Source organism: Ruoffia sp. FAM 26254, from assembly GCF_045528545.1.
GTDB lineage: Bacteria > Bacillota > Bacilli > Lactobacillales > Aerococcaceae > Ruoffia > Ruoffia halotolerans.
On the sequence record NZ_JBGQQY010000012.1, the window covers coordinates 1 to 56,662 of the forward strand.

Here is a 56,662-nt window from a genome sequence, read left to right on the forward strand (position 1 = left end):
AGAAGGTTCATTTAGTTAAAATCTACTTCGAGAACGCACTATTTTGTAGAAAAATTCCCAATTTTTCCAAGAACGATTAATTTATTCAAGAAACCAGCTTAAATTATAGAGGTATGAATTATTCAGGATTTATTATATATATAAAAATACTAAAGATTATATACAATATTTGTGATGTAATCCATTTACTCGTAGAAGTTCTGTGAATCAGATAGGACTGCATCTCATTATTCATAGGAATATTCGATAGTATAAGCAAAAAAGATAGTGTTATGACAATTATAAAAATTGGATCTGTGTGTAAAAAAGGATAAAGAGATATGTGTAAATCTAAATTAAATTCATCAGCAAAAGCAAGAATTGGATTTAAAATTGAATACATATATAACCATTGCAGTATTAAAGCAAATAGAACTCTTTTTTGAGTATAATTTGTAACGAGATGAATCCAGATCATTTGAAAGATTTGCCTCATCGATATCCTCCTTCAAACTTCTTTTTATATAAAAAGATAATGAGTAGAAAAATAATAACTACTACTGTTATTAGATATAAAATAGGATAGATTGTTGATATCCCAATATTATTTTCAATATCCCCTTCTCCAAAGTACAAACCTAGAGAATTATACATTGAAAAAACTTTGCGAGGATCTAATAGAAATGGCAATATTTTTACTTTATCTAAAAAGATAATCACAACATTTGATGTTAAGGGGACAGTAAATAGAACAAGTTTGTTCTGGCTAAAAAAACTAACAACTAAACTGATTAAAGACATGCAGGTCATCTCAGCTGATTGTTTAAATATTAACCATCCATAAAACCATATAGCCGAGTGTTCTCTTATTAAGAAACCATTGGATAGTCCATATAGAATGTTAGAATTACTTTCAATAGGATTTGTAATCAAAGGAAAGTTCAAAGATAAAAGATATATTACTATCGCATTGCTTAGTCCAACAATTAAGAATGAACAAGAAATACATATAAATATTTTACTCAAAAAGTACTTACTTTTCCCCATCCTGGGTAAGGTATATTGTAAAACGCCTTGTCTTATGTCTCGTGCAATAAAGTCAGCGACAAATAGATTTACAATCGTCGATAATGCCAATGATATCGACGTATGATTAGTACTAACGGTCCATATATAGGCTATATTTACTTCATGTGTACGCTCAAAAAGTAACTCTTGATAGAACGGTATAATCAAAAATAAAATATAACCTAATATTATCAACAAAAAATATGAAGTTAGAATATTGTTCCTTAGTTCAGAAGTAATATACTTAATCAATGTAATGTTAACTCCTTTTTAGTTTCAGCATCAATAAATATATATGTAGGATAAGTCACTCCATCTACTTCCTGTTCAATAACTCCTAACCACACAGGGATATATATGTCTGATTCTTCACTCGTTTTAGAGCCTAACAAATGCAGATACACTAGTTCCAAGGATGATAATTTAGTATCGTTAAGAATAATTATATTCTCATATTTATTTTCAATTAATGAAATTATTTCTTCAGCATTCAAATTAATTTGATTTAATCTTTCACCAACTTTGTTATAACCCCTAAGATCTGAATTTTCTAGACCATTTTCAGAAAAAGTTAATTGAAACACAGTATCTTCAGCAACAATACCTGCTTCATAATCCCCCATTGTAAAATCATTAATAGGGACGTCATCTATAAAAAATTTAACGGAAGCCATGTATAAATCAGTCGCAATCTGACTAATCTCCTCATCGCCACCTTCAAAATTAAAGTATTCTTTTAATAATGTACTCATATCATTCGCTGTGATACTTTGTAACTCAATTGAATAATCTAATTCAATACCTAAACTATGTATTAAAGTGTCAATTTCTTGCGTAATTTCCTCTCTAGTCGCAAAAGATAAATCATCCTCCGTCGACACTTCAAGTCCATTCTCTTTAACTACATTTTGAACGTCATAATACACAAAACCTTCACTTCTGGTATATCCATAAGCAATGCTGTTCTCTACTTGAGCAACACTCAATATATAAGACTCATTCTCGAATGAATATCGTTCCATTGTTAGTTCTGGTATCGAACTATTTTCAAAATCTGTCACTTCCAGATTATGATATGCTGCTACTCCTTCTAAAAAGTCATTCACATCTTGCTGTATTATTTCATATTTAAAGCTTTCTTCAGGATATTCATCATGTATAAGTTCATCACTAACTGAATACTCACCTTGTGCAGTGACAGTACTTAAGTTAATATTCACCATAATAATCAATCCTAACAGACCAGTAAATAACTTCATTAATTTATTCATAAATCTTCTCCCTGTCCTATGATATGAAAAAAACTACATAGCAGTCTAATCTCGTTTAAGACAGTACTATATAGTTGTATAATTTAATCAATATACTGTTTATCTTCTATGTTGAAGTACGAAATCCTACCGGTTTCTTTATTGATATAGATTGTCACCTCTAAATTCCACGTTTGTTCTTTGTCCTTTTCAAATAGCTGCTCTTTTAAGGTGAATTTCAGTTTTTTCTTAGTAAGATTTTTTTCATTTACTTCGCTAAGCACTGTGATATCTTCTACTGAATAATCAGCTGTATTCTCCATAGCTAGATAATAAATCTCGGTCAAATCACCATTGATTAATAACTTTTCCAAGTACTCATCTTCTATGATATTTTCGAATTTTTCTTCCATTATATTAACTAGTTGTTCACTTTCGTATGAAAATGACATTGAGTTGCCGTCTTTATGTTGGCTTTGCTCTTCCTTATCTAGTTCCTCGAAAAAATTGCTAGCAGTTTCATATGAGACAGTATAATTTAAGTTAATAAACTGATTTTCTATTGGTTCAGTCTTGACTGGATTTATATTTAAAAATAGAGTTGTTATCATTAAATACAAGTAAATTTTAAACGTGATCATTAATTCTACCCCATTTTATTGATAGCCTATTCTCAGACTAATTAATTATTCTCCATCTATAAATTCGATTGTCAGTGCAAATACATCCTTAATACCTTCCACTTCAAATCCTGGTTTTTCATAATCAGACGAGATTTCTTCAATGTTCAAAGAATAGCTATGGTCAGAATCTCTTAGAATAAAGAATGCCAAAGGCTCCCTTTTATTAGCTGTTATCTCGATATCGTCTTCCCAATTTCCTAATAGAGCTTCCATTCTATTGTCTCTTTCAATACGATTAGGTAAACTTGATGAAAGGAATTCATAGGTATTCAACTCGCCATCTTCTGTTAGAATACCTACACGAATAAAATCTTCTAGATTGGCTGATAATAGGAGCTTACCACCGTCGTATACTTCATTGACTAATTCCATGGCTTGCCAACTTCCGTCTTCTTGTAATTTTTCCCAGCGAATAATGTAAGATGAATTTTCGTTTTCATAATCGATTGAATAGAAGTTAGTTTGTCTCAAATGAAGCAATGACAATATCTCTTGTTGATCATCTGTTAACTCAACAAGTTGACCTACTCCATCCGCTGAAACTTGAATAGAACTTATAAAGAACAAATATAAGGTAATAAGACATGATAATAATAATTTATTTTTCATTCTGTTTTTCCCCCTTGAATATCTAAAATAGTAACTATTGTTAAAATTTAGTAATTATTTGGTAGGTATAAAGTCCAAGTTGTGCCGCCTCTTACTAATGTTAAATTGAGATTAGCTCCGATTTCACCGTAAGAGGTAGGAAGTATATACGTTGCAAAGTTTGGATAGTATGTAAAACTACTTCCAGGATAATATACTCTAGACTGGTCAATATGCCCGCCAGCACTAGTGACTCCGGATGACCCAACTACTAAGTATGAATTAGACACTTGAACTGTACTATTATAAGATGACCAGCCTCCACTTACACTATTCACCTTAACATGTGTTAGACCATTATAATACGTATACCCAAAATTCACAGTTAACTCTGCTCTAACACTTCCAGATGAGTCCCAACTATATCGATAGTTACTATTCAAAGGAACCAGATTTTCCGAACTTATATCTATAATTGTCTTTTGACTAATTTCATCTCCACTGGGACTTGAAAACGTCCCTATTTCATTTGTCAAGACTCCATAACTCTCGCCATGTTCATTTACCAAATATGCAGAATAATCATTTTCTGCACTTGCTAAAATTGGCGAAGCAACTGACAACAATATAGCTATAATTAATAATATTTTTTTCACTAGAATTCCTCCTCGTTTTAATTATCAGTTTCTCCAACTACTTTTTCATTCTTATTCTTTTTGCGTGATATCAGTCAATATCAAAATAGTTTTCGCTTAAAAAACTTAGGAAAATGTATTGCATAAGACTTTCATAATTCATCAAAAAAGAAAGTATATAAGCCATCAGCATTGCGATTAAAATATTTTTGACATATTTAGATTGAGTAGTAAATTTTAAATTTTAAAAACGATTTCTCACTGAATTAGGCACTTTTATCAAAACATCGATAATATACAGTAAAATAAAAACTAATTGTATAAGCAGAGTACTATCCCACACCATATGTTTTAAACATAATGAGATTAGTACAAACATAATTTCCGAAAACAATAAACTTTGTTCAAGGGTACTAGCATGATAGTCTCCACCACAAACTCTCAATGGAATATAAAGAAAAATTACTATAACCAACTCGCTTACCGTACCGAATAACACCCCAACAAAAACTGCAATAATAAAACCTAATAATTGGTGAACAATAATTGAGAGACCAAAGTTAATACATTCTTCTATCTCAGTACGTGATATAGATTTACTTATTACTCGTGAAATCCTGTTAATCATCTTGACTTGAAAAATATTCTTTTACATTTTTTACTTTTTATCGGTTGAAAAATGAAATACATACTTAAATTTCCTATTATATTTAATTTTGCAATAAACATAATCACAAGAAACATAACTTAATACAATGATTCAAGACAAGTTCTTTCATAGTAAGATTCATGTAAGTCATTTGTGGTTACTCCTCTAATTTTCGTGGTTGAAAATTTGATTTGAGTGTACCATGAATGGTTTATTTAATCTTTCTAGCTTAATTTTACAATCGACGACCTTAAAAAGTTAGAATAAAAACTCTAACTTTTTAAGGTTACGACAATTTAATTATCCCTCTAACACAAAGTCATAAGAATTATATTCAATGGTGTTATCATCTGAACGTGTAAATTCGATTAGGTCATTACTAAACAACTTAATGCGAATACTCTCATCCGACTCCACTATCTCAGGGTTAGTAATGGTGAAAACAACATTGCTCATCGGATCAATGGACGAGTAAATTCCAGATGATGCATCTTGAATTTGTTGAATCACATTGAAGACAGTCGGATTATTTTCTAAATCCAGTTGATTTTCAATGGCATTGAAACTAATTCCTAACTCCTCTTGCAGAGCTTGGATATCATCGGCTTCTGAGTTGGGATCAAGTTGATTCAAGGCGGAATTGTCTGTGTGATTTGCTAATAGGAGCATGACTTCTCTTGCTTCAGGTGCCTCATTATTGATAGTTAGTCGAACGCTATTCGAGTTAAATACGATATGGCTAATAGGACTCTCTTCATTCTCGCTTACATAACTTTGATTATCGTTGGCAGAAACAGAAATTGAACTAATAGATACTAGTGATACTAATAAGATTATATACTTTAATATTTTTTTCATTTTAATTATCCTTTCTATTTTGCCTCAACGGGAGCTTTAGACGGAATAGGTATTGCTGAATCTACAGGATATACATAGCCACTATAATACGACATTGAGTTTGGTCGAGGAGTAAAACCAACTTTTTGCAAGTAACCATGCCAATATCCATTATGATAATAAAAAGTTGCTGGACCATTTCCAGAAACAGGATGCATTTCAATCCACATCCTTCTTACATCGAGTGGTTCAATTATATTACTAGAAATATTAATTTCATTATTATTTTCAAATGCTTTAGCAACAGAAGTTGGTAATACAAAAGTAGCAATTAATAATCCTGTTAATAAAATTTTATATTTTTTCATACATCATACTTTCCTTAATAAATAATCTGTCTAAATTAACCAACTATAAAATTCTTTCGTACCAGTTCAATAAAGATCAAACTTCCATTTGTTAGCAACCCAATAAATATATACTTCATCAAGTTATAGTACCCTAAAGCAAATGTTAGCCCATAAGCTATACACATTAAGTTTAGTACACTTATAGCATATTTAGTTTGTGCTACAAATACTAATTTCACCCAACGGTAAATAATTGACTTAGAATCGACTACTAGGCGTATAATTAAAACTAGCGAAAAAAATATTAAATGCCTCACAAATTCATTATCCCAGGATACATATTTTATTCCGATAGCTTGCAAACAAAACATAATACCCGAATACAACATACAATATTCTGGTTTACTTGCATGAAAACCACCCACACACATTCTTAAAGGGATATACATAAAAATAACAATAAACAATTCTTCAATTACGTTAAAAAATAGCCCGATTATCGCAGCAAGAATGAATCCTAGCAATTGAAAAATAATTATTGAAATACCAAGGGAAACACATTCAACCTCTACATCAGATAATGACATTGAACGACCTAATTGTTGTGATAATTTAGTAACCATCTTTATTTGAAAAATACTCCTCAATGTTTTTGCTTCGTTTTGGCTCATAAATAATTATAGAGCTCAAATTCTCAGTGACATTGAACTTCACAATAAACATTATTCCGATGTAACAAAACCTTAAGCAATATTTTAAGTATTTTTTCAATTACTCCCTCCTTTTTCATTTACTATAACCATCATATAACACTTATTTGTATAATTTCCCAGAATGTAACGAAACTCCCTTAATATGTAACGAGAATAAATTAATCTAATATATTCAAAAAAACATGTATAAATGTTAGTATAATATTATAGAATCATTAGGACATTTCATTCGGGAGGCTCAATTTGACTACATTTGATATTTTTTATTTATTGATTACTCCGATTTATGTTTATAATCTTTGGTCCTATTTCCAAGTGAGATTTGGGTCTAACTCTGAGTCTTTAGGGAAAAATTTATTTGTTTGTTTTATTAGTTATTTATTAATTAGTAGTGTCTATCTTTTTTTTGAAACTCCTCTATTAACCGTCTCAATCAATATTATGTGCATAATATTAATTTCAAGACTCTATATTAGTGAGATTTTTAAACAGATTAGCGAGAGTATCATCTTGTTAGCTCTTTTTATTATCATTGAACTTATTGTTGTTACCTTATTAAATATATATACAATAGATTTTCAAGATACATCGAGTTACCAATCAATCATGTCAGTCGTCTTTACCTACTTAGTTGAGTTTCTATTTATCAAATATTTACACCGCCGTAAATATCGCGCGCTACATAAGAATAAAAATATTTTTTTATACACCATCCAATTTATTATTCCATTGATTACTATTATCATTTTTTTACTTTTCTTATGGATTAATTTGTCTGGAACTATTTTGATGTCGCTAGCTCTATTCTTCCTCCTTATTAACATCATCTTATTCGAGCTTTATGATGCTTTGGCTAAGAGTTTTGACTTATTATCAGAACAACAAAACTTCAAGCAAGAACAGCTTGAATACGCCAGTCACTTAAGATTATTAGAATCTCATAACGAGGAATGGAGACAATTTCGTCATGATATTAAGAATCGTTTGACACCACTGTATGGCTTCATTCGTCAATATCCAAACTCGGAGCTTGAGAGTATCTTAATTGATATTGTTCCTGATAATTTACAGAAACCAGTTATCGAAACAGGTCATATTGCTATCGATGGTATAATCAATTCGAAGTTACATTCTGTTTCAGATAATGAGATTGAAGTAATAACGGATATCGTCGTTCCTAAGGATATTTATATTGATTCTATTGATCTCGCTGTATTATTAGGGAATTTGTTAGATAATGCGATTGAAGGGTGTTTGACAGTGGAAGCTAATCGGATAATTAAACTAAAAATATTGTTTGAAGGGAATCGACTCAAAGTAAGAATTGCTAACACCTTTGATGGTATCGTCAACAAGCAAGGCCAACAGATTCTGTCACGTAAAGATGACACGTCCATTCACGGCTTTGGTTTGAAGAGTGTGCAACGAATTGTTGAAAAATACCAAGGGTTACTAAAAATTGACCATACCCAAGAAACCTTTACCGTCTCAATCATATTGAATGAAACGCCCAGTGAAAACGTTGATAAGGAGGTAAAAGATGATTGAAATTCTGATATGTGATGATCAAGAAATCATTACTAAACAATTGAGTCAGCTCATTCAGGAATATACTCTACAGCACAAAACTTCTTTTTGGGTTAAAAGTTACCAGTCAGGTGAACAGTTAATCACATACCTTCAAAAAGAAGAGCCTATGAAGCGAATTATCTTATTAGATATTGAGATGCCTATAATGAATGGACTTGAAGTAGCTAAGTATATCCGTCATGATTTAAAAGATTATGCCAGTGAGATTATCTTTGTAACAGGAACGAATGGTTATGAGCGCAACTTATTTCAAGTTAAGCCTTCTGGCTTTATTCCTAAGCCCATCAAACGCACTCAATTATTCGAAACATTGGGTAGAAGTTACCAATTACTCGAAACACAATCTCCTTTCTTCAACTACAGCCAAAATGGAATAGATAAGTCGATTCTCTTAGATAATATTCTATATTTTGAAAGTCATGGTAGAAAGAAAGTCATCGTTTCCCAGCATCATAATGATTGGTTCTATGAAAATATGTCGCAACTTAATCAAAGATTGGAAGAATATCCACAATTCGTTCATTGCCATCGGTCATACATAGTGAATGTTAATCATGTTGTTCGAATAGATGGTTCAGATTTAGTTATGGAGAACAAACAATTAATCTCTGTGAAGCCTAAGGAGCGTGCAAGAGTTGAACACGTTCTGCTGGAATTGTTCTAGCTACAGATTAACTGAAGAAGTGGCTAGTTCTTTTTTGTGTTGTCGATAGCAAAAAGACCCCTCAAGCCTAATCTCTAGGGCTTAAGAATTCTCTCATCATCAACTAAAACAACTCATCCAATAAGATATAATAACGTAACTTATCCCAGTCAGGTTCTAATTCCAACTTCTCGAATAGTAAGTTGCCATAGTTTTCAATCTCTTGTTCAGTAAATTCGCGTAATACACCGAATTTTCCTTTTAGATTATTCAACAAACTGCGATAACAGATCGCAATATCCTGATAAATATCGGAGACGCCACTTCGCCCTAGATCAATGAACCCGGTCAGATATACCCCACTTGCGATGAGATTAGGTAGACTAAAATCACCGTGCGATAAAACGAGTTGATCTTCTTGGGGGCGATGGTCGTTCAACCATTGCCATAAGGCAGCTGGATCCTCAAACCCTTCACCACCAAAGGTCCCCTCCTCCGCATCGTCAACATCGACTAAGTTATTCTCCACCCGTTCTTTGGCTAGCTTTAACTTAACATCTAATGTTTGGACACTTGGACAGTCGGTTACATCCACTTTCCAAAGTTGCTTTAAGCTATTAGCCAATAATTCAATTAGATCTTCTGTCGTGCGTCTGACAATCACTTCATAGGAAGGATCTCCACGTAACTTCTCCATTAGTATATAGTGCGTACCGTTCAATTCCATATTTTCATAAATTTCAGGAACTGGTAGGAGTTTTTCATGCCACCAGCTAAGCATCAGCACTTCATTTTTAACTTCACCAGAAGATGATTCTATCTTAAGAACGCAATCATCTAAAATCATTTTCTTTGCCTTCGATTTACCTATCAAATCAATTTGAAAATTCTGGTTATCAATATATTTTCGGATTTCTTTGGGTATTACAAGATTCATCTCATCACTCCTCAATTCTATTCAATACTCTATTATATACATGTAATAGGAAAGCGATATCATTTTGTATTACTCTTGATTTTACACCATGAAAGTCATTTTGCAAATGGATTCGAATCTTTCATTACTCTTTTATAAAAAAATTGTTCATTATTCTTTCCTTCGCAAGTGTTTTTAATTGTATTTTTTGCACTATAAACGTAATCTTAAGGAACAATATGATAAAAGGAGACAATACTATGGCAAAGATACTCATAACTGGAGCAACAGGTACCATTGGTGTCGAATTAGCAAAGCATCTTATTACTAAACACGCGCTTACTTTAGTCGGACGTGATTTTTCTGACCTTCCTGACGATATTCAAGCTAAAGCAACCATTGTTAAACGCGATTTACTTGATCCTGACAATTGGAACGGCTTACTAGATGGCATCGAATATGTCATTCAATTAGCTGGAGAAGCTGACCAAGATGCTGATTTTTATGACAGTTTATTAGATTTAAACTACAAAATCCCACATAACTTATATAATGAAGCGACTAAAGCGAAAGACTTGAAGCGCATCATTGTCGCTAGTTCTATCCATATCGTTGATGGTTATCCAGACGGTGTTGAAGTCAAGACCACGGATCCAATCCATCCTGCTAACTTATACGGCGTATCTAAAGCATACTTAGAAGGTTTAGCTGCTTACCATGCTTATTCAAATGGCATTGAATCTATTGCGATTCGGATCGCAGATTATAAAGTGAGCGACGATGAATTAGACGAAGAAGTTGATGAGTACGGCATGGCGATGTACTTATCTAAAGAGGATATGAATCGTCTTATAGATGGCTGTATCGAAGCAGAATTAAAAGAACCCTTCTTAATTGTTAATGGTGTCTCTAATAATACGTTCACTCGTCTATCCAATGAAGAAGCAAGAGTCAATTTAGGTTACAACCCTCAAGATAATGCGTTCGAGAAGAAGAATATTTTTTAATCAACAAAAGACGTAGATGAAAATCTACGTCTTTTGTTGTCTACATATTTATATGTTTTGATGCTTCTCGAATTGATAAAGGAGCTAGTTCAGTCTGATACTGCCTAAGAAAATTCTTGACCCATTCTTCATTTATTCGCGCATAATCACGTAATGCCCAACCAATGGCTTTATTAATAAAGAATTCGTTGCTTCCTAAATTATTCATAATCGTTCGAGTCAGTAATTGAGTATCGGTTGCTTCCTTCATACTTAATTGATGAATAATCGCTACGCGTCGCAACCATAAATCATCTGATACACTCCATTCAATGATTGTTTCTTTTAACTCTGGATACTGTGTTTGAAGATAGCCCACTCTTTTCACTAAAGCATCCACAGAATCCCACCAGGACTTTGTTGTAATAAGTTTTTTCAAATGATTGATATCGTCTTTTTTCAAATACGTTTGCATATCATTTAAATAGTCAGTGGCAACATATTGGAATTCACGTTCCTCCTGTTGCCAACATTCTTGGACGAAGTTCCAATCGATAATAGGTGTATCTGGATTCACTTTAGACTGTGCTCGTGCTTCTTGTTTAGCTTCTTTAAAATACGGCTTTGTAATATTTCGACGTGCCACGCTTTTAAGACCTAAAAAAGGAAACTGATTTCTTAAGTACGCTGACATTGCTTGGGCATCGTCTGTTCGGTGGCCTTTCATCTCTGTGATTAATTGTTCAGTATCCATTGTGATTCCTACTCCTTTCAACAAATTTTTGATATATTCTCAATCTTGGAGGATGGATTTGAACTTTCTTTTAAATCCACATCTCATCACTTTCTTGCTCTTCCTCAAGTTAAATGATGTATCCTGATAGTAAGTATAATGCATTCATCAATAAGAGCCCCCCGGTTGCATAACAAGCTAGCCCAGCACTTTTAGCGGATATTATTAATTGATTGTCTTTACTTTTACCATAAATAACGCCCAATAATACTGATAGAACAATCGGCATAATAATATAAGCAACTTCTTGATACAGCCAAGCATACATTAGAAAATGAACCGCACCTACGATGCTAAATATAAAAGGAATGATAGTATAGTGCTCTCTTTGGAACATAGCAATCAACAATGGTATTGCTAACAATTGACTCATCGCAATGATAATACTTAATGAATTTAAAATGCCCGTATCCGGCCGTAAGGTAAACGCACCAACAATATATAAAATGAGTAAAGCGATTGGTAAAGCAACCATTCCCTGAAACAGAGTGGCAATGGCTGCATAGTTTAATTTGATTTTTTGCCATAATACTCCGCATATTAACCATGTTATACCGTAAGCAACCAGAAAAGGGGCACCTGAGTAATTTACTCTAGCAAGCTCTTCCAACAATTCAATCATAACTTTAGCTCCTTTTTAACTTTAAACAACGTCTCTATGACTTAATCCTACCTGATTGCGTTTAATTCACCTAATAAAAAACATCCCTACTTCATAAGTAAGGATGCCATATGTTAATAGTTAGCTACATAGTGTCCGGAAGTAACTTCTTTTAATGCTACAACTTCTTTATTTGGTTGCCACGCTTTTAGCGGATTAGAGTCTACCACCTTCGACTTCATCTGTGCATCTAACCTTGGAACAGCTTGAAGTAATTGTTGTGTATAGGGGTGTAGTGGATTCGCGTATAATTCGTTCGTTTCTGCTACTTCTACAATTTGTCCTTGTTGCATGACTGCTACTCGGTCACTAATTTGTTTCACGACTGCCAAATCATGAGCAATGAATAGATACGTTAATCCTAGTCTGTCTTGCAGTTTCTTTAAGAGTTCAATAATTTGCTTTTGAATCGAAACATCCAAGGCAGATAAAGGCTCATCCGCAACAATAAAGTCAGGTTCCACAGCTAACGCACGTGCAATTCCTATACGTTGACGTTGTCCCCCAGAGAACTCATGGGGGAAACGTGAAGCAAAACTTGGGTCTAATTCAACTAAACCTAGCAATTCTTCAACTCGCGCCCGACGTTCTTTCGCATTCTTCACTAATTGATGCGTGTCGAGTGCCTCTCCGATAATATCTTCAATTTTCATACGAGGATTTAATGAAGCATAAGGATCTTGGAAGATAATCTGCATATCTTTTCGGACTTTTAACATCTCTGATTTAGTCAGTTGATGCAAATCAAAGCCTTGGAATATAATACGTCCGCTCGTTGGTTTATACAATTGAAGGATAGCGCGACCTAAAGTAGATTTCCCCGAACCAGATTCACCTACAAGTCCTAAGGTTTCCCCTTTATAAATATCTATATTAACCTGATTAACTGCTTTAAGCTGCTTCCCTTTGCCAATATCGAAGACTTGCTCTAGTTGCTCTACTGAGATTAGCGGTTGAACTTGCGCTTTTTCTTGAGTGATTTTCTCTTCTTCAATTCTAGGTACAGCTTCAAGTAGTAATCTTGTATAAGGATGTTGAGGGTTAGCAAATATCTCATCAATCGGTCCTTGTTCAACAATTTTACCTTCTTGCATGACGATGACTCGTGTACAAATTTGAGCAACCACACCAAAGTCGTGAGTAATTAGTAAGACAGATAAGTTTAAATCTGTTTGTAATTGCTTTATAAGGGATAGAATTTGAGCTTGAATCGTAACATCTAATGCTGTCGTTGGCTCATCTGCAATAAGTAAACTTGGATTAGCAGCTAAGGCAATGGCAATCATAATTCTTTGACGCATTCCCCCAGAGAACTCATGCGGATAATGACTAAACCTCACATCAGCGTCTTTAATTCCAATTGACGTCATCAATTCAACTGTTCTTGCCTTAGCTTGTTTCTTACTCATACGTTGATGTAATCGAATCACTTCAACAACTTGATCACCAACAGTCATTGTTGGATTCAATGAACTTAATGGATCTTGGAAAATCATTCCAATATCTTCACCCAATATTTTACGTAAGGCTTTTGGTTTAGTATCAAGGAGGTTGTGCCCTTTGAATTCAATCTCACTATCAGAATGAATGATGGCATTATCAGGTAATAGTTGGGTAATTGAACGGGCCGTCATACTTTTCCCACTACCTGACTCGCCTATAATTCCAACAATTTCACCTTCTTCTACTGAAAAGGAGATATTATTTAATACTTCTTGCTGTTGGTCTTCGCTCTCAAAGCTTAAGCCTAATTGGTTGACCTTTAAAATATCAGACATTTACTCACTCCTATACTTCTTTATATACGTTGATATCTGTTAATACACAGCGATTATTATAACATAGCAACTATCTGAAAGAGGCGAGTAGATCAGACAACCGTCATTCAAAAATCCGAATGCTAGCCTTCGAAAATCCGCATGCCTCGTTTTGAGGTGGAAACGTTATAATAACTGAGTATGAATTCATGGGTAAAATTTATTCATGTATTCGATAAGTTAATTTTTACTTAGGAGGTGAGATTTTTGGAACACATTCAACAAAACAGTTCCTTAACTAAAGGATGGTCTTTAATCTATCAACAAATGCAACGTCAATGGACTTATAAAATAGCTCTTTGGGTACTTGGTTTACCCTTACATATTATATTCTTCGTGATTCAACTCATACACTTCACAAAATATAAATCTCAACCAGTTGCTGAACGAATCTCTGATGATGAAAAAACAGTGTTAAAACAAAAACTAATAAAAGAAGAACAGAATAAACAAGCCTACTTCAAGCAAAGTATTAGCGCTGAACAGACTGAAAAACGAGTTAATCAACGGTTAAATCATTATGTTCAATCATTAGTTATTGAAAACAATGATATGTCAGAGAGGATTCATCTTTCTGATATTTTCGCGGACTGGATTGTAACACCTATTGGGTTTATAACGAGTATTATTCTAGCTTGGCCCATGTATATTTTAATGATTGTCTATCGTATGCCAATCTTAAGGTACATTGTTGAAAGGTTATTCTTGATGGTCTTCGTTATCTTTGGTGTAACTTGGATTGTATTTACGTTATTGCATTTTTCACCATCGGACCCTGCTCAAAACATCTTAGGTGTACAAGCTACCCCTGAACAAATTCAGAACTTCAATGTGCTTCATGGTTTAGATGATTCCTATTGGGTACAGCTCTTTAGAACGCTAAAAGGTATAGTTACATTTGATCTTGGATATACTTATGTAGGGAATGAATTGGTTATAGACGCATTGCTACGCCGTTTCCCTATTACACTGCAAGTCACTTTCTTCTCTCTAGCTATTTCTTTAGTTATAGCAATCCCTGCAGGTATTTATTCGGCGGTGAAAGTGAATTCTTTATTTGACCAGTTCTTTATGTTCATTGCTTTAATTGGTCTATCGATTCCAACATTCTGGTTAGGTTTAATCTTTATCTTAAACTTTTCAATTCGTAACCGTTGGTTGCCTGCAACCTTTAATCCGGACAATCCGTGGTCACTGCTGATGCCTGCGATTGTCCTAGGAACTAGCTTAGCTGCTTCTGTTGCACGAATGACCCGGGCTTCGACTTTAGAAGTGATTCATGAAGATTACCTTCTAACAGCCAGATCAAAAGGAATGTCGAATTGGCGCATCATTTGGCGTCACATTATTCCTAATGCGCTGATTCCAGTTATTACAGTGATTGGTCTGCAATTTGGTGGGATGTTAGGTGGATCAGCAGTCACCGAACAAGTTTTTAATATTAATGGGGTTGGTAGTTATATTGTAGAGAAACAATTTGTGCCGGATATTCCAGCTGTTTTAGGCGGGGTTATCTATATCGCGATTATTGTCTCTTTAGTCAATTTAGTCGTTGACCTACTGTATGCACTTATTGATCCACGAATTCGAACAACGTTAAAAAATTAAACTTAGATAGAAAGGAGTTTGGCTTTGATTCAATCTTATTCATCGGTAGCAAAACGCTATTTACGTTTTGCTTCGACACTTTCGATTGTCTTCTCATTAGCGGTCATTTTATTTACATATTTAAGACAAGGAACAGATTGGAGTTTAGTGACTATCGGCTTTGCCCTTATTCACCTGATACTCAGCTTCATAAACTTCTTTATTGCCAGACACATTCAAAACAATGGAAAAGTTCACCCTGTGCACCGCGTATGGGGTTTTGTCCTTATGTTATCCGTCTTATTAGGGAATCCATTTAACTTTATAACGGGGATGTTCTTAATATTACGTAAACTCATGTCGTATCAAATTTATTTTATTTTTGCGGTCCTCGTTGACTTAACGATTATTGCGACAACGAGTTTAAACTTTTTCAAACCTACTATGAGCCCGACGTTTACTATCGGTTTATTCCTATTGGGCGTCAGTTTACTCTTTCATTGGGGACTTGCTCTATTTAGTGCTCATTTGAAAAATGTATCCAAAACTCAGTTATATATTGTTATCGGTTTACTTGTAGTCACTTCATTCAGTGGAAATTTATTAGGACTGATTGCTGCTTGGTTAATTTGGCGTGAACATCATAATCAAGCAAATGTGCGCCGACGTAGTGTCTTTTCAAACATTTCTCGTTATGAAGTTGCTATCTTTGGGCTTTATATTATTACCTTTATATTTGCGATGGCGATTACAAGTTACTTAACCTTTGAATATAGTTACGCCGTTGAAAATAATTATACGGCGATTTTACAAGCACCAAGTATGACGTACCCTTTAGGAACTGATAATTTCGGGCGCGATGTCTTTTCACGCATGGTCTTTGGCGGTCGGATTTCTTTATTAGTCGGGGTGTTGGCTACTTTAGCGCCTCTACTTATTGGTGGTTTCCTGGGTGCAGTCTCAGGTTATTACTCACACCGTGTTGACCAAACAATTATGCGTTCCTTGGATGTATTGTACGCGATTCCCGGTATTTTATTGGCAATTACGATTGTGACGGCTTTTGGGACCTCAACTCAAAACTTAATTCTCGCTTTGAGTATTGGTGGCATTCCTGGTTACGCCAGAACAATGCGGGCCAACGTACTTCAAGTGAAGCAATTAGAATACGTTGAAGCTGCCCACGCTGTTGGGGTTAGTGATGTAAAAATCATTTTAAAACATATTATTCCTAATGCGAGTGCCCCGATGATTATTCGATCATCGCTTACTGTCGCGACGGCAGTTATTTCAACAAGTAGTTTAAGTTATTTAGGTTTAGGGGTTGAAAGTCATATTCCTGAGTGGGGTAACATCTTACGTATCGGAAGTGATTATCTAGAAACACAACCTTACTTAGCTATCTATCCAGGTTTGGCTATTATTGCCTTAGTTTTATCATTTAACTTCTTAGGAGACGGCTTACGTGATGCTTTAGATCCTAAGATGACTCAATAACACGTAAGCATTTTACGAAGAAAGTTGGTGAGCTGTATCGATGAGCACAGATGAAGATTGTTGTAAGTGCCGTAAACATTCAAAGCAAAATAAAAGGAGATTTTTTATGAATAAAATTTTAAACAAATTATTTTTAACAGCCTTAGTATTAGTGGGAGTAGTCGCTCCCGTCGCAACTACTGTACAAACTGCCAATGCTCAAGAAGCTATTCCCATTACTATCTTAGCTCAATCAGCATCCGAACAAGATGTTAATATTGTCCGTGACCAATTAACTCGCGCTGGCTTCCAAGTTGAGACAAGTTTGCAGCCGGATTATGCAAGTTTTAATGCTCAAAAAGAAGCAGGAAATTATGACTTAGCTATCTCAAGCTGGACAACTGTAACAGGGAATCCTGATTATGCCGTTCGTTCACTATTTATTACAGATGGTGACAACAGTATTATGAGTAACCCGGAAGTGGATGAGCTAATTGAACAAGCAGCAACGGAAACACCGGATGAATATGTGAATACGTATACTGAATTCGAGAATCAATTAGTTACTGAAAATGCGTATATCGTGCCATTATATACATCATTAAAAGCGCAAGCCTTTAATCAAGAAGTATTAAACCCAGATTCTATTCGTTTGTCTAAATCAAGAGCCTTTGCTTGGGAACCCGTTTCTTATGTTGATGACAGTCAACATGCTGAACGTCCATTACTTTTAACACAAACCTCATCACAATTGACTTCATTAGACCCAATTAAAGGGAACGACGGAAGTATAAACCAATTGAATACGAATATGTATGTACGTTTAATCAACCTAACGGATGATGACCAAATTACTTCAGAGAATTCATTAAGTTATAATCATGCGATTGCAGACGGAAACTCAGAGTATTACTTCATCTTACGTGATGATATTAACTTTGCTAAAATCGAAGACGGTGCAGCAGTTGATACTGGTGATTTAGTATCGGCTGAAGATGTTATTTACTCACTCAACCGTGCAAAAGACCCTAATTCAGTTCCTGATCACCGTACGTATAGTTTACATGAGCATATTGACGAAGTTTCAATTGTGGAAGATGTAACTGAATTAGAAGAAGCGACACTGTCTGGGAGTGACTCATCTGTAAAAGAAGCTTTAGAAGATGGTTTAGAAACACCTATCTCAGCTGTTGTTGCTTCTGAAGATGAGGTCGATAATGCAAATGGTAATTATCAAGTCGTTAAATTAACAACAACACAACCATTTCCACAAGTATTAAATTACTTAGGTCACCAATCAGCAGGTATCGTGTCAGAACAACAAGTTGAAGCAATAAATACTTATGATATCGAGTCTTATGATGTAAACTCAGACATCGCTTATGGAGACCAACGTGCTGTCACTGAAGGTGGCTCTTATGATAACCATCTATGGACAAGTGGTCCTTACATCATGGTTGATAAAAATGATTACCAAGCAAACTTTGTTAAAAACCCAGCATACCGTCCTGATACAGATGCAGATGCAAACATTGAGCAAGTCACAGTCCGCTTTATCGCTGATTCAAGTAGTGCTTTATCTGCCTTACGCTCGAACGAAGTTGATCTGTACTATGGTTTAGGTGAAGTTGATTACCCAATTGTTGAGAACGAGTCAAGTTTAGCACTCCAATCAATTCCAAGTAATGCGGTAACTTATATGTTATTCAACGTCAATACACCCGGCCGCCCGGTATCAGACAGTGCTGACTTAAGAAAATCAGTTCTTTATGCTATCAACCAAGAAGAAATTAATGCTGCTTACCAAGGATTAAAATTACCAGCTTACTCAACATTATCGCCACTTGTTGAAACTGGGAATACTTTAGTCGCCGACCAAGCAAAAGTAGAAGAGTTTAGAAACAATTACTTAAATTCAGCTACTGAATAAAATGTTTAAGCCCTCAACTACCTTGTAAATAGGATGGTTGAGGGCTTTTTCTGTAGAATAATTTCGTAGTTATCTCGGAATCGTTTTAGAACCGAATGCGGGTTTACAGTTTTTCTCAAGTTTTTCATTAAAATTTTATATAGTCAATTAACATTTACAACAAATTGCGGTATGATAATTAACATTGAAAGATTTATTACGGTATATTTAAATATCGTATCCAAATCCAACTTAGAGAGCATCTCTATAGTTTCAGAAAGGAACGGATGTATTTGAATATACAGCAATTAAAGTATTTAGACCATATTGAAAAAACCGGATCGATTAACCGCGCAGCTGAGTTGTTATTTGTATCCCCTTCAACCATATCAGTCTCACTTAAAGAACTCGAGGCTGAAGTCGGTCAACAATTATTTACCCGTTCAAGTAGCGGAATGACCACAACACATGAAGGGCATGAATTTATAACTCAAGCTCGACAAGTCTTAAGCCAACTTGATGTCATGCGCGATTTGTTTGTTAATAATGAGTCGGAACGTCAATTCTTTTCTGTCTCAAGTCAGCATTATGACTTCGCATCAGAAGCTTTCAGCAAATTTATTAATAAACATCCAGGTGAACGCTTTGTCTATCGCTTCTTTGAAGTAGATACCTATTCAGTCATTAAAAATGTTTCGCAAAATGTTAGTGAAATTGGCTTCGTATACTTAAGTGAATTTAACCGCCGAATGTTAACTCGCTTATTCGAACAAGAAAATCTACAATTCCATGTGATGTGGGAATTCCAGCCTCATGTCTTTATTCGAAAAGACCATCCTTTAACTGAATTTGAAAGTATAAAATATAAGGACTTAATGGATTATCCTGCGATCACATTCGAACAAACAGAGCATCAAAACGACTTCTTAACTGAACATCCCTTAGAAGTTCAAGCAAATGATCAGAAGGTTGTTGTAAGTGACCGGATGAGTGCAATTAATATCATTACGGGGTCAAATGCTTATTTAACAGGTTCGGGCATTATGACAAACCGCATTACTGATGATTATGTTACGTCAATTCCTTTAGAAAGCTCGGAAAGTCACCATATTTGCTGGATTGCTCCGAAAAATCAGGAATTGTCAACGAATGCGCAAAATTATTTGAAGATAGCTGATCAAATACTATGTAAACGTGTTAAAAACTTGGAAAGTGTTCATTCACCAGATAATTATACAATTTAATCGGTTAAACTAACCATTCACACAAATTAACCACCTCCATTAAACGGTTTAAACACGTCTAGTGAAGGTGGTTATTTCTACTTAATCAGTTTCATCGACGGTTCCAAAAGTATCTAATGGCCAAAATCTGAATAATATTTCAGCATTAATTGATTCTTCAGGAATCGGTCCAAACTCTGTACTATCGAATGAATGATTTCGGTTATCTCCCATAACAAAGTATTCCCCTTCAGGAATTGTTAATGGAGCAAAATCAATGGTGTTCGTATTATTCTGAAGAGTTTCTTCCGATAAGTAAGTTTCTGATAATGGTTCGTCGTTAATATAAATCACATCATCTTGAGATGAAATTGTATCTCCAGGTAAGCCAATCACACGTTTAATGTATTGCTTTCCTTCCTCAGTCGGCGAATCAAGTATCACGATATCAAATCGATCCACATTGAAGATATTCGCACCGAATAATTGATCACCGTGTGCTAAAGTATAATTCATCGAAGGTCCATCGACTTCAAAGGGTGTAAACACAAATAATCTTAGTAAAACCATTCCAACGATGAGTAATAAAAATAAGCCATTCTCTTTAAAAAAACGTTTAATACTGTTCATGATAATCTCCTAGCAAATAACATAATAAGAATATTATACATCCCATATAAATACTTAACAACCTTTGGGCCTAAAGCTAAAGATTTCTTAAAAAATATGGAGGCGGCACGCTGAATCATCAGTGTGTCGCCTCCATTTATAATGTTATGATGCTGTTGGTTCGCCAACACGTTTAATTTTACCTTGTTGGATATAAACAGAAAGGATCGCAATATCTGCTGGGTTTACCCCACTCACACGACTTGCTTGTCCTAAAGTGCTTGGATTGATTAGTTTTAATCGTTCTCTTGCTTCATTTGCTAGGTTCCCAATTGCATCCCAATCAATGTCTTCTGGAATTTGTTTTTCTTCCATAGCACTCATTTTTTCTACTTTTCGAACAGCTTTATTAATATAACCTTCGTATTTAATTTGAATTTCAACTTGTTCACCGACTTGACGGTTCAATGGTCCTTCTTCGCGAGGAATTAATGTCACTAAGTCAAAGTAACGAATTTCTGGTCGTTTTAATAAGTCGCTTGCTAAGATACCATCTTTTAATAAGGCTGATCCAACGCGTTCGAATAAATCAACTAAACCTTCTGTATGTGGTGTTAGGCGGATTTTGCTTAGGCGTTCTAACTCTTGATCAACGAGTGCTTGTTTTGTTTTGAAAGCTTCATAATGGTCTTCAGATACTAAACCAATCTCGTGTCCAATCTCAGTTAAACGCATATCAGCATTATCATGACGTAATAATAATCGATATTCCGCACGTGACGTAAGTAAACGGTATGGCTCTGTTGTCCCTTTTGTTACTAAGTCATCAATCATCACGCCGATATAAGCTTCGTTACGTTTTAAGATGAGTGGGTCTTTTCCTTGGACTTTACGTGCTGCGTTAATACCAGCCATAATTCCTTGACCTGCTGCTTCTTCATAACCACTTGTTCCGTTCATTTGACCTGCAGTAAATAAACCAGGTAATGATTTTACTTCAAGTGATAAGTCTAATTGATGCGGTATAACGACATCATATTCAATCGCATAGCCTGGACGCATCAATTTCGCATTTTCCATACCTTTTACCGTACGTAACATCTCAACTTGAACTTCCTCTGGCAAGGATGTTGAAAGGCCTTGAACGTACATTTCTTTCGTGTTTGCGCCTTCTGGTTCAATGAATATTTGGTGACGTGGTTTGTCACTGAATCGAACGATTTTATCTTCGATAGATGGACAATATCGAGCACCAACACCTTCTACCGTTCCACTAAACATTGGTGCACGGTGTAGGTTTGCTTGAATAATTTCGTGTGTTTGAGCATTCGTATGCGTTAACCAACACGAAACACTTTCTTCTTTAAAGTCTTCGTCGGGAGTTAAAAATGAGAAATGATTCGGCATTGTATCACCTGGTTGTTCAACTGTATCATCAAACGTTACTGAATCAGCGTGAATTCTTGGTGGTGTTCCTGTTTTGAATCTAGCTAATTCAACACCTAATTCCAGTAAGTTCTCAGATAATTTGATCGAAGGTAATGTATTATTTGGCCCAGATGAATAATCTAAATCACCAATAATAATTTTACCACGTGAAGATGTTCCAGCTGTTAATACAACAGCGTCAGCTAAGTACTTAGCACCTGAGTTTGTAATAACACCTTTTACTTGGCCATCTTCGACATATAATTCTTCAACCATTCCTTGTTTAAGTGTTAGGTTTTCTTCTTCTTCAAGAACTTGACGCATGTTTTTTGCATAGGTTTCTTTATCTGCTTGGGCACGTAAAGCTTGTACTGCTGGGCCTTTACTTGTATTTAATAAACGCATTTGAATGTAGTTTCTATCGATATTACGTCCCATTTCGCCACCAAGTGCGTCGATTTCTCGAACAACTACCCCTTTAGCTGGCCCACCAATGGATGGATTACACGGCATAAACGCAATCATTTCTAAGCTTAATGTTAATAAAAGTGTTTTTGATCCCATACGGGCTGCTGCTAAAGCAGCTTCTGATCCAGCATGTCCTGCTCCAACAACAATAACATCATATTGTCCTGCTTCATATATTTGCATAAATAACTCCTTTCTAGTCTTTCTTCTCTTCTTTAAATTCAACGGTATGTTCGGTTAATTCGCCATTTGTATCATAAGTAAATTTTGCTGAGAAATAGGGTGTCTGTTTCACTAACCAATCTAAGTAAATGTAATCCCCTTCCCAAGTCGGTTTTGCCATGACTTGGTCATAAGGAACCCATTCCAGTGTTCCTTCATCGCATTCTTCAAACAGTTCACCTTCGAACTCAGTCACGACATAGACAAAACTATACCAATCTTCACCATCATGTTTGAAATCTGGAAACGTAATAAATCCTCTTAAATCCAGTTTAGTAGCTGTTAAGCCTGTCTCTTCTTTAATTTCACGGATGGCGCATTCTTCAGGTGTTTCACCTGCTTCAAATTTACCACCGACACTAATCCATTTTCCTTCATGAATGTCATTCGGCTTTTTATTACGATGTAGCAGTAAAATCTCTGATCCATTATCAAGATAACAAATAGTTGATAGTTTTGTCATGATTTTGTCGTCCTCTCTACCTTTACTTACCTAAACAGAATTGGCTGAATAATTTATTTAATAGTTCGTCTTGGACAGAATCTCCGGTAATCTCACCAAGTAAATCCCAAGCACGTGTAAAGTCCATCTGAATTAAATCAACAGGCAACATCATCTCAGTTGACTCAAGGACTTCATCCAGTGAGCTAATTGCTTGGCGTAGTAATTGTGTATGTCGTGTGTTCAGTAAGTAGTTCACGTCACCAGACTTGATTTCACCACTAAAGAATCTTTGTTCAATTTGAGTTTCTAACTCATCAATCCCAGATTCTTCAAGCATCGATGTTGCGATTAAATCAGCATCTTGAATGTAAGGTTCTAAGTCAGCGTGAGTTAATTTAGGCTCTAAATCTTGTTTATTTAATAAAATAATACGATTTTGATCCTTAGTTAATTCTAGGAGTTCAATGTCTACTTCTTGTAAGGCTTGCGCTTGGTTTAAGATTAGAATCACTAACTCTGCTTCTTCCATAACTTTACGACTACGCTCTACACCAATTCGTTCAACGACTTCATCAGTTTGGCGAATTCCAGCTGTATCGATAAGTCGAAGTGGTACACCACGAACGTTAACGTATTCTTCAATCGTATCACGCGTTGTTCCTTCAATATCAGTTACAATTGCCTTTTCTAAACCGGTTAATCGGTTTAATAAACTTGATTTACCAACGTTTGGACGTCCGATAATCGCAGTATTAATTCCATCACGGAATAAACGGCCGTGTTGCGCTTGATGTAAGATTTTTTGTATTTGTTCCTTCACATGTACGGCTGTTTCATTCAGTTGCTTCAATGACATCTCTTCGACATCATCGTATTCTGGATAGTCAATTGTTACTTCCACTTGTGCGAGTGTGTCTAACATTTCCTGACGTAATGAACGTATTTTAGTTGAAAGACTTCCTTGTAATTGGTTCATTGACGCATCCATCGCTTTATCCGTCTTCGCTTGGATTAAATCCATCACTGCTTCTGCCTGTGATAAGTCAATACGACCATTTAAAAATGCACGCTTCGAAAATTCTCCTGGCTCAGCCAATCTCGCACCATTCGCTAAGACTACTTCAAGTACTCTTTGAATGGCCATAATCCCACCATGTGAGTTGATTTCAACACTATCTTCCGTTGTATAAGATCTTGGTGCCTTCAATACACTCACCATCACCTCATCAATGACTTTTCCTGTTTCAGGGTCAATGATATGGCCATAGTTAATTGTATGCGAATCGACGTTATTTAAGTTCTTACCTTTGAAGATTTTACTCGCAATCTCAATTGCTTCATCTCCACTCAATCTCACAATGCCAATCGCACTTTCTCCCAGTGCTGTAGCAATAGCTGCAATGATATCTGTTGTATACATTGAATGACTCCTTTCTAATTTTGCTCACAAAAAAAATGCCTAAACTCCCCCTATATGCATGATTTCTCCATGTTGATATACGGTTCGTAAGCACTTTGACTGCTACTACATTCAATTTCTTTAGCATTATACAAGATTCATTTGAATATTGCAAATAGTTTTGATAGGTTGGGGTGAGAAATTTTAACTTTTTTGTATTGCCCCCCTACTCGCACCTGAATATCATTTACCTTCCTATCAGTAGCGTGATAGAATAGGGTTGATTAAAGAAGAGGTGAGTTTTATGAATAAGTTTGAATATATATACCTAGATATTGAAAACAAAATAAAAGAAAACATTTATCCAGTGGGGTCTTTACTTCCAGGTGAAACTTCACTCGCAACAGAGTATAATGTTTCTCGTGAGACGATTCGTAAAGCGCAACGGATGTTATCAGATAATGGATTTATCTTTAAAAAACAAGGACACGGGTCCATTGTTTTAGATTATCGACGTTTCGCTTTGCCAATTAGTGGTTTAGTGAGTTATAAAGAATTAAGTGAGGAAAATAATCTCGCCAGTACGACACAAGTTATTAAAAATGATATTATTCCTGTTCCAGATTTTATATTAAATGATGTAAAAATGAATTCCAAAGAGAAGTTTATTCACTTAATTCGAACACGCTCAATTGCTGGCGAAGTCGTGATTATCGATGAAGATTATATTCGTCAAAGTATCGTGTCTGAAATACCAAACCAAGTAGCAGAAGATTCCATCTATCAATACTTTGAAGGCGATCTTGGTCTAGAAATCGGCTTCGCATCGAAAGAATTTATCGGTGAACCCGCCGATGATTTAGATATTAAATACTTAAAAATTAAACCAGAAGACTACACAATCACAGTGAGGAGCCAAGTATTTCTAAAGGACGCGACGTTTTTTCAATATACGATTTCACGTCACCGAATTGACCGCTTTCGTTTTCAAGAGTTCGCTCCGCGTCATAATCGGTTTATAAATCCGTGATATAATGAATGAATATCGCTTAAAGGAGTTAATGAATGCAAAATAATCAAAATTTGAAGTGGGGTCTAATTATCCTCATTGTAATAGGCTTTACTTTTATTTTATACCTTAATTACGACAGTAATGGAGAAGCGCCAAGTAAAACATCTACTCAAGAAGTGTCGTCTCAACCCAATCAATCTAGTGAAGAAACGATTGCAAACTCTAGTGAAGCGAGTTCTCAAACGGATGAATCAGAGCAAGAGAGTGAAAGTGACGTGGAAAGGACACTAGATGTAGATACAACCAACCAAAGTAATCGTGTTGCGGTTGTTCCAAGCCAAAGTAGTGAAGAAAGTGAGTCTTCTACTGAAAATAGTTCAGACGAAGAAAGCACGGAGGAAGACGAAGTAAGTATCGAAATATCCGTGAGCAGTTCCGAGAGCGAAAGCCAAGAAGAGGACGAGACAAGTGAATCTGATTCCGAAGCAATCGTCGCATCATCTGAAAGTAGTTCTGAAGATGAAAGCCAAGAAGAAGACGAGACGAATGAATCAAAATCCGAATCAAGCATCGCATCATCTGAAAGCAGTTCTCAAGATGAAAGCCAAGAAGACGAATCGACAGAAAGTTCTTCAGAATCTGAGCTTACATTTGACGACATCTATCAAACTGATTTGATGGACGAAAATGGAATTGAACCTTTAGACTTAGACGCCTATAAAAATATGGCTGATGTCATAGACCAAACACTTACTGAGTTTAACGTCAACTCTTCTGAAATTAGTTTAGCTTATTATAACTTCCACAATGAGGAACATTACTATCTGAACGAGAATGAATTATTTACTGCAGCGAGTATAACGAAAGTTCCACTGTCTGCCTTATATATTGATTTAATCAACTCAGGTGAGTATCAATTAGATAGTGAACTTGATTACAGTGAAGCATTATTTGAAGCCGGGACTGGAAACATTACAAACGGTCCTTTGGAAAACAGTTATAGGATAGAGGAACTGATTACAGAAGCAATCACTCATTCAGATAATACTGCAATGAATATACTTAAAGCCGAGTACGATAAAGAATTCGGTAATTTCCGCGAAGATATTTTAACGTTTGCTGGAATTGATGAGAAACCAGAAGACTTCTTAAACAATAATCTAAGTTCAGCTTATATTACTGAGCAAGTATTAATTAAAATTGCTCAAGATGAATCCTACAGTGACTTGATTAACTTAATGTTTGAAACAAGTCCGGCCCAATTGTTCACGTCATATGTTAATAATGAGATGATGGCGAATAAATTTGGTCGCTATGAGCAAGCAGTTAACGATAGTGGAATCTATTATGAAAATAATCAGCCCCAGTACGCTTTAGTCGTTCTTTCCGATAATATTAATCAAGCTGATCAATTTCTAGAAGTAATGAACTTACGAGTGAATCAATGGTTTAGAGCACATAATTAATGCAAATAAAAGTGGGTTTGGAAAATTTCCAAACCCACTTTTTTAATAGAGTAATTCAAGCAAAATAATTGTTGAAGCTAGCAAACCCATAATAGCTCGAATCGTATTCCAGCGAGTCCACTCACTAACAAATTCTTGCCAACTGGTCTCATTCGCCTCATTCTTCAGTCGATTGTTCCAGGGAACATTTTTCACAATGGTTTCTAAAAAGCTTCCGATAATATGTAGTAAACTACCCAGCCCAAACAAGGTAGAATTTATATTCATCAAAACCATGCGACCGCTAGTAAAGGAGATCCAAAGAACAACAGGAAAAACAGACTGTTCTGTATTAAATTATTGATTCGATTCATTATTCGAATACCAATACGAGCATCCTCTTCCTGCTTTAACACAGGCAGAATAGTATTAGAAAAAGTAAAATACAATCCATTGATCGTTGTGTTAAATTGAGTAAACATAATAACGGTTATGTTAGACCTCATTTGCTACTACCCACTGTTAAAGTGATTCTGAACCGGTTGTTGTTTGACTTTCATCTGTAGTTGCAGATTCATCCATTGACGAAGCGTTCAATGTTGACTCACTTGATTCAACTGAAGCATCGACTGTCTCTAAAGGAGTCGTTATTGTACTCACTTGATAGATACCATTCGTAGGGTATTCAAGCGTATCTGGTAACATACCACTATTATTCACTGTTAAACGTACTTGATCCGTATTAAAGAAATTCCCTAATGTCGTTACAATTGAAGCAATCACTGCTTGTTCTGAAGCTTCATGACTATTCAATACAGCTACTACCCCAGGTGAGAAGTCAATGATGACAACTCCTTCATCTAAAGTGACCGATTGGACTGTAATCGTATCATCTAAAATTCCCATCTCTTTAAACATACTATCAAAAGCACTTGCGAAATTCCCGTTCGTTTGCCACGAGAATGCTGCTTGCCCAGGCTCAACCATCGCATCATCCGTTGTCGGCAACATCACTTCAACATTATTGATAATACGGTTCTCATGATAGATGGCTTGTGCTTGCCATACTTGCGTCACCGTACCTGCTTCGTCTGCTTCGACGGTCGCTACGACACCTTCATTTTGTGCATAATATTCGACTAAAGTACCTGATTCAAGTGTTGAAGTAACTTCAATCACATTCTCTAACTCCAGATCTCTTATCGTTGCTTGGCTATAGATCGCAGTAATCTCACTTGTTGTCGTTGCATCACGTTGCCAACTTGTACCAACTTGCAGGGGTGCTTGTAGCAAGAGCTCAGATTCCTGAGTCGCTTGGTTAGCCATCCCTTTTAGATGGTTCACATATGGATTCATTTCTGAACTTTCTTCTAGGCGAGTGATTTGTGAATTTCCCCAACTAAAGATATTCACGATGGGCGCTTGATCTGTTATACGTGTTTCCACTTGCATCATGTTCAATGTTTGGTCCACGAAGTCAGGGTAGTCTACACGTGACGTCTCCCCATTACTATATTGCTTAATTTGATACATAACGTTTGGTAAGTAATCTTCAATATTTAACTGAACGGTCTCTTCTAAAGCGACCCAATCACTCGTATCGAAGCTTGTTAGGATCTGACTGTTACTTGCTTCATCAGGTTCTTGGCTTTGAGTGTCCTCACCTTCTGCACTTTCATCTTCTGTTTGGTTGCCTTCTAGACTTTGACGTTTCTCTTCAATAATACTTTGGTTCTCTTCGCTTAAGGTAATCATTGGTTCACTTGCACATCCGACGAGCAAGAAAGCGAGTGAGCTTAAAATAAGTTGTTTTAATTTCATAAGTATTCACATTCGTCTCCTCAAAATATTAATTTCATTATAGCATAGTCTTCTTCGTTGAGTAGAGTGTTGTGAGGAATTTACTAGATAATTTTATAGTAATAAAGTTTATATTCATTTATTAACATATTCGTTTGTAAAAATCTCATACTTAAGCTAGAATTGTTAGGTTATTAAAATTATTAGGAGGCTATCATATGGTTAAAATTGGTATTATTACAGGTAGTACACGTAACTCACGTGTTAATTTACAAGTGGCAGAATGGATTTTAGAATTTGCAAAAGCGCATAATAATAACGCAGAATTCGAATTAGTGGATATTAAAGAGTTTGATCTTCCACGCTTTGACGAGGTTATTCCTCCTATTGCAACAGATGATCGTCCAAATCCTAACGTTAAGAGATGGTCTGATAAAGTGAAAGAATTAGATGGCTTTATCTTTGTTACACCAGAATACAATAAAGCTGTAACGGGTGGCTTAAAAGATGCGATTGATTACTTAGCAAGTGAATTCTTCCACAAAGCAGCTGGAATTGTGTCATACGGTGGACAATTAGGAATTAGCGCAAGTGTGATGATGCGTCCAATGTTAGGTAACTTAAAAGTTGCTGTTGTTGGTCCTCAAGTAACATTCAGTATGAACACCGACTTCGAACAAATGAGCACGTTTAAACCTGCTGATTACCATACAGATTCGATAAATAATATGTTAAACGATGTTGTTAGCTGGTCAGAAGCTTTACAAACAGTACGTAATAAATAATTATATAGAAAAAGCTGTCTAACTCTAAGTTAACAGCTTTTTTTGTGCAATAAAAAAACAGAACTCTTAGAAGTTCTGTGGTAGATGGATAACGATATTTGTATAAAATATGAGAGGTTTGGGGGGCTTCTAATATTTGAACAGACTCGTTATCGATATATCTGTTATAAGGGAATGTTTCCTTAAGGAAAAGTATATGCTGTTTATTCTGAGACACATTGGCTATGTCTCATTATGAATATGATAACACCCTTCATAACTATTTGCAACAGTTTTAATTTAAAAAATATCAATAAAAATATGCTTTCATTAAGTTTCCAAAGAATAAACTATAACAGTTATAATAAAAAATGAAACAGCTTATTATCTGTAGTAATAAACATAAAATAAGAGCGAATCAACCTATGACAGTGATTCACTCTTACCTCATAAATTTATTTATCTTTTATTTGATCTGTTTGATCGATTTCTCTAACAATGCGCGCAGGCGAACCCATAACTAATGAATTAGCTGGAATATCACGTGTCACAACACTTCCAGCTCCAATCACACACCCGTCACCAATTTCTACTCCTGGCATAACTGCAACATGGGCACCAATCCAAACATTATTTCCGACGACAATCGGTGAAGCTTTCTCAAGCCCAATATTACGACTTGGATAATCCAATGGATGAGCAGCTGTATAGAAACCAGTGTTAGGACCGATAAAGACATTATTTCCAATTGTAATGCCACCACCATCCATGAAGTAAACATTACTATTAACAAATACGTCATGCCCTAATTGGGTAAGTGACCCATAATCACAGGTTAATGGACTTGAGATTCCTACGTTGTCTAACTTTTGTTGAAATAATCTTTCCTGAATATCTTGTCGTTTTTCTTCTTCTAAAGGTGAGGTTTGATTTAATTGAAAACACAAGGCTTGTGCTTTTCTTCTTTCTTCGATAAGTTCTTGGTCATAATTTGCATCATACCATTCACCATTTAACATTTTTTCACGTTCTGTCATAGATTCCCTCCTCACTTTTGTCTATTATTTTATTAAAAATGCCACTGTTTCGTAGGCGTTCAACGTGATTGAATCAGACATTTCTTCTAATGTGCCATTACCAATTAGTTTCTTAGCCGATAGGCCTTTGAATTCATCTGGTAAAGTCACTGTAACTTCACCTGGATAGAAATGACTGAAGACTAATAACTTCTCATCTTCTAATTCACGCACATAAGCCATTACTTCTGGATGATCTAATAATAACCCACGGTAAGTCCCATCACTTATCACATCGTATTCACGACGTAGCTTAATTAATTCTTGATAATATGAAAAGATTTGACCATTCGCTAATTCATTAGTGGCATTTACTTCTTTATAATTCGGTGCGACATTTAACCAAGGATTGCCCGTTGTAAAGCCTGCGTGATCACTGTCATCCCATTGAACTGGTGTACGACCATTATCACGTGATTTCGCTTGAATAATTTCAAGAGCTTCCGCTTCTGAGACACCTTTGTCTAAGAGAATTTGGTAATTGTTATGAGTTTCGATATCATTGTATTCTTCAATCGACGTATAATTAGGATTGGTCATTCCAATTTCTTCACCTTGATAAATATATGGTGTTCCTCGTAAGAATTGAATGGTTTGAGCTAACATTGTCGCTGTTTCAAACGGATAGTTCTCAACATCGCCAAAACGACTATTCGCACGCGGTTGGTCATGATTACTTAAGAATAACGCATTCCATCCGTCACCATCTGACATTCCAGTTTGCCATTCATCTAAAATTCGTTTTAATTCCAAGAAATCAAAGTCTGGATTGCTCCATTTTTCTCCATTTTCATAATCCACTTTTAGATGATGGAAATTAAATATCATACTTAACTCTTCTTCAGCCGGATTCGTGTAACGAACACCATTGGGTATGTTTGTCGATGACATTTCCCCGACAGTGACAATATCTTCACGTGTCCCAAAAGAGGCTTTATTTAATTCTTTTACCCACTGATGAACGATTGGTGTATCGGTATACAATGACTTTTCTTGAGCTGAACCTGGTTCTTCACTATCAACAAAAGGTAATTCTTTCCCAATCACATTGAGTACATCAAATCGGAAGCCTTTGACCCCTTTATCTAACCAAAAGTTTAAGACTTTCTGCAATTCTTCACGCACATTTGGATTGTACCAATTTAAATCTGCTTGGTGCACGTCATATAAGTGTAAATAATATAAATCAGTATCGCCGAATTTCTCCCAAGCCGGTCCACCAAATTTAGAATCCCAATTGGTTGGCAACGATCCGTCTTCTTTAGCTGGTTCTAAGTAGAAGAAATCTTGATAATATTGATCCCCTGCTAAAGCTTTTTGGAACCACTCATGTTCCGTTGATACATGGTTAAATACCATATCCATCATTAAATCAATCCCACGCTTTTGAAGCTCTTCCATTAACTCATCGAAGTCTTCCATTGTCCCATAATCTGGATTGATTCCCGTATAATCACTCACATCATAACCATTGTCATATTGCGGTGAAGGATAGAATGGACTTGACCAAATCATATCAATACCAAGCTCTTTTAAGTAATCTAATCTTTTTATTATTCCTTGTAAATCTCCATAACCATCACCTGTTGTATCTTGAAATGATTTTGGATAGATTTGATACATTACACGTTTTGATAATTTCATTCTTAAGTTCCTCCTGTAATAAAAGAGCAGCAAGTTAGGATTAACTTGCTGCTTCTATTGTAAATATAAACTTGCTTATGCTTTCTTCTCTGATTTGTTGTTAAAGAATGGGATATCGAAGTTTAATCCAGCATCCTGTAAGAAACCAACTTTATTAAAGACAAGTGTTAGAACAAATGGCACCACTAATGCTACTGCCATCGCAATCCAGAACCACATTTGTGAATCGATATGAATAACTAGGAAACCAGGTAATCCACCAACACCAATCGCATTCGATTGAACGTTAAATGTTGTTGAAATAAAGCCGGCAATTCCTGATCCTAACATCGCTGCAATAAATGGATAAATATATTTCAATGTTACCCCAAACATCGCTGGCTCTGTAACACCTAAGAATGATGATACTGCTGATGGAATCGTAATTTGAGACTCATCTGCGTCTTTACGCGTTAACCACCATACACCCATTACAGCTGAACCTTGAGCAATATTAGATAAAGCAATCATTGGCCACAGACCTGTTGTACCAGTATCTGCGATTAATTGTGAATCGATCGCATTTGACATGTGATGCAAGCCAGTAATAACTAATGGAGAGTAGAGTGCTCCGAATAAGAAACCGAATAATGATTTTAATGGTCCTGATAATCCAGCCAGAACAATTGTTGAAATTCCGTCACCAATCCACCAACCAATTGGTCCAAGCACCGTATGTGCAAGAATGACTGCTGGTAATAGTGATAGAAATGGAACAAAAATCATTGATACCATTTCTGGAACGACACGACGCCAGAATTTTTCTAAGTAACCTAATGACAGACCCGCTAACATCGCTGGTACAACTTGTGCTTGGTAACCAATCATATCTAATTGAACAAAACCAAAGTCCCATTGTGGTACTTCACCTGTAGCTAATGCATCTGCTGCTCCATAGGCATTCAGTAATTGAGGTGATACTAATGTAAGTCCTAGTACAATACCTAGAATCTGTGTTGTACCCATCTTACGTGTCACTGCCCAAGTAATACCTACCGGTAAGAAGTGGAATATTGCCTCACCCGGTAACCATAAGAAATGATTAATCCCGTTCCAGAATACAGATGATTCTGCAATTGTTTGTCCGCCTAAACCTTCCCACGCAACACCTTCTAAAATATTACGGAAACCTAAGATAAGTCCCCCTACGATAATAGCTGGAATAATCGGTGCGAAAATTTCAGCTAAGAACGTCATTGCTCTTTGCCACCATGATTGGTTTGTTTCTGATGCTTGTTTTACATCTGCTTTTGAAGCTTCTGATACGCCAGAAATCGCCGCAAAGTCTTTATAAAATTCTGACACGTTATTACCAATAATGACTTGAAATTGACCTGCTTGCGTAAAACTTCCTTTTACAGATGGTATAGCCTCAATTGCTTGAATATCCGCTTCACTTGGATCTTTTAACGCGAAACGCATACGTGTCGCACAGTGCGTTGCAGCATTAATATTATCGGATCCACCAATATGCTCCAATAAGGCTTTAGCATCTTTTTCAAAATTTGCCATGTTCATCCTCCTTTTACTTGTCTATACAACTTGTTTACACCTTATATTATATAATGAAAGCGTTTAATAAGCAATGCTTTTGTCTCGCTATATGAATTAATTTTAATATTATATTTTATATTTAAAAGATTTTACTGTTATATCAAGCTTTACACAAAAAAATCTTCCAACAAATTAATGTTGAAAGATGTTTAATTAGTGTTTTAATTGAATAGCTTCTTCGATTTTATTAGTAATGATACTACTTATATTTAAATCTAATAATATTTGAATGTGCTTTGGCTCATTTACCGTATAAGCGTTAATTTTAATTCCTTGTTCCTGACACTCATTCATAATTTCTGGTGTATGCAAAAGTGATACATAAGCAGGATGGTAATATTCTACTTGATGTGCCTGACAGTATGCACCAGGATCTAATATATTTGCCACCGTTAAGAAGCCACATCTTAAAGAGATATCTAATTCTTTTACTTCTTTAATCGTATTATGATTAAATGACGAGAAAATCACGCGATCTTCAAGTTCTCTTTCTTTAACTAATTCAATGGCTTTTACAACAATGCCCTTATATTCTACGATGGAAGTTTTAAATTCAATATTCACCATGAGTTCTGTCGTTTTTAACCAATTTAAAAATTCATCTAAAGTAGGAATTTTGATATTGTCTTCGGTCTCATCCTCTAAATCATACATATTATTACGGAATTCAAATTCGCGTAATTCAGCCAATGTATAATCTCGAATGAAGCCTTTTCCATTGGATGTTCGATCAATTTCCTCATCATGACAGATAACAATTTTGCTGTCTTTCGTTAATTGAATATCTAATTCAATTCCATCTGCACCATACTCATATGCCTTTTCAAAGGCGAGCATCGTATTCTCTGGATATTTCCCGCTATAGCCTCTATGTGCAATAATCATACTCATATATTAAAAAACTCCTTCCAAAGATCGTGGGGTTAAAATAGCTCGCTTATTACTCTTATCAAATAACATGACTTTTGTTAAATCCATCGTAAGTGGAATATCTGCTCCTAATGGTATCATCCGTGGTGGATTAAAACGTGCCGCACTTTCACGAGCCGTTGCTTGTAAGTCAAAGTAGACAAAGGTATCTGAACCAACTTGTTCGACGTTTTTGGCCTTGGCTATTATGACATTGCTCTCTTCTAGATTGTCAGCATAATTGATATTTTCAGGGCGAATCCCTAATAATACATCTTGTCCCGTCGCTTCAACCGTTAGTCGATCAACAATTTCATGTGGTAAACGAATTTTATTTTCTACTGTTCGGAAATAAATAATATCATTTTCTTTGATTATTTTACCATGAATCATATTCATTTGTGGACTACCGATAAACTCAGCAACGAAAACATTAACTGGATTATAGTAAAGATTTGCTGGCGTATCAAATTGTTCTACATTTCCAACACTCATGACTGCAATACGCGTCCCCATTGTCATGGCTTCAGTTTGATCATGCGTTACATAGACGAAAGTTGTTTCTAATTTACGGTGTAAACTCACAATCTCAGAACGCATTGTCACACGTAATTTAGCGTCTAAGTTAGATAAAGGCTCATCTAATAAGAATACTTTAGGATTTCTTACCATCGCACGTCCTAAAGCCACACGTTGACGTTGTCCGCCTGATAAGGCGCTGGTTTTTTGTCTAGTAGGTCTGTTAATTGCAAGATACTCGCAACTTCATCTACTCGTTTATAACGGTCTGTTTTATTAACCCCTGCCATTCGCATAGCGAATGCAACATTATCGCGAACAGTCATATGTGGGTAAAGTGCATAGGATTGGAATACCATTGCGATATCACGTTCTTTTGGTGGGATATTATTGACTAATGTATCACCAATATACATTTCACCTTCTGATATTCCTTCAAGTCCTGCAATCATACGTAACGTCGTAGATTTTCCACATCCTGAAGGTCCTACTAATACAATAAACTCTTTATCTTCAATATCTAAATCAATGTTTTTAACAGCTTTATAGCTATCCTCATAAACTTTTGCTACTTTTTTTAATTGTAATTTTGCCATATTATTTCCTTCTCCTTAACATTGGAATTAACCTTTAACTGCCCCTGAAGTCAAGCCTTTAACCATATTACGTTGACCTACAATGAATATCACTAAACTTGGAATCATACAGATCACAACACCTGCAACCATTAGAACTAATGATTGTGAATCCACACTATTTAGCATACTAATACCAATTTGAACTGTTCGGTTCGAATCATCATTCGTCACTAATAACGGCCACATATACATGTTCCATCCCGCTAGGAATGATTGAACTGCCATAGCACCAATTGTTGGTTTAATTAATGGTAAGACCATTGAAAAAGCAAATCGGAAGTCACTACAGCCATCTATTTTAGCTGACTCATAAATCTCATATGGGAAGTTTTCTAGTGCTTGCACACATAAGAATATATTGAAGGCTGAAACAATAAAAGGAATTATCAATACAGTGATTGAATCAGTTAATCCCCAGCCTGAAACCATTAAAAATTGTGAAATAATAACGGCTTCTCCAGGAATCATCATTGTCGATAAGATGAGGCCATAGATAATGCCTTTCCCCTTAAAATTCAAAAATCTAAAAGCAAAGGCTGCTAAGATTGAAGTTGTTATCTGCAATAAAGTAATTGAAACAGCTACAATTAGCGAGTTCATAATATAGCGACCGATGGGTGCAATATCAAATACATCAACAAAGTTTGTTAATGTTGGGTTTTGAGGGAATAACACACTATTCGGATCATATAATTCACCTGATGGTTTTATCGCCATTAAAAATGCATAAATTAATGGGAACATAATAATTAACCAGGCAATAACATTTAATACGATTAAGGCAAATCTCCCTAATTTTCGGCGTCGAATATATCTTTTATCAGTAGCATTTATTGGTGCTTGCATTAGCTATTTGCCCCCTTTCTAAATTTGAACATAATCACTGTAAGTATCATTACAATAATGAATAATACAACAGACTCCGCTGAAGCAAATCCATAACGGTAATTCATAAAAGCATTTCGGTAGATATCGTAAACAATTACGTTCGTAGATTGTCCTGGACCACCTTTTGTTAAGATATTAATCTGCCCGAAACCTTGGAAAGCATTAATGACATTCGTCACAATAACGAAGAATAACGTTGGCTTTAAAGAAGGGAGTGTGATGAATATAAATTTCTGAAAACCATTCGCTCCATCAATTGACCCACTTTCATATAATGATTCATCAATACTTGCTAAACCTGAACTGAAATAAAGAAAATTCATTCCACTGTTTAACCAACCAGTTAGAATACCTACTGCGAGAAGAGCATAGTCTGGATTCGCTAAATAGTTAGTAAATGTACCAAATAAACGGTTAACAATACCTACGGTTGGATTTAGCATCACTTGAAAAATCATCGCCATTCCTGCAGATGCTATTGCCATAGGCATTGCATAACTTGCACTGAAAAATTTAATGCCTGGGAATGTTTTCTGACACAATAGAGCAGTTAAGAACCCAATAACTACTCCAACACCTACAACAATTAATACAAAGTTTAACGTTACCAGCACACTATTCCAGAAACTACTACTAGTTAATAACTCTTGATAGTTACCTAAACCAAGAAACTTTGCATTCTCCCCTAAATTATTCGTTAGGAATAAACTTCTATAAAGCGTCTGAATGAATGGCCAAAACATGAACACACCTAAAACTATGATAGCAGGTAATAAATAGCCATAACCTTTTATTCGATCAAATAAAGAGCGCTCTTCTTTAATGATTTTTGCTTGTTCCATACTTGTCTCCTTGTCTTTCTTTTCTAAAAAATAAAAGCTGGGTATACGACGTCAACAGTATATTCCCAACCTTTAAATTTATGTTAATGATTAAATGTACTTCTATAAAATTACAATAGGATACAACCACTTCTTAGTTTTTAAACTAAGATTAAGTAATTGTCTCCTATTGAATCGTTCTTATATTAAAGAATATTATTGGTTAGCTGCGTTGTAGTTTTCAATTGCTGCGTTTACTTGATCAGCCATCGATTGAGTTGCTCCAGCTGCGTCTGTTGAACCATTTAATAAGTTTTCTAATTCATTCTCATAAATTTGACGTGCTTCTTGGTTCACACCAGATAATGCTCCTTGAGATTCAGTAGTTGACTCATGTAATTGGTCAATCGCTGTTTGGAATTGCGGGAACTCAGCTAAGTTATCTAAGAATACTTGCTCTTCGTGAGTTGCTGTTGTGATTGGGAAGTATCCTGTATCACGGTTCCATTTCGCTTGTGATTCTGGTGAAATTAAGAATTCAATGAATTCCCAAGTTGCTTGTTTCTTAGCGTCGTCAACAGATTCGATCATCCATAATGAAGCTCCACCGATTGAAACGCCACCTTGGTCATCTTCGTCAACACCTGGGAAGTAAGCAGTACCTACTTCAAAACGTCCGTCAACTTCTGTTAAGATTTGACGTAAACTTGCAGTAGAACCAATTGTAATTGCTGATTGTCCAGCTACGAATTCAGGTTGTCCACCTGTACGTCCTACGTTAGGGATTGCTCCGGCTTCCATACCTTCTAACCATTTAGAGATAGTTTTTTCCATTGCTCCGTTTTCAACGAATACAGTTTCAGTTGGCGCGCCTTCACGTCCATTACCGTTGTCATAGATATCTTCTTCTTGTTTAGAGAACCATTGTTCTAAATACCAACCGTAGATTTGTAGAGAGATTGGCATTGCTGCTCCAGCTTCTTGTAATTGTGGTGAAATTTCAATGATTTCTGCTAAAGAACTAGGTGCTTCTTCAATACCTGCTGCTTCAAAAATGTCAGCGTTATAATACATTATTGGAGTTGAAGAGTTGAATGGCATAGAGTTTAATTGACCATCAATTGTATAGTATGCAGCTAAGTTAGGTTCGATTTGAGAGATATCATAACCACTTGAATCAATGAATTCTTGAACTGGAACAGTTAAACCTGAATCAATCATGAATGTTGTTCCTAATTCGAATACTTGTACAATATCTGCCCCTACTTCAGAACCTGAAGCAGATGAGCGTAATTTTGTTAACGTCTCATCATAAGTTCCTTGATATTGTGCATTAACAATAATACCATCTTGAGATTCATTGAATTCATCAACTAATCTTTGTAATGCTTCACCAGCATTACCACCCATTCCATGCCAGAAAACTAATTCAACAGGCTCCTGAGCATAAACACCTGTTGCAGTTAATCCTAAGTTACCCACAAATAATATGGCTAAAATAATAAATGTAAAAACTTTTTTAATTGTATTCAAGATACAATTCCTCCTTATAATTAATTTTAGAAACGCAACAACCCTGCATTCATTTCCGACTTTTATCATATAAAGTGGATATTAATTTAACGTAAATATTATGTAAAGATTGGTCTTTCTATGTAAAGTTTATGTAAATTTAATGTTAAGGCATCTTATTGTATCGAACTTTATAATAACTATTCCTTCATATCCAACTAGCTCTAATTTTGGTATAATCGATTCAACAGTAAAAATGGAGGCTTTTAAGATGAATCTATTATTTTCAATTTCTGATAATTTTACGGAACCACTCCTTACTACCTTATTTTCCATTAGAAATAATACAAAAGAAGAATCGTATGTTGTCTATGTACTTCAAAAAGAAGAATTAAAAGATAACAAGTTAATTCATAAATTTTGTCAGCAACTCCAAATGGAATATAAGCCTATTATTATCGGAAAGAATATATTCCAAAACGCTCCCGCTAGTGAAAGATGGCCCGAATCAATCTATTATAGATTGCTAGCCCATGAATTTCTTCCTTCAGATCTTGATAAGATTCTATATTTAGATGCTGATGTTTTGTGTATTAATGATTTATCCTTGTTATATAATCAAAATATTAATGATTATCTCTATGCAGCGTCTAGCCATACTCGTTTAGAAGTAACGGATACTATAAACCGTCTACGCTTAGGTAATCGTGAATTGAAAAGCTATTTTAATTCCGGTGTTCTACTGATGAATTTAGCTTTGATTCGACAAAAAGTGAAAAGTGAAACCATCTATAATTTCATAATGGAAAATCATGACTTCTTGCTTATGCCCGATCAAGATGTACTAAATGGTCTATATGGAGACCAAGTCTTACCTCTACCTGATGAATTATATAATTTTGATTCAAGATTACCTTTTCTTTATGAAATAATGAGTCAAAAAGAGATTTCCTATGATTGGATTATGGATAATACCGTTATCTTACACTTTTGTGGTAAAAATAAACCTTGGAATGAAAGTGAACGAAGTAAATTCTCTGTACTTTACAAGCATTACTACTCTCAAATGAAGCGTGTAACTAATAAAATCACCTCCAAATAAAAAAGCTAGGACCGAAGTCCTAGCTTTTTTGTGTGAATTCACTTATTTATATTCTACTACTAAATAACGATTTGGTTCTTTACCTTCTGAGTGTGTTTTAATTCGATCAATTCTTGCTAAATGTGCGTGAATTTGCTTACGTTCATATGCTGGTAAAGGATCTAAGATTACGGTTTGTTTCGTCTCTAATACTTCATCTGCCGTTCGTTGAGCAATTTGTCTCAGGACATTTGCGCGACGATTACGGTAATCACCCACATTCAATAGAATAGATGTGCGGCGACGGTATAAGCTTTGGAAGTAAGTTTGCGATAAAATCTGAAGGGAATTAATGATTTTACCATGCTTACCAATAACTAAGCCTGATTTATCCGTTTCAATATTAAACATCACTTGTGAACGTGATATTTCAAACTCCACATCAGCTTGCGCACCGTAGGATTGAATCACTTCTTGAATGTAGACTGCCACTTTCTGACTTGCTTCTTCAATTGTGAATGTCTCTTGTTGGTCGTCTTCATCTGATTTTGATTCAGTTCCTGCTTCAGCTTTTACTTCTTTTTCAGCTTCTACAGAAGGTTTTGGTTGAGGTTTTTTCACTTCTTTTTTAACTGGTTCTTCAGTCACAGTTTCTTCAACCGCTTTTGCTTCAACCACTTCTGATTTTGGAGCAACTTTTTCTTTAGGTTGTTCTTTCACTTCAGTGATTTTAATATCTTCGTCAACTTCAACAACCATCGGTTCGGCTTCAACGGGAGTCTCTGTTGTATCTGATTTTACTTTTTGCTCTTCTTCCAATTGTTCAGTAATTTCTGATAATGATAACTCATTTTTCGCTGTTACTTCAACAATGGCATCTTGCTTACCAAAACCAAATAATCCTTTTTTACCTTCACTAATAACATGAATTTCTGCTTCAGAACGTGAGATGTTCAGTTCGGCTAATCCTTTTTCGATTGCTTTATCAACCGTCTCAGCTCTAACAGTTGTACTGTGTTCTAACATCGTATCTTCCTTTCGAGACTTCTATTTCTTTTTACTAGTGGCACGTCGTAATTGACGTTTTAATTCTCGTTGTTTTTCTTTTTCAGCTTCTGCTTTTGCTTCACGCTCAGCAATAATCTTGTATGGATTATTAAAGATAAATGTTTGAGCTAGTGTAAAGGCATTTGAAATTACCCAGTATAAAGCAATGGCACTTGGTAGTGTGAAACCAATTAATAAGATCATTAATGGTGAAACAAATGTCATACTTTTCGTCATAGTATTTTGCACAGGATTACTCTTCATTGAGAAGTAAGTTGTTGCAAATGTTAATAGAGCAGCAATGACAGGTAAGACAAAGTATGGGTCAGGTTGTCCTAAGTTCATCCATAAGAAGTTACTTTGACGTAATTCTTCTGTTCTTAAGATTGCTTGATAAAGTGCCATCATTACTGGTAGTTGAATTAACATTGGTAAACATCCAGCAAATTGATTTACACCGCGGTCTTGCATTAAAGCTTGTTGCTCTTCTTGCATTGCTTCCATTGAAGCACGGTCTTTGTTAGGATATTTAGCTTTAATTGCATCTAATTCCGGTTGCAGCTCTTGTGTTTTGCGCTGTGTTTTAATTTGCATTTGGAATAATGGTAGTAATAATGCACGAATAATTATCGTAAAGACTGCAATACCTAAAGGATAGCTACCACCAAATAAATTAGATAACCATAGAATCAGTTGAGATAAATTATAAATAATATAACGATCCCATAAACCAGTACTTTCAGCATTGACTGCCTCTTGTGTGGAACCACATGCTGTCAGAAAAACTACAAAACCTAGTAATACTAAGACTTTGAGCCATTTATTATATTTTTTCATTGATGCCTCCTACTTTTTATTTATTATTGGATTCTTTTTATCAAGAATCCCCGCTATATTCATAACGTGAATAATCGAACTTTTTACTTCGTGGAAAGTCTTTGTTTGAATATCTTTTCGTGCGATCAAAAGAAAATCGATATCTGATTGTATCGCAGGCTCTAATTCTAACAAAGCTTGTCGAATGTAGCGCTTAACTTGATTTCTTTCAACCGCATTCCCAATCTTCTTACCAACCGATAATCCGACACGAAAATGTGCTTGTTCAGGTTTCGGATAAACATAAAGCACTAACTGCCGATTGGCTACGGATTCCCCTTCACGAAATGCCCGTTGAAACTCATATTCTTTTTTTACACGATATTCTTTTCTCACAAACTTCCCTCATTCATCTAAATTCTTGACATTCACTGTCTTTCATTATAGCGAATTTTCTACTAAAAGAAAAACGGTTTCTGTCGTTTCAACTATATTAATACAAAAAAAACAAGCATTCATCTAATCCAACGATCTTTTCGCGAAATTAGATGAATGCTTGCAATAAATATCATTATTATTATGCTGATATTTTCTTACGTCCTTTTAGACGACGTCTTTTTAAAACATTACGGCCGTTTTTAGTACTCATTCTCTTACGGAATCCATGTACTCTACTACGTTTACGTTTCTTTGGTTGATAAGTTCTTTTTGTCATGGTATACACCTCCTAAATGCAATATGTGTACAATACTCAAATATTTTATAGAAGTAAGGGAAGATTGTCAAGTTATTAATTAATTATTTTTTCAAATAAATTCTATCTGCTTTTATTTTACGTTATACATTTTAACATACACAATGAAACTTATAAACAAACTTATCCACAACTCATTTCACCTTGTGCATAAGTTAAAATGTATATTTTTTTATCCACAAGTTTTCCTTTGAGTTATGAACATATCAACAAGGTGTTTATTGTGTGTATAATTTCACTCAGATTTAGTGCATAACTTTTTAGAATGTGATAAGATAGGCAAGTATTGAGACTAACTTATCCACAACTGGGTGTTGATAACTCTATTTTAATTCACTTATGCACAGTTCTTTTTCACCTGTTGATAACTCAAATGTGCATGAGTGCATAACTTATTTTTGTTTTTATAGCTTGTGGAAAACTCATAGTATGCTAAAATTATTTTACTTATAATTATATGGTGAAATTTGTTTTCGGTAATTGAGAGGAATTGAATCTAATGGAAGAAAAAGAAAAATTTTGGAGGGATTGCCAGCACTATATAAGTGAACGCCTGTCCGATCAATCATTCGATAATTGGGTTGCACCAGTCTATCCAACTCGAATTGGAGATCAGACTATCACTTTAGCTGTACCAAATGCTCTAACCAAAAACTATTGGGAAAGACATCTATCTGGTTACGTCATTCAGTTTAGTCTTGAAGTGTATGGTTTGGAATATACACCGACTTTTGTAATCGTACCTGAAGATCAACGTGAATCGAATCAAGCTAAGAAAGTCGTACCTGAGGTCGAAGACACAGGTGAATTCTCAGAATCACAGTTAAACCCAAATTACGTGTTTGAGACATTTGTTATCGGTGAAGGTAATAAGATGGCTAATGGAGCGGCTTTAGCGGTCGTTGATTCGCCAGGTAAAACCTACAATCCTCTATTAATATATGGAGGCGTTGGTTTAGGTAAAACTCACTTAATGCAAGCAATTGGTAATGAAATTAAACGTAAACAACCCTCAGCAAGAATAAAATACTCTACCAGTGAATCTTTCATGAATGACTTTATTACAGCGATTCGTGATGGGTCACAAGCAGAGTTTAGAAGTATGTACCGTGAAATTGATGTTCTATTAATAGATGACATTCAGTTTTTATCTAAGAAAGATAAAACTCAAGAAGAGTTTTTCCATACATTTAATGAGCTTTATAATAATAATAAGCAAATTGTTCTAACGAGTGATCGTCTACCGAACAACATTACAAATTTGGAAGAACGTTTAATAAGTCGCTTTAAATGGGGCTTATCCACGGACATTACTCCACCGGATTTGGAGACACGGATTGCGATTCTTCGTAAAAAAGCGTCTAGTGAGCAATTAGATGTGAGCCCTGATACATTAACGTATATCGCCAATAACGTCGACACCAACATTCGTGAATTAGAAGGTGCTTTAGTGCGAGTGATTGCTTATGCAGCCATTCAAGGAAAAGAAATTGATACCGAACTTGCTGCCTCTGCCTTACATAATATCATTAATAAAGGCGAAGCGAAGCCTCTAACACCTGATGAAGTTATTGATTACGTCAGTCGCTATTATCAAATCACCCCTGAAGACATTCGTGGTAAAAAACGAACTAAAAATATTGTCTTCCCGCGCCAAGTAGCGATGTATCTAACACGTGAATTAACGGAAATGTCTTTCCCTAAAATCGGAGAATTCTTTGGAAATAAAAATCATACAACCGTCATTCATGCCTATGAGAAAATCACAGATGAGATTGAAACAGACATTCAATTGAAGAATGAAATCAATCAATTGAAGCAAAGACTTCAAAGATAAATTATTAACATGTGTATAAGTTGTGACTGAACTCTGGACTTATGCACATGTTGACGAACAAGCATTTTGGCTTACATTCATGCATCAATGATGATTATGCACAGAATTAACAGCCCCTACTACTACTATTACTTATTTATTAATATATAATATATATATAAGGAGTGACGATATGAAATTTACTATTGGAAGAGCAGCATTTACTGCACAATTAATTGACGTATCTCGAGCAATTCCCTCGAAAGCAACAATCCCTATTTTAACTGGTATAAAAATTACAGCGACAAAAGAAGGTATTACTTTAATTGGTTCTGACGCTGAGATATCTATTGAGAGTTTCTTATCAGTACAAGATGATTCTTTAGGTTTAGAAATTGAAGAAACTGGTAGTATCGTTGTAACAGCTAGAATTTTTAATGATATTGTACGAAAACTACCTACAACTAAAGTGACGATCGAAACAAATGAGCAATTCATATTAACAGCTACTTCAGGAGAAGCGATTTTCTCATTGAACGGTACAGATGGACAATCATACCCTCGCTTACCTGAGATTGAATCCGATCGTAAGATCAACTTACCAACGGTATTATTTAAAGAATTAATTAGTCAAACAATCTTCTCAGCATCAAATCAAGAAAGCCGTCCTGTCTTAACAGGGGTTCACTTAATGATGAACGAAGGTCACATTACAGGTGTTGCTACAGATAGTCACCGACTAAGTCGTCGCCAAATCCCTGTTGAATTTACAACGGATCAAGCTAACTTTGAAGCAATCACAATACCTAAGAAAACATTGAATGAATTAGAACGGATTGTTCAAGATGATCAAATGATTGAAATGATTGTGACAGAACAACAAGTTATCTTTTTAATTGATAATTTAACAATCTATTCTCGTTTACTTGAAGGGAATTATCCTGATACAGATCGTTTATTACCTTCATCACATACGACTGAAATTGTCTTAAACGCAGATCAATTCCTACATGCGATTGACCGTGCAAGTCTAATGTCACATCAAGGTAAAAATAACGTCGTTCAATTAGACATTACGGAGGACAACGTTGATTTATCTGTTCAAGGAAGCAGTTTAGGTTCCGCGAATGAATCAATCAGTGCTAAGTCAATCACAGGTGAACCAATTAAAATTTCATTTAACCCTGATTATATGAAAGATGCTTTACGCTCATTTAGTGGTGTCGACATTAATGTTGGCTTTACTTCAAGTGTCCGTCCTTTATTAATTTCGGCTCTTGAGAAAAGTGAAACACCTAACAATGAATTACTGCAATTATTAACACCAATTCGTACGCACTAATATTGAAATGAAACTCCTGTCTTATCTAGCCCAAGCGGTTAGTAAGATTAGGAGTTTTTTTTTATTAAGTTGTCTGAAACGAGCAACTAAGTTATAATGAACTGTTGCGAAAATAAGTAGTTTCCCTTAGAAAAGTTATCCCCATGTGCATAACTTTTCTAAGCGTGAAGAATTATTTTAAAATTAGTTGCCAAATCGGTCATTTTCCATAAATACAAAAAATAGACGGTTTTGGGTAAATGTTAAAAAATAAGCTTTTCTACCTAATAATGTATTTAAAAGCTAAAATGACGTAAAAATAGCTATTAAATTTGATGTTTAGCCGATTTAAAGGTATAATATAAGAGAATAAATATGCTGATTGGGTGATAAAAAATGGATGAACGTGTAATAGAAATTACGACGGAGTATGTAACTTTAGGTCAAGTTTTAAAAATTACTGATATTATCCAAAGTGGTGGAATGGCAAAATGGTATTTAAGTGAATATTTTGTCTATGTAAATGATGAAGAAGAACAACGCCGTGGACGTAAATTACGCGAAGGCGATGTCATCGAATTCCCTCACGAGGAAGTAAAAGTATTCATTAAAAATAGAGATTAATGAAAGTAAAGCAATTACAACTAAAAAATTATCGTAATTATGAATTGCTTGACTTAACATTTAATGACGGCTTAACGATTTTAACTGGTGAAAATGCCCAAGGAAAAACCAATCTCCTTGAGGCGATTTTTTTGTTATCCATGGCAAAAAGTCATCGGACCAACCATGATAATGAGTTAATTCGTTGGGGTGAATCTTACGCTCAAGTTGAAGCAACAATTGAAACCAAAAATTATGACTTTCCTTTGTCACTGTCTTTTGGCCTTAAAGGTAAAATTGCTAAGGTAAACCATATTGAACAAGCAAAGCTAAGTCATTTTATTGGAAAATTAAATGTCGTCTTATTCGCACCGGAGGATCTTCAGTTAATCAAAGGTTCTCCTAGTTTGAGACGCAAATTTTTAGATTCTGAGTTGGGTCAATCCCATCCAGTTTATCTACAAGCACTTCTTGATTACAATCGCATTTTAAAGCAGCGCAATCGCTATTTAAAAGAGAATGGCTACAAAAAACAATTTGATCAAGTTTATTTTGATGTGATTACGGACCAACTTATCGAAAAAGCGGTTGAAATCATTACTTATCGAATTGAATTTGTAGAAGCTCTTGATGAACTTGCTCGCCCTATTCATAAGTCACTTTCAAATCAACGTGATATTTTGAGTTTGGAATATAAGAGCAGTACATCGAAGTTAGATTATGAGCAATTAGATACACTTGACCAACAATTCCATCGTTTATATGAGAATTCTCTAGAAAGAGAAAAAGAACGGGGCGTTACCGCTTATGGGCCGCATCGTGATGATTTGTATTTTGCATTGAATGAAAAAGATGCACAAAACTTCGCATCGCAAGGACAGCAAAGAACAATTGTCCTATCTTTGAAGTTAGCTGAGATTGAATGGCTAAATAATCGGATTGGAGAATATCCAATTTTACTATTGGATGATGTCTTATCTGAATTAGATGATAATCGACAACATATATTAATGAGCCAGATTGAAGGGAAAGTTCAAACATTCCTGACTACAGCTACAATTAAAGGGTTAAACCTGACACAATTAGAACATGCACAAATCTTGTATGTTGAAGATGGGCAGATTACCGAAGAAGGAGAGTAGAACATGCCAGATAATATTAATGAACAAAACTATGACGCGAATCAGATTCAAGTCCTTGAAGGTCTTGAAGCGGTTCGTAAGCGTCCGGGTATGTATATAGGTACGACAAGTATTGATGGTTTACATCACTTAGTGTGGGAAATCGTTGATAATTCAATTGACGAGGCACTTGCAGGTTATAGTGATCATATCGAAGTCGTTATCGAAGCGGATAATACAATTACAGTTACCGATAATGGTCGTGGAATTCCAGTAGATACTCAAAAAAAAACGGGTCGTCCCGCTGTTGAGACCGTCTTTACGATGCTTCACTCTGGAGGTAAATTCGGTGGTGGCGGTTATAAAGTTTCCGGAGGACTTCACGGGGTAGGTGCAGCAGTCGTAAACGCGCTGTCTTCTCACTTATACGTCGAGGTTTCCCGTAATGGTAAAGTATACCGTGAAGAATTTGAACGCGGGAATATCGCGAAAGAATTGGAAATCGTCGGGACATCTGAACATACAGGAACAAAAGTAAACTTTAAAGCCGATCCTACGATTTTTACTGATACAACGGACTTTAAATACAATATCTTAAAAGAACGTATTCGTGAATTAGCTTTCTTAAATAAAGGTTTACGTATTAGTCTAGAAGATAAACGTGAAGAGCGTGAAGAATCAGATAGTTTCTTCTATGAGGGTGGTATTCAAAGTTTTGTTGAATACATGAACGAAGACAAGCAAGTCTTACATGAGAAACCAATTTACTTAGAAGGTGAATCTGACGGGATTCAAGTTGAGATTGCTTTACAATATACAACCGATTACGCAACTAAAATTCTATCTTTTGCTAATAATATTCATACCCACGAAGGTGGAACACATGAATCTGGGTTAAAAGCTGGATTAACGCGTGTCATCAATGATTATGCACGTTCAAATAACTTACTAAAAGACTCAGATGATAATTTATCTGGAGATGATACTCGAGAAGGTTTAACTATTGTATTGTCTGTTAAACATCCGGACCCACAATTTGAGGGACAAACAAAGACGAAACTTGGTAACTCTGAAGTTCGTACAATTACAGACCGTCTTTTTTCGTCTAATTACGAATCTTTCTTATTAGAAAATCCAAAAGTAGCAAAAATCATTATCGAAAAAGGTATTTTAGCTTCACGTGCAAGAAATGCAGCAAAACGTGCCCGTGAAATGACACGTAAGAAATCTGGCTTAGAAATTGCTAACTTACCAGGTAAGTTAGCTGACTGTTCAAGTCGTGATCCAGAAAAAAGTGAATTATTTATCGTGGAGGGTGACTCTGCCGGTGGATCAGCGAAACAAGGACGTTCAAGAATGTACCAAGCAATTTTACCCATTCGTGGTAAAATTCTTAACGTTGAAAAAGCGTCAATGGATCGTATCTTAAATAACGAAGAAATCCGTTCATTATTTACTGCAATGGGAACAGGTTTTGGTTCTGAATTTGATGTATCAAAAGCTCGTTATCATAAATTAATTTTGATGACCGATGCGGATGTTGATGGAGCACATATTCGTACGCTATTATTAACATTAATTTTCCGTTATATGCGTCCTTTATTAGAAGCGGGTTATATTTATATTGCTCAACCGCCTCTTTACCAAATTAAACAAGGTAAAAAAGAATTGTACCTTGATACAGACGAACAATTACGCAAATGGCAAGCAGAAAATCCAGATGCGCGTTACTCTCTACAACGCTATAAAGGTCTTGGAGAGATGGACTACGAGCAACTGTGGGATACAACAATGAATCCAGAAAATCGTCGCTTACTTCGTGTAACGATCGATGATGCTGAGATTGCTAACGATGTTATGGAAATGCTTATGGGGGACGAAGTTCCGCCACGTCGTGAATTTATTGAAGAAAATGCCGTTTATGTACAAAATTTAGATACATAATTACTACAACGTATCTATGTCTCATAAACAGAAAGGAATAAAAATATGAGTGAAATTTTCGGAGATAATCACCGCGAAATTGAATCAATTAATCTTCCAGATGAAATGCGAACGTCATTCCTTGACTATGCAATGAGTGTTATTGTCTCACGTGCACTTCCAGATGTACGTGATGGTTTGAAACCCGTTCAGCGCCGTATTTTATATGGGATGAATGAATTAGGAGTTACCCCTGATAAACCACATAAGAAATCTGCACGTATTGTTGGGGATGTTATGGGGAAATATCACCCCCATGGGGACTCAGCAATCTATGAAGCGATGGTACGTATGGCACAACCATTTAGTTACCGTCAATTACTCGTGGATGGGCACGGGAACTTTGGTTCAGTCGATGGTGACGGAGCAGCGGCAATGCGTTATACGGAAGCACGTATGTCGAAAATTGCCTTAGAAATGCTTCGTGATATTAATAAAGATACTATTGATTTTCAAGAAAACTATTCTCAAGAAGAAAAAGAACCCGTAGTATTACCTGCTCGTTTCCCTAACCTGTTGGTAAACGGTGCGGCTGGTATTGCTGTGGGGATGGCAACAAATATTCCGCCACATAATTTAGGTGAAGTCATTGATGGTGTGATTGCGCTAATGCACAATCCAGAAATTACTGTCGAAGAAATTATGGAACACATTCCAGGTCCGGATTTCCCAACGGGTGGTATTGTTATGGGGAAATCAGGTATTCGTAAAGCCTACAAAACAGGTAAAGGGAAAATCATTATCCGTTCAAAAGTAGACATTGAACCCATTGGTAATGATCGTGAACGTATTATTGTTTCAGAATTACCCTATGGAGTAAATAAAGCGAATTTAGTTAAACGTATTGCTGAATTAGCTCGTGAAAAACGAATCGAAGGTATTACTTATGCTAACGACGAGTCTGCACGTGAAGGGACACGTGTGGTTATTGAAGTAAGACGTGATGTTTCTGCCAGTGTTGTCTTGAATAACCTTTACAAATACACTCCAATGCAAGTGTCATTTGGTTTTAATATACTTGCGATTGACGGTGGCGTACCTAAAGTCCTAGGTATTAAAGATATTCTTGATAAGTATTTAGATCACCAAATTGAAGTGATTCGTCGTAGAACTGAATTCGAGAAACGTAAAGCAGAAAATCGTGACCATATCTTACAAGGATTATTGATTGCTTTAGATCATATTGATGAAATTATTACGATTATCCGTTCATCTCGTGATGGTGAGACAGCTAAAACACAATTAATCGAAAATTACGGACTTACAGATGTCCAAGCACAAGCAATACTCGATATGCGTTTAGTTCGTTTAACTGGCTTAGAACGTGAAAAAATTGAGAAAGAACACAATGATTTACTCGCATTGATTGAACGCTTAACTGAGATTTTAAGTAACCAAGAGCGTATGTTTGAAATTATTGAAGATGAATTAACAGATTTAAAAACACGTTTTGGCGATGAACGTCGAACGGAATTACAAATTGGGGATTTAATGAACATCGATGACGAAGATTTAATCGATGAAGAAGATGTATTAATCACTTTAACTGCTAACGGATATGTGAAGCGAATGACTCAAGATGAATTCCAAGTTCAAAACCGTGGTGGACGTGGTGTTAAAGGTATGGGCTTAGGAGATAACGATGAAATTCAAACACTTGTCTCAGCTTCAACCCATGATACCCTATTATTCTTTACGAACCTCGGACGCGTATTCAGCCTTAAAGGGTACGATATTCCAGAATACGGACGTCAGGCAAAAGGTTTACCAATCGTAAACTTAATTAGTCTTGGTACTGGAGAAGTAGTGAAACAAATTATTTCAGTGAATAAATCAACCGAAGAATCTGGTCAATCTGATAGTTACTTATTCTTTGTAACGCGAAGTGGTACAGCAAAACGTACTAAATCATCAGATTATTATAATATTCGTCAAAATGGATTAATCGCAATTAACTTAAAAGAAGGCGATGAATTAGTCAATGTTATGGAAACAACGGGTGAACACAACATTGTTATCGGAACACATAACGGAAATGCGATGACTTTCAATGAAAGTGATGTTCGTGTGATGGGGCGTACTGCCACAGGTGTCCGTGGTATTAAATTACGTGATGACGATTATGTTGTTGGATCTGACGTATTGACTGATGAGCACGAAGTCTTAGTTGTAACTGAAAATGGTTATGGTAAACGAACGCCTGCTTCAGAATATACACCTAAAAATCGTGGAGGTCTTGGAGTGAAAACGTCCAATATCTCTGAGAAGAGTGGTAAATTAGCAGGTATCGTGACCGTTAAAGGTGATGAAGACTTGATGATTATGACTGATCAAGGTGTTGTAATCAGATCACACGTTGGTGGTATTTCCCAAACATCTCGTGCTACCCTTGGTGTTCGTATGATTCGATTAGATGACGATGCTATTGTTAGTTCGATCGCTACGATTCCAGCAGCTGAAAAAGATGTTACAGAGGAAGAGGTCATTGAACATATTGATGACGTCAAAGTTGACCGTGAGTCAGTAACTTCCGAAGATGTTGAACTCAATGAAGAATTATCAGAAAGAATTTCAGAAGCAGTAGAAGATACTGAAGAAGAGTTTGATGAAGATAATGAATAATAAATGAACAAAGAAGCGACAAGCTTTCATCATTTGATGAGCTTATCGCTTCTTTTATGTGCTTATTTTTCTTAGTTTGTTGACGGTTTAAGATGTCGAACACGGACGACACCTTCGATATTTTCAAGTGCAATTTTACCATTTTCTTCGATATCATTGTCTAAATCAATCATTGTACAAGCCCATCCATTGCGAGGTTTGTTCGTTAATCGGTTAATATTCAGATTGTGTTGAGAAAGTACATGAGTAATCTGACCAATCATGTTCGGAATATTACGGTGTAACACTGTTATACGGCAAACTGTTTGAATTGGACCAAAATTAATCGTAGGGAAATTCACTGAATGATGAATGTTTCCATTTTTTAAGTAATCCATTACTTGATCAATGACCATATTTGCTGCATTCGCTTCACTTTCAGGCGTTGATGCACCGAGATGTGGAATATTAATCGTATTTTTCATAGTTAATGTTTTTTCATCAGGGAAATCGACGACATATTTACCTATACTTCCATTATTAATTGCGTCTTCCAAGGCATTTAAATCCACTAAACCACCACGGGCACAGTTAATAATGATTTGACCTTTTTTGGCTTCAGCTAATAATTCTGCATTTAAATAATTTTTAGTACTGTCATTGTATGGAATATGTAATGTGATGTAATCACAGTTTTGCATAATATAATTAATATCATATTGAGTTTTTGTTGAGGGATTTAAGCCGAGAGCGTGTTGGACCGATAAGTATGGGTCATAACCGTAGACATCCATCCCTAAACCTAAACACATATTAGCAACAAGCACACCAATGGCACCTAAACCAATGATACCAATTTTCTTATCGGCTAATTCGGGTCCAACAAATTGTTTTTTACCTGCTTCAACTTTTGATCCAATATCAGATTGGCCTACGAGCGTTTGAGTCCATTCTAAGGCCGATTCAATGTTTCTTGAAGACATAATCAAAGAAGACAGAACTAACTCTTTCACACCATTTGCGTTGGCACCTGGTGCATTTGCAACAACAATTCCCTTCTTGGTCAATTCATCAATTGGGATATTGTTAACACCTGAACCTGCTCGGCCGACAAATTTTAATTTTTTTGGTAAGTCCATCTGATGCATATCAGCACTTCTTACAATAATGGCATCTGCTTCGGAATCACTATGATTTAAAGTAAATTCGTGTGTTAGCTTACTTAATGCATTGGCATCAATATTGTTTAATGTTTTAATTTTAAATCTTTTTTCTGTATAGCTCATTTTGTACCTCGCTTATTATCATTTTCAAAGACTTTCATAAAGTTAATGAGTGCATCGATACCTTCCATCGGCATGGCGTTATAGATACTCGCACGCATGCCACCGACTGATCGGTGTCCTTTCAAGTTATGTAGACCTTTTTCTTGGGCTTCTTTAGCGAAAGCTTTATCTAAATCCTCTGAATCGGTTCTAAAAGTCACATTCATAATTGAACGGTTCTCTTTACGAGCTGTCCCTTGATAGAAATCACTTTGGTCAATGTAGTCATAAAGTTTAGCCGTTTTTTCTTTATTGATTGCTTCGATGGCTTTCACACCACCTTGCTCTTCTAACCAAGCAAATACTTGACCAGCTACATAAATAGCAAAAGTAGGAGGTGTGTTATACATTGAATCTTTATCAATTTGTGTCGCATAATCGAGCATTGTAGGCGTGATATCTTGAGCCTTACCTACTAGGTCTTTACGCACAATGACAATAGTTAGACCCGCTGGTCCCATATTTTTTTGAGCTCCAGCATAGATTAGGCCAAATTTAGAGACATCATATTCTTCTGATAGAATATTCGAAGACATATCAGCGACTAAAGGAATACCGTCAAATTGTGGTAATTCTTCTGGTTTAAAACGCGTACCATAGATTGTATTGTTCAAACACAAATGTACATAATCAGCATCTGGACGGACATTAATAGCGTCGTTATTTGGAATATAGGTAAAATCATCCTCTTCAGTACTTGCTGCGATTTGAATATCACCGTAGCGAAGTGCTTCTTTATAAGCTTTTTTAGAGAAACTTCCTGTTAAGATATAATCAGCTTTACCTGATTTATTTAATAAATTTAATGGTACACTTGAAAACTGAGTTGATGCCCCACCTTGTAAAAATAATATTTCGTAAGTATCTGGAATATTCATTAGGTTACGTAATGATTGTTTAGCATTCGCATGAATTTCCATGTAGGATGGAGATCGGTGGCTCATTTCCATAACGGATAGGCCTTGCCCATGGTAATTTGTTAGGTTTTTACTAACATCTTCTAATACTGAAACTGGCAGTGTAGATGGTCCTGCAGAGAAATTATAAATGCGATTCATCTTAAACGCTCCTTTTTAATTAATGATATGAGCATTATATCACAAATAAAATAAAAACTAAGGACTTTTATTAAAATAAGATGAAAACAATGTAAAATGTCTCATAAAAAACTTTCAAATAAAGCTTGTAATCAAATAATGATAAATGTATAATTCATAGATGTGAGTATTTAACTATACTCTCCTTGCTCTAATAAATTTTTAGGGCCATCAGACCAAAAGGAGGTGCAAGCCAAATGAGCCAAACAACAAAATACGAAATTTTATATATTATCCGTCCTGACTTAAACGAAGACGAGAAAAATGAATTAGTAGAACGTTTCGATGGTATCTTAACAGCAAACGGAACTACAATTGTTGAGTCGAAAGACTGGGCAAAACGTCGCTTAGCATATGAGATTAATGATTATAAAGAAGGAATTTATCATTTAATCACAGCTGAAGCTTCAGATGCTGCAGGAATCAACGAATTCGACCGTTTAGCTGCGATTAATCGCGGAATCTTACGTTTTATGATTACTAAAGTAGAAGCTTAATTTGTTTCACGTGAAACACTTTGAAGGAGGTTGTAATTGTGAACACAGTTCAATTAGTGGGACGTTTGACACGAGAAGTTGACTTAAAGTTTACTTCTTCGGGTATTGCAGTAGGTACTTTTACCATAGCCGTTAATCGCAATTTTACTAATCAACAAGGTGAGCGTGAAGCTGATTTTATTAGTTGCGTAATCTGGCGTAAATCAGCAGAAAACTTTGCTAACTTTACTCGTAAAGGATCTCAAGTTGGAGTCGAAGGACGTCTTCAAACACGTAATTATGAAAACCAACAAGGTCAACGTGTCTATGTTACTGAAGTAGTTGTAGAACAGTTCCATTTATTGGAACCACGTTCAGTTACAGAACAAAGACCTGCGGATACTAGCAACAATAATAGCGGTAGTAGTTATGGTGGCGGACAAAGTTATAACAATAACAACACTCAAAACCAACAAAACAACTACAACAATAACCAATCATCGTATCAAAACAATAATTCAAATAACAATAGTGGAGGATTGGGTAACTCACCATTTAATATGGAAGATGGCACGCCAGTTGACATCTCTGAAGATGACTTACCATTCTAATCTTTCAACATTCGTTTAAAATATAAAGGAGGATAACACCTATGGGACAACGTCGTGGTGGAAGACGCAGAAAAAAAGTATGTTTTTTCTGTGCAAATCATATTGATCACCCTGATTATAAAGACGTGGATTTAGTTAGCCGTTTCGTATCTGAAAAAGGTAAAATTTTACCTCGTCGAGTTACAGGTACTTGTGCTAAACATCAACGTACTTTAACTTCAACAGTTAAACGTACTCGTATTATGGCACTCATTCCATTTACAATTAAAGACTAATTTTAATTGGCTCTTTGTCAAATAGGGTTGATGACTCATTTTAATCAAGATCAAGCAGCATAAGTTGTTGCTTGATCTTTTTTATTTGTCTGAGGGACATATAATCGCGTCATAAGTAAAATACGGTCTCTAAAATGACTGTAATTTCGATAGCCGTAGGCTGTTCGTTTCAATACTTTAATTTTATTAT

52 protein-coding genes and 2 pseudogenes are annotated in these 56,662 nt (G+C 35.5%); 20 read left to right on the plus strand and 34 right to left on the minus strand.

What is annotated here, in order from left to right; all coding sequences use genetic code 11:
* Positions 1-471 precede the first annotated feature (471 nt).
* The 9 genes from ACEN3Z_RS04615 to ACEN3Z_RS04655 all read right to left on the minus strand — a co-directional run bounded on the left by ACEN3Z_RS04615 (position 472) and on the right by ACEN3Z_RS04655 (position 6,710).
* Positions 472-1,116: a hypothetical protein gene (locus tag ACEN3Z_RS04615; RefSeq protein ID WP_407089832.1), complete on the minus strand. Its 645-nt coding sequence runs from the start codon at positions 1,114-1,116 to the stop codon at positions 472-474.
* A 179-nt stretch (positions 1,117-1,295) separates the two neighbouring features.
* The gene (locus ACEN3Z_RS04620) at positions 1,296-2,318 is read right to left on the minus strand and encodes a hypothetical protein (RefSeq protein WP_407089833.1); all 1,023 of its coding nucleotides are present in this window, start codon (positions 2,316-2,318) and stop codon (positions 1,296-1,298) included.
* 83 nt (positions 2,319-2,401) lie between these two features.
* A complete protein-coding gene (locus ACEN3Z_RS04625) occupies positions 2,402-2,908 on the minus strand; it encodes a hypothetical protein (protein ID WP_407089834.1) in 507 nt (168 codons plus the stop codon).
* A gap of 75 nt (positions 2,909-2,983) precedes the next feature.
* Complete coding sequence (locus ACEN3Z_RS04630) at positions 2,984-3,589, minus strand: hypothetical protein (RefSeq protein WP_197105333.1); 606 nt, start codon at positions 3,587-3,589, stop codon at positions 2,984-2,986.
* Between the two features lie 47 nt (positions 3,590-3,636).
* Positions 3,637-4,224 (minus strand): hypothetical protein, encoded by a 588-nt coding sequence (locus ACEN3Z_RS04635; RefSeq protein WP_197105332.1) that lies wholly within the window; start codon positions 4,222-4,224, stop codon positions 3,637-3,639.
* 223 nt (positions 4,225-4,447) lie between these two features.
* On the minus strand, positions 4,448-4,831 hold the full coding sequence (locus tag ACEN3Z_RS04640) for an accessory gene regulator B family protein (RefSeq protein WP_197105331.1): 384 nt from the start codon (positions 4,829-4,831) through the stop codon (positions 4,448-4,450).
* Between the two features lie 321 nt (positions 4,832-5,152).
* The gene (locus ACEN3Z_RS04645; RefSeq protein WP_197105330.1) at positions 5,153-5,710 is read right to left on the minus strand and encodes a hypothetical protein; all 558 of its coding nucleotides are present in this window, start codon (positions 5,708-5,710) and stop codon (positions 5,153-5,155) included.
* Positions 5,711-5,724: 14 nt separating this feature from the next.
* Positions 5,725-6,057 carry a hypothetical protein gene (locus ACEN3Z_RS04650; RefSeq protein ID WP_197105329.1) on the minus strand — a complete coding sequence of 111 codons (333 nt, stop codon included), beginning with the start codon at positions 6,055-6,057 and terminating at the stop codon, positions 5,725-5,727.
* Between the two features lie 35 nt (positions 6,058-6,092).
* Entirely contained in the window at positions 6,093-6,710 is a 618-nt protein-coding gene (locus tag ACEN3Z_RS04655; RefSeq protein ID WP_407089835.1) for an accessory gene regulator B family protein, read from the minus strand.
* Positions 6,711-7,262: 552 nt separating this feature from the next.
* On the opposite strand from ACEN3Z_RS04655, the gene ACEN3Z_RS04660 reads away from it, so the two are divergent.
* A complete protein-coding gene (locus ACEN3Z_RS04660; RefSeq protein WP_197104111.1) occupies positions 7,263-8,300 on the plus strand; it encodes an ATP-binding protein in 1,038 nt (345 codons plus the stop codon).
* The gene (locus tag ACEN3Z_RS04665; protein ID WP_197104110.1) at positions 8,293-9,006 is read left to right on the plus strand and encodes a LytTR family DNA-binding domain-containing protein; all 714 of its coding nucleotides are present in this window, start codon (positions 8,293-8,295) and stop codon (positions 9,004-9,006) included. The genes ACEN3Z_RS04660 and ACEN3Z_RS04665 overlap by 8 nt, the downstream gene beginning before the upstream one ends.
* Positions 9,007-9,109: 103 nt before the next feature.
* On the opposite strand, the gene ACEN3Z_RS04670 is transcribed toward ACEN3Z_RS04665, so the two are convergent.
* A complete protein-coding gene (locus tag ACEN3Z_RS04670) occupies positions 9,110-9,922 on the minus strand; it encodes an APH(3') family aminoglycoside O-phosphotransferase (RefSeq protein WP_407089836.1) in 813 nt (270 codons plus the stop codon).
* A 239-nt stretch (positions 9,923-10,161) separates the two neighbouring features.
* On the opposite strand from ACEN3Z_RS04670, the gene ACEN3Z_RS04675 reads away from it, so the two are divergent.
* On the plus strand, positions 10,162-10,908 hold the full coding sequence (locus tag ACEN3Z_RS04675) for an NAD-dependent epimerase/dehydratase family protein (RefSeq protein ID WP_407089838.1): 747 nt from the start codon (positions 10,162-10,164) through the stop codon (positions 10,906-10,908).
* 40 nt (positions 10,909-10,948) lie between these two features.
* Here ACEN3Z_RS04675 and ACEN3Z_RS04680 read toward each other — a convergent pair whose 3' ends face one another.
* The 3 genes from ACEN3Z_RS04680 to ACEN3Z_RS04690 all read right to left on the minus strand — a co-directional run bounded on the left by ACEN3Z_RS04680 (position 10,949) and on the right by ACEN3Z_RS04690 (position 14,119).
* Positions 10,949-11,641: a DNA alkylation repair protein gene (locus ACEN3Z_RS04680; protein ID WP_407089840.1), complete on the minus strand. Its 693-nt coding sequence runs from the start codon at positions 11,639-11,641 to the stop codon at positions 10,949-10,951.
* 109 nt (positions 11,642-11,750) lie between these two features.
* Positions 11,751-12,302 (minus strand): DUF7010 family protein, encoded by a 552-nt coding sequence (locus tag ACEN3Z_RS04685; protein ID WP_407089841.1) that lies wholly within the window; start codon positions 12,300-12,302, stop codon positions 11,751-11,753.
* 113 nt (positions 12,303-12,415) lie between these two features.
* On the minus strand, positions 12,416-14,119 hold the full coding sequence (locus ACEN3Z_RS04690) for a dipeptide ABC transporter ATP-binding protein (protein WP_407089842.1): 1,704 nt from the start codon (positions 14,117-14,119) through the stop codon (positions 12,416-12,418).
* Between the two features lie 246 nt (positions 14,120-14,365).
* Between ACEN3Z_RS04690 and ACEN3Z_RS04695 the strand changes: the two genes are divergently transcribed.
* From ACEN3Z_RS04695 to ACEN3Z_RS04710, 4 genes are all read left to right on the plus strand, one after another.
* Positions 14,366-15,766, plus strand: a complete 1,401-nt coding sequence (locus ACEN3Z_RS04695) for an ABC transporter permease (RefSeq protein WP_407089844.1) — start codon at positions 14,366-14,368, stop codon at positions 15,764-15,766.
* Between the two features lie 24 nt (positions 15,767-15,790).
* A complete protein-coding gene (locus ACEN3Z_RS04700) occupies positions 15,791-17,242 on the plus strand; it encodes an ABC transporter permease (protein WP_407089845.1) in 1,452 nt (483 codons plus the stop codon).
* A 106-nt stretch (positions 17,243-17,348) separates the two neighbouring features.
* Positions 17,349-19,151 (plus strand): ABC transporter substrate-binding protein, encoded by a 1,803-nt coding sequence (locus ACEN3Z_RS04705; RefSeq protein ID WP_407089846.1) that lies wholly within the window; start codon positions 17,349-17,351, stop codon positions 19,149-19,151.
* A gap of 272 nt (positions 19,152-19,423) precedes the next feature.
* Positions 19,424-20,374 carry a LysR family transcriptional regulator gene (locus tag ACEN3Z_RS04710; RefSeq protein WP_407089847.1) on the plus strand — a complete coding sequence of 317 codons (951 nt, stop codon included), beginning with the start codon at positions 19,424-19,426 and terminating at the stop codon, positions 20,372-20,374.
* 81 nt (positions 20,375-20,455) lie between these two features.
* Here the strand turns inward: ACEN3Z_RS04710 and lepB are convergent, their stop codons facing one another.
* The 4 genes from lepB to mnmE all read right to left on the minus strand — a co-directional run bounded on the left by lepB (position 20,456) and on the right by mnmE (position 24,945).
* Positions 20,456-20,983, minus strand: a complete 528-nt coding sequence (lepB, locus tag ACEN3Z_RS04715) for a signal peptidase I (protein WP_407089848.1) — start codon at positions 20,981-20,983, stop codon at positions 20,456-20,458.
* A gap of 144 nt (positions 20,984-21,127) precedes the next feature.
* Positions 21,128-23,041: a tRNA uridine-5-carboxymethylaminomethyl(34) synthesis enzyme MnmG gene (gene mnmG / locus ACEN3Z_RS04720; RefSeq protein ID WP_407089850.1), complete on the minus strand. Its 1,914-nt coding sequence runs from the start codon at positions 23,039-23,041 to the stop codon at positions 21,128-21,130.
* A gap of 13 nt (positions 23,042-23,054) precedes the next feature.
* Complete coding sequence (locus ACEN3Z_RS04725) at positions 23,055-23,543, minus strand: 8-oxo-dGTP diphosphatase (RefSeq protein WP_338486886.1); 489 nt, start codon at positions 23,541-23,543, stop codon at positions 23,055-23,057.
* A gap of 22 nt (positions 23,544-23,565) precedes the next feature.
* Positions 23,566-24,945, minus strand: coding sequence for a tRNA uridine-5-carboxymethylaminomethyl(34) synthesis GTPase MnmE (gene mnmE, locus ACEN3Z_RS04730; protein ID WP_407089851.1), 1,380 nt, complete (start codon positions 24,943-24,945; stop codon positions 23,566-23,568).
* Positions 24,946-25,228: 283 nt separating this feature from the next.
* Here mnmE and treR point away from each other — a divergent pair, with 283 nt between their 5' ends.
* On the plus strand, positions 25,229-25,954 hold the full coding sequence (treR, locus tag ACEN3Z_RS04735; RefSeq protein WP_407089852.1) for a trehalose operon repressor: 726 nt from the start codon (positions 25,229-25,231) through the stop codon (positions 25,952-25,954).
* A 35-nt stretch (positions 25,955-25,989) separates the two neighbouring features.
* Positions 25,990-27,402, plus strand: a complete 1,413-nt coding sequence (locus ACEN3Z_RS04740) for a serine hydrolase (protein WP_407089853.1) — start codon at positions 25,990-25,992, stop codon at positions 27,400-27,402.
* Between the two features lie 42 nt (positions 27,403-27,444).
* Here ACEN3Z_RS04740 and ACEN3Z_RS04745 read toward each other — a convergent pair.
* Positions 27,445-27,723, minus strand: a pseudogene (locus tag ACEN3Z_RS04745) (anthrone oxygenase family protein); the annotation flags it as partial.
* A 180-nt stretch (positions 27,724-27,903) separates the two neighbouring features.
* A complete protein-coding gene (locus ACEN3Z_RS04750) occupies positions 27,904-29,202 on the minus strand; it encodes a GerMN domain-containing protein (protein WP_407089854.1) in 1,299 nt (432 codons plus the stop codon).
* Positions 29,203-29,399: 197 nt separating this feature from the next.
* Here ACEN3Z_RS04750 and ACEN3Z_RS04755 point away from each other — a divergent pair, with 197 nt between their 5' ends.
* Entirely contained in the window at positions 29,400-29,966 is a 567-nt protein-coding gene (locus tag ACEN3Z_RS04755; protein WP_138403784.1) for an NADPH-dependent FMN reductase, read from the plus strand.
* Positions 29,967-30,400: 434 nt separating this feature from the next.
* Here ACEN3Z_RS04755 and ACEN3Z_RS04760 read toward each other — a convergent pair whose 3' ends face one another.
* The 8 genes and pseudogenes from ACEN3Z_RS04760 to ACEN3Z_RS04795 all read right to left on the minus strand — a co-directional run bounded on the left by ACEN3Z_RS04760 (position 30,401) and on the right by ACEN3Z_RS04795 (position 39,566).
* Positions 30,401-30,982, minus strand: coding sequence for a sugar O-acetyltransferase (locus ACEN3Z_RS04760; protein ID WP_407089855.1), 582 nt, complete (start codon positions 30,980-30,982; stop codon positions 30,401-30,403).
* A 24-nt stretch (positions 30,983-31,006) separates the two neighbouring features.
* Positions 31,007-32,665 (minus strand): alpha,alpha-phosphotrehalase, encoded by a 1,659-nt coding sequence (gene treC, locus ACEN3Z_RS04765; protein WP_407089856.1) that lies wholly within the window; start codon positions 32,663-32,665, stop codon positions 31,007-31,009.
* A gap of 75 nt (positions 32,666-32,740) precedes the next feature.
* Positions 32,741-34,216 (minus strand): PTS system trehalose-specific EIIBC component, encoded by a 1,476-nt coding sequence (treP, locus tag ACEN3Z_RS04770; RefSeq protein WP_407089857.1) that lies wholly within the window; start codon positions 34,214-34,216, stop codon positions 32,741-32,743.
* A gap of 195 nt (positions 34,217-34,411) precedes the next feature.
* Positions 34,412-35,149, minus strand: a complete 738-nt coding sequence (locus tag ACEN3Z_RS04775) for a glycerophosphodiester phosphodiesterase (RefSeq protein WP_407089858.1) — start codon at positions 35,147-35,149, stop codon at positions 34,412-34,414.
* A 3-nt stretch (positions 35,150-35,152) separates the two neighbouring features.
* Positions 35,153-36,282 (minus strand): annotated as a pseudogene (locus ACEN3Z_RS04780) (ABC transporter ATP-binding protein).
* 27 nt (positions 36,283-36,309) lie between these two features.
* Entirely contained in the window at positions 36,310-37,170 is an 861-nt protein-coding gene (locus ACEN3Z_RS04785) for a carbohydrate ABC transporter permease (protein ID WP_407089859.1), read from the minus strand.
* Positions 37,170-38,054, minus strand: coding sequence for a carbohydrate ABC transporter permease (locus tag ACEN3Z_RS04790; RefSeq protein WP_138403773.1), 885 nt, complete (start codon positions 38,052-38,054; stop codon positions 37,170-37,172). The genes ACEN3Z_RS04785 and ACEN3Z_RS04790 overlap by 1 nt, the downstream gene beginning before the upstream one ends.
* A gap of 195 nt (positions 38,055-38,249) precedes the next feature.
* Entirely contained in the window at positions 38,250-39,566 is a 1,317-nt protein-coding gene (locus ACEN3Z_RS04795; RefSeq protein ID WP_407089860.1) for an ABC transporter substrate-binding protein, read from the minus strand.
* Between the two features lie 235 nt (positions 39,567-39,801).
* Here ACEN3Z_RS04795 and ACEN3Z_RS04800 point away from each other — a divergent pair, with 235 nt between their 5' ends.
* Positions 39,802-40,647 (plus strand): glycosyltransferase family 8 protein, encoded by an 846-nt coding sequence (locus tag ACEN3Z_RS04800; protein WP_407089861.1) that lies wholly within the window; start codon positions 39,802-39,804, stop codon positions 40,645-40,647.
* A gap of 42 nt (positions 40,648-40,689) precedes the next feature.
* Here the strand turns inward: ACEN3Z_RS04800 and jag are convergent, their stop codons facing one another.
* From jag to rpmH, 4 genes are all read right to left on the minus strand, one after another.
* On the minus strand, positions 40,690-41,652 hold the full coding sequence (gene jag / locus ACEN3Z_RS04805; protein WP_407089862.1) for an RNA-binding cell elongation regulator Jag/EloR: 963 nt from the start codon (positions 41,650-41,652) through the stop codon (positions 40,690-40,692).
* Positions 41,653-41,673: 21 nt separating this feature from the next.
* Complete coding sequence (gene yidC, locus ACEN3Z_RS04810; RefSeq protein WP_407089864.1) at positions 41,674-42,510, minus strand: membrane protein insertase YidC; 837 nt, start codon at positions 42,508-42,510, stop codon at positions 41,674-41,676.
* A 9-nt stretch (positions 42,511-42,519) separates the two neighbouring features.
* On the minus strand, positions 42,520-42,885 hold the full coding sequence (gene rnpA, locus ACEN3Z_RS04815) for a ribonuclease P protein component (RefSeq protein ID WP_218930368.1): 366 nt from the start codon (positions 42,883-42,885) through the stop codon (positions 42,520-42,522).
* Between the two features lie 181 nt (positions 42,886-43,066).
* Positions 43,067-43,204: a 50S ribosomal protein L34 gene (gene rpmH / locus ACEN3Z_RS04820; protein ID WP_138403767.1), complete on the minus strand. Its 138-nt coding sequence runs from the start codon at positions 43,202-43,204 to the stop codon at positions 43,067-43,069.
* A 538-nt stretch (positions 43,205-43,742) separates the two neighbouring features.
* Here rpmH and dnaA point away from each other — a divergent pair.
* The 6 genes from dnaA (at position 43,743) to gyrA (ending at position 52,709) form a co-directional block, all read left to right on the plus strand.
* Entirely contained in the window at positions 43,743-45,080 is a 1,338-nt protein-coding gene (dnaA, locus tag ACEN3Z_RS04825; protein WP_407089865.1) for a chromosomal replication initiator protein DnaA, read from the plus strand.
* Between the two features lie 172 nt (positions 45,081-45,252).
* Positions 45,253-46,401 (plus strand): DNA polymerase III subunit beta, encoded by a 1,149-nt coding sequence (gene dnaN, locus ACEN3Z_RS04830; protein WP_407089866.1) that lies wholly within the window; start codon positions 45,253-45,255, stop codon positions 46,399-46,401.
* A 375-nt stretch (positions 46,402-46,776) separates the two neighbouring features.
* The gene (gene yaaA, locus ACEN3Z_RS04835; RefSeq protein ID WP_138403764.1) at positions 46,777-47,004 is read left to right on the plus strand and encodes a S4 domain-containing protein YaaA; all 228 of its coding nucleotides are present in this window, start codon (positions 46,777-46,779) and stop codon (positions 47,002-47,004) included.
* Positions 47,004-48,125, plus strand: coding sequence for a DNA replication/repair protein RecF (recF, locus tag ACEN3Z_RS04840; RefSeq protein ID WP_407089867.1), 1,122 nt, complete (start codon positions 47,004-47,006; stop codon positions 48,123-48,125). The genes yaaA and recF overlap by 1 nt, the downstream gene beginning before the upstream one ends.
* A 3-nt stretch (positions 48,126-48,128) precedes the next feature.
* On the plus strand, positions 48,129-50,048 hold the full coding sequence (gyrB, locus tag ACEN3Z_RS04845; protein WP_407089868.1) for a DNA topoisomerase (ATP-hydrolyzing) subunit B: 1,920 nt from the start codon (positions 48,129-48,131) through the stop codon (positions 50,046-50,048).
* Positions 50,049-50,093: 45 nt separating this feature from the next.
* On the plus strand, positions 50,094-52,709 hold the full coding sequence (gyrA, locus tag ACEN3Z_RS04850) for a DNA gyrase subunit A (RefSeq protein ID WP_407089869.1): 2,616 nt from the start codon (positions 50,094-50,096) through the stop codon (positions 52,707-52,709).
* Between the two features lie 71 nt (positions 52,710-52,780).
* Here gyrA and ACEN3Z_RS04855 read toward each other — a convergent pair whose 3' ends face one another.
* Positions 52,781-53,974 (minus strand): 3-phosphoglycerate dehydrogenase family protein, encoded by a 1,194-nt coding sequence (locus tag ACEN3Z_RS04855; RefSeq protein WP_407089870.1) that lies wholly within the window; start codon positions 53,972-53,974, stop codon positions 52,781-52,783.
* A complete protein-coding gene (gene serC / locus ACEN3Z_RS04860) occupies positions 53,971-55,071 on the minus strand; it encodes a 3-phosphoserine/phosphohydroxythreonine transaminase (protein ID WP_407089872.1) in 1,101 nt (366 codons plus the stop codon). Before serC ends, ACEN3Z_RS04855 begins: the two co-directional genes overlap by 4 nt.
* 236 nt (positions 55,072-55,307) lie before the next feature.
* Here serC and rpsF point away from each other — a divergent pair, with 236 nt between their 5' ends.
* Genes rpsF through rpsR form a run of 3 tightly spaced genes read left to right on the plus strand, consistent with a single transcriptional unit; the run spans position 55,308 to position 56,472 of the window.
* Complete coding sequence (gene rpsF, locus ACEN3Z_RS04865) at positions 55,308-55,607, plus strand: 30S ribosomal protein S6 (RefSeq protein WP_338486829.1); 300 nt, start codon at positions 55,308-55,310, stop codon at positions 55,605-55,607.
* Positions 55,608-55,645: 38 nt separating this feature from the next.
* Positions 55,646-56,197: a single-stranded DNA-binding protein gene (gene ssb / locus ACEN3Z_RS04870; protein WP_407089873.1), complete on the plus strand. Its 552-nt coding sequence runs from the start codon at positions 55,646-55,648 to the stop codon at positions 56,195-56,197.
* A gap of 41 nt (positions 56,198-56,238) precedes the next feature.
* Positions 56,239-56,472 (plus strand): 30S ribosomal protein S18, encoded by a 234-nt coding sequence (rpsR, locus tag ACEN3Z_RS04875; RefSeq protein ID WP_138403756.1) that lies wholly within the window; start codon positions 56,239-56,241, stop codon positions 56,470-56,472.
* Positions 56,473-56,522: 50 nt separating this feature from the next.
* On the opposite strand, the gene ACEN3Z_RS04880 is transcribed toward rpsR, so the two are convergent.
* A partial coding sequence (locus tag ACEN3Z_RS04880; protein ID WP_407089874.1) for a transposase occupies positions 56,523-56,662 on the minus strand: 140 nt, incomplete at its 5' end.

Excerpts from the sequence above, each read along its gene's own strand:
- mnmE (WP_407089851.1), bottom strand. The coding sequence starts at position 24,945 with ATGTATACAACAGATATCATTGCAGCTATTGCTACAGCACTGGGAGAA.
- ACEN3Z_RS04640 (WP_197105331.1), bottom strand. The coding sequence starts at position 4,831 with ATGATTAACAGGATTTCACGAGTAATAAGTAAATCTATATCACGTACT.
- ACEN3Z_RS04655 (WP_407089835.1), bottom strand. The coding sequence starts at position 6,710 with ATGAGCCAAAACGAAGCAAAAACATTGAGGAGTATTTTTCAAATAAAG.
- ACEN3Z_RS04620 (WP_407089833.1), bottom strand. The coding sequence starts at position 2,318 with ATGAATAAATTAATGAAGTTATTTACTGGTCTGTTAGGATTGATTATT.
- ACEN3Z_RS04760 (WP_407089855.1), bottom strand. The coding sequence starts at position 30,982 with ATGACAGAACGTGAAAAAATGTTAAATGGTGAATGGTATGATGCAAAT.
- treP (WP_407089857.1), bottom strand. The coding sequence starts at position 34,216 with ATGGCAAATTTTGAAAAAGATGCTAAAGCCTTATTGGAGCATATTGGT.
- gyrA (WP_407089869.1), top strand. The coding sequence starts at position 50,094 with ATGAGTGAAATTTTCGGAGATAATCACCGCGAAATTGAATCAATTAAT.
- ACEN3Z_RS04685 (WP_407089841.1), bottom strand. The coding sequence starts at position 12,302 with ATGATTGAATTGTTGGAAGAGCTTGCTAGAGTAAATTACTCAGGTGCC.
- ACEN3Z_RS04785 (WP_407089859.1), bottom strand. The coding sequence starts at position 37,170 with ATGCAAGCACCAATAAATGCTACTGATAAAAGATATATTCGACGCCGA.
- ACEN3Z_RS04740 (WP_407089853.1), top strand. The coding sequence starts at position 25,990 with ATGCAAAATAATCAAAATTTGAAGTGGGGTCTAATTATCCTCATTGTA.
- recF (WP_407089867.1), top strand. The coding sequence starts at position 47,004 with ATGAAAGTAAAGCAATTACAACTAAAAAATTATCGTAATTATGAATTG.
- ACEN3Z_RS04675 (WP_407089838.1), top strand. The coding sequence starts at position 10,162 with ATGGCAAAGATACTCATAACTGGAGCAACAGGTACCATTGGTGTCGAA.
- ACEN3Z_RS04725 (WP_338486886.1), bottom strand. The coding sequence starts at position 23,543 with ATGACAAAACTATCAACTATTTGTTATCTTGATAATGGATCAGAGATT.
- ACEN3Z_RS04670 (WP_407089836.1), bottom strand. The coding sequence starts at position 9,922 with ATGAATCTTGTAATACCCAAAGAAATCCGAAAATATATTGATAACCAG.
- dnaA (WP_407089865.1), top strand. The coding sequence starts at position 43,743 with ATGGAAGAAAAAGAAAAATTTTGGAGGGATTGCCAGCACTATATAAGT.
- yidC (WP_407089864.1), bottom strand. The coding sequence starts at position 42,510 with ATGAAAAAATATAATAAATGGCTCAAAGTCTTAGTATTACTAGGTTTT.
- rpsF (WP_338486829.1), top strand. The coding sequence starts at position 55,308 with ATGAGCCAAACAACAAAATACGAAATTTTATATATTATCCGTCCTGAC.
- yaaA (WP_138403764.1), top strand. The coding sequence starts at position 46,777 with ATGGATGAACGTGTAATAGAAATTACGACGGAGTATGTAACTTTAGGT.
- rpmH (WP_138403767.1), bottom strand. The coding sequence starts at position 43,204 with ATGACAAAAAGAACTTATCAACCAAAGAAACGTAAACGTAGTAGAGTA.
- ACEN3Z_RS04690 (WP_407089842.1), bottom strand. The coding sequence starts at position 14,119 with ATGTCTGATATTTTAAAGGTCAACCAATTAGGCTTAAGCTTTGAGAGC.
- ACEN3Z_RS04650 (WP_197105329.1), bottom strand. The coding sequence starts at position 6,057 with ATGAAAAAATATAAAATTTTATTAACAGGATTATTAATTGCTACTTTT.
- treR (WP_407089852.1), top strand. The coding sequence starts at position 25,229 with ATGAATAAGTTTGAATATATATACCTAGATATTGAAAACAAAATAAAA.
- ACEN3Z_RS04705 (WP_407089846.1), top strand. The coding sequence starts at position 17,349 with ATGAATAAAATTTTAAACAAATTATTTTTAACAGCCTTAGTATTAGTG.
- ACEN3Z_RS04665 (WP_197104110.1), top strand. The coding sequence starts at position 8,293 with ATGATTGAAATTCTGATATGTGATGATCAAGAAATCATTACTAAACAA.
- lepB (WP_407089848.1), bottom strand. The coding sequence starts at position 20,983 with ATGAACAGTATTAAACGTTTTTTTAAAGAGAATGGCTTATTTTTATTA.
- serC (WP_407089872.1), bottom strand. The coding sequence starts at position 55,071 with ATGAATCGCATTTATAATTTCTCTGCAGGACCATCTACACTGCCAGTT.
- ACEN3Z_RS04630 (WP_197105333.1), bottom strand. The coding sequence starts at position 3,589 with ATGAAAAATAAATTATTATTATCATGTCTTATTACCTTATATTTGTTC.
- rpsR (WP_138403756.1), top strand. The coding sequence starts at position 56,239 with ATGGGACAACGTCGTGGTGGAAGACGCAGAAAAAAAGTATGTTTTTTC.
- ACEN3Z_RS04680 (WP_407089840.1), bottom strand. The coding sequence starts at position 11,641 with ATGGATACTGAACAATTAATCACAGAGATGAAAGGCCACCGAACAGAC.
- ACEN3Z_RS04755 (WP_138403784.1), top strand. The coding sequence starts at position 29,400 with ATGGTTAAAATTGGTATTATTACAGGTAGTACACGTAACTCACGTGTT.
- jag (WP_407089862.1), bottom strand. The coding sequence starts at position 41,652 with ATGTTAGAACACAGTACAACTGTTAGAGCTGAGACGGTTGATAAAGCA.
- ACEN3Z_RS04775 (WP_407089858.1), bottom strand. The coding sequence starts at position 35,149 with ATGAGTATGATTATTGCACATAGAGGCTATAGCGGGAAATATCCAGAG.
- ACEN3Z_RS04625 (WP_407089834.1), bottom strand. The coding sequence starts at position 2,908 with ATGATAACAACTCTATTTTTAAATATAAATCCAGTCAAGACTGAACCA.
- dnaN (WP_407089866.1), top strand. The coding sequence starts at position 45,253 with ATGAAATTTACTATTGGAAGAGCAGCATTTACTGCACAATTAATTGAC.
- ACEN3Z_RS04800 (WP_407089861.1), top strand. The coding sequence starts at position 39,802 with ATGGAGGCTTTTAAGATGAATCTATTATTTTCAATTTCTGATAATTTT.
- treC (WP_407089856.1), bottom strand. The coding sequence starts at position 32,665 with ATGAAATTATCAAAACGTGTAATGTATCAAATCTATCCAAAATCATTT.
- ACEN3Z_RS04790 (WP_138403773.1), bottom strand. The coding sequence starts at position 38,054 with ATGGAACAAGCAAAAATCATTAAAGAAGAGCGCTCTTTATTTGATCGA.
- gyrB (WP_407089868.1), top strand. The coding sequence starts at position 48,129 with ATGCCAGATAATATTAATGAACAAAACTATGACGCGAATCAGATTCAA.
- ACEN3Z_RS04750 (WP_407089854.1), bottom strand. The coding sequence starts at position 29,202 with ATGAAATTAAAACAACTTATTTTAAGCTCACTCGCTTTCTTGCTCGTC.
- mnmG (WP_407089850.1), bottom strand. The coding sequence starts at position 23,041 with ATGCAAATATATGAAGCAGGACAATATGATGTTATTGTTGTTGGAGCA.
- ACEN3Z_RS04855 (WP_407089870.1), bottom strand. The coding sequence starts at position 53,974 with ATGAGCTATACAGAAAAAAGATTTAAAATTAAAACATTAAACAATATT.
- ACEN3Z_RS04645 (WP_197105330.1), bottom strand. The coding sequence starts at position 5,710 with ATGAAAAAAATATTAAAGTATATAATCTTATTAGTATCACTAGTATCT.